General features: G+C 35.7%; 64 protein-coding genes, 1 tRNA gene and 1 rRNA gene. 8 read left to right on the top strand and 58 right to left on the bottom strand.

Annotated elements, in window-relative coordinates; genetic code table 11:
• Positions 1-530 precede the first annotated feature (530 nt).
• Positions 531-1073 (top strand): bifunctional pyr operon transcriptional regulator/uracil phosphoribosyltransferase PyrR, encoded by a 543-nt coding sequence (pyrR, locus tag K7I92_RS06105; RefSeq protein ID WP_203245323.1) that lies wholly within the window; start codon positions 531-533, stop codon positions 1071-1073.
• A 183-nt stretch (positions 1074-1256) separates the two neighbouring features.
• Here pyrR and K7I92_RS06100 read toward each other — a convergent pair whose 3' ends face one another.
• From K7I92_RS06100 to K7I92_RS06085, 4 genes are all read right to left on the bottom strand, one after another.
• Positions 1257-1712, bottom strand: coding sequence for a bacterioferritin (locus K7I92_RS06100; RefSeq protein ID WP_220282442.1), 456 nt, complete (start codon positions 1710-1712; stop codon positions 1257-1259).
• 352 nt (positions 1713-2064) lie between these two features.
• The gene (locus K7I92_RS06095; protein ID WP_220282441.1) at positions 2065-2724 is read right to left on the bottom strand and encodes a hypothetical protein; all 660 of its coding nucleotides are present in this window, start codon (positions 2722-2724) and stop codon (positions 2065-2067) included.
• A 14-nt stretch (positions 2725-2738) separates the two neighbouring features.
• Positions 2739-3536, bottom strand: coding sequence for a toll/interleukin-1 receptor domain-containing protein (locus K7I92_RS06090; RefSeq protein WP_220282440.1), 798 nt, complete (start codon positions 3534-3536; stop codon positions 2739-2741).
• 240 nt (positions 3537-3776) lie between these two features.
• A tRNA-Lys gene (locus K7I92_RS06085) sits at positions 3777-3849 on the bottom strand.
• Between the two features lie 338 nt (positions 3850-4187).
• Between K7I92_RS06085 and K7I92_RS06080 the strand changes: the two genes are divergently transcribed.
• Positions 4188-5036, top strand: a complete 849-nt coding sequence (locus K7I92_RS06080; protein ID WP_203245320.1) for an aldo/keto reductase — start codon at positions 4188-4190, stop codon at positions 5034-5036.
• A gap of 116 nt (positions 5037-5152) precedes the next feature.
• Here the strand turns inward: K7I92_RS06080 and K7I92_RS06075 are convergent, their stop codons facing one another.
• From K7I92_RS06075 to K7I92_RS06065, 3 genes are read right to left on the bottom strand one after another with little or no spacing between them, the layout of a single operon-like run.
• On the bottom strand, positions 5153-5401 hold the full coding sequence (locus tag K7I92_RS06075; RefSeq protein ID WP_203245319.1) for a heavy-metal-associated domain-containing protein: 249 nt from the start codon (positions 5399-5401) through the stop codon (positions 5153-5155).
• Entirely contained in the window at positions 5394-7886 is a 2493-nt protein-coding gene (locus K7I92_RS06070; RefSeq protein WP_220282439.1) for a heavy metal translocating P-type ATPase, read from the bottom strand. Before K7I92_RS06070 ends, K7I92_RS06075 begins: the two co-directional genes overlap by 8 nt.
• An 8-nt stretch (positions 7887-7894) precedes the next feature.
• Positions 7895-8188: a metal-sensing transcriptional repressor gene (locus K7I92_RS06065; protein ID WP_220282438.1), complete on the bottom strand. Its 294-nt coding sequence runs from the start codon at positions 8186-8188 to the stop codon at positions 7895-7897.
• Between the two features lie 98 nt (positions 8189-8286).
• Between K7I92_RS06065 and K7I92_RS06060 the strand changes: the two genes are divergently transcribed.
• A complete protein-coding gene (locus K7I92_RS06060; RefSeq protein WP_220282437.1) occupies positions 8287-8475 on the top strand; it encodes a hypothetical protein in 189 nt (62 codons plus the stop codon).
• A gap of 73 nt (positions 8476-8548) precedes the next feature.
• A complete protein-coding gene (locus K7I92_RS06055; RefSeq protein ID WP_220282436.1) occupies positions 8549-8785 on the top strand; it encodes a hypothetical protein in 237 nt (78 codons plus the stop codon).
• On the opposite strand, the gene nrdD is transcribed toward K7I92_RS06055, so the two are convergent.
• The 14 genes from nrdD to upp form a co-directional block, all read right to left on the bottom strand.
• Positions 8777-10303 carry an anaerobic ribonucleoside-triphosphate reductase gene (gene nrdD / locus K7I92_RS06050; RefSeq protein WP_220282435.1) on the bottom strand — a complete coding sequence of 509 codons (1527 nt, stop codon included), beginning with the start codon at positions 10301-10303 and terminating at the stop codon, positions 8777-8779. The genes K7I92_RS06055 and nrdD overlap by 9 nt on opposite strands.
• Positions 10290-11393: an anaerobic ribonucleoside-triphosphate reductase activating protein gene (locus tag K7I92_RS06045; protein ID WP_203245314.1), complete on the bottom strand. Its 1104-nt coding sequence runs from the start codon at positions 11391-11393 to the stop codon at positions 10290-10292. The genes nrdD and K7I92_RS06045 overlap by 14 nt, the downstream gene beginning before the upstream one ends.
• A 61-nt stretch (positions 11394-11454) precedes the next feature.
• Entirely contained in the window at positions 11455-12171 is a 717-nt protein-coding gene (locus K7I92_RS06040) for a YaaA family protein (RefSeq protein ID WP_220282434.1), read from the bottom strand.
• A gap of 143 nt (positions 12172-12314) precedes the next feature.
• Positions 12315-13289 (bottom strand): tRNA dihydrouridine synthase DusB, encoded by a 975-nt coding sequence (dusB, locus tag K7I92_RS06035; RefSeq protein ID WP_220282433.1) that lies wholly within the window; start codon positions 13287-13289, stop codon positions 12315-12317.
• Positions 13264-14148, bottom strand: a complete 885-nt coding sequence (gene hslO, locus K7I92_RS06030) for an Hsp33 family molecular chaperone HslO (protein ID WP_220282432.1) — start codon at positions 14146-14148, stop codon at positions 13264-13266. The genes dusB and hslO overlap by 26 nt, the downstream gene beginning before the upstream one ends.
• On the bottom strand, positions 14138-15685 hold the full coding sequence (locus tag K7I92_RS06025) for a glycoside hydrolase family 2 protein (RefSeq protein WP_220282431.1): 1548 nt from the start codon (positions 15683-15685) through the stop codon (positions 14138-14140). Before K7I92_RS06025 ends, hslO begins: the two co-directional genes overlap by 11 nt.
• A complete protein-coding gene (locus tag K7I92_RS06020) occupies positions 15675-16037 on the bottom strand; it encodes a hypothetical protein (protein WP_220282430.1) in 363 nt (120 codons plus the stop codon). The genes K7I92_RS06025 and K7I92_RS06020 overlap by 11 nt, the downstream gene beginning before the upstream one ends.
• Before the next feature lie 74 nt (positions 16038-16111).
• On the bottom strand, positions 16112-17113 hold the full coding sequence (locus tag K7I92_RS06015) for a hypothetical protein (protein ID WP_220282429.1): 1002 nt from the start codon (positions 17111-17113) through the stop codon (positions 16112-16114).
• Between the two features lie 125 nt (positions 17114-17238).
• Entirely contained in the window at positions 17239-19077 is a 1839-nt protein-coding gene (gene ftsH, locus K7I92_RS06010; protein WP_203245306.1) for an ATP-dependent zinc metalloprotease FtsH, read from the bottom strand.
• Positions 19078-19079: 2 nt separating this feature from the next.
• Positions 19080-19628, bottom strand: a complete 549-nt coding sequence (gene hpt / locus K7I92_RS06005; RefSeq protein WP_220282428.1) for a hypoxanthine phosphoribosyltransferase — start codon at positions 19626-19628, stop codon at positions 19080-19082.
• Between the two features lie 2 nt (positions 19629-19630).
• Positions 19631-20833, bottom strand: coding sequence for a tRNA lysidine(34) synthetase TilS (gene tilS / locus K7I92_RS06000; protein ID WP_220282427.1), 1203 nt, complete (start codon positions 20831-20833; stop codon positions 19631-19633).
• 19 nt (positions 20834-20852) lie between these two features.
• Positions 20853-21374, bottom strand: coding sequence for a hypothetical protein (locus tag K7I92_RS05995; protein WP_203245303.1), 522 nt, complete (start codon positions 21372-21374; stop codon positions 20853-20855).
• 47 nt (positions 21375-21421) lie between these two features.
• Positions 21422-21613, bottom strand: coding sequence for a DUF1146 domain-containing protein (locus tag K7I92_RS05990; RefSeq protein WP_220282426.1), 192 nt, complete (start codon positions 21611-21613; stop codon positions 21422-21424).
• Positions 21614-22234 carry a uracil phosphoribosyltransferase gene (gene upp, locus K7I92_RS05985; RefSeq protein ID WP_203245301.1) on the bottom strand — a complete coding sequence of 207 codons (621 nt, stop codon included), beginning with the start codon at positions 22232-22234 and terminating at the stop codon, positions 21614-21616.
• 101 nt (positions 22235-22335) lie between these two features.
• Between upp and K7I92_RS05980 the strand changes: the two genes are divergently transcribed.
• The gene (locus tag K7I92_RS05980; RefSeq protein WP_203245300.1) at positions 22336-23223 is read left to right on the top strand and encodes a hypothetical protein; all 888 of its coding nucleotides are present in this window, start codon (positions 22336-22338) and stop codon (positions 23221-23223) included.
• Here the strand turns inward: K7I92_RS05980 and K7I92_RS05975 are convergent.
• Positions 23215-23799 (bottom strand): L-threonylcarbamoyladenylate synthase, encoded by a 585-nt coding sequence (locus K7I92_RS05975; protein ID WP_203245299.1) that lies wholly within the window; start codon positions 23797-23799, stop codon positions 23215-23217. The two genes, K7I92_RS05980 and K7I92_RS05975, sit on opposite strands and share 9 nt — an antisense overlap.
• Positions 23800-23851: 52 nt before the next feature.
• Here K7I92_RS05975 and K7I92_RS05970 point away from each other — a divergent pair, with 52 nt between their 5' ends.
• The gene (locus tag K7I92_RS05970; RefSeq protein WP_220282425.1) at positions 23852-24883 is read left to right on the top strand and encodes a low specificity L-threonine aldolase; all 1032 of its coding nucleotides are present in this window, start codon (positions 23852-23854) and stop codon (positions 24881-24883) included.
• Between the two features lie 7 nt (positions 24884-24890).
• Here the strand turns inward: K7I92_RS05970 and K7I92_RS05965 are convergent, their stop codons facing one another.
• The 13 genes from K7I92_RS05965 to ispF form a co-directional block, all read right to left on the bottom strand.
• Positions 24891-25556: a UDP-N-acetylglucosamine pyrophosphorylase gene (locus K7I92_RS05965; protein ID WP_203245297.1), complete on the bottom strand. Its 666-nt coding sequence runs from the start codon at positions 25554-25556 to the stop codon at positions 24891-24893.
• 10 nt (positions 25557-25566) lie between these two features.
• A complete protein-coding gene (srtB, locus tag K7I92_RS05960; protein ID WP_203245296.1) occupies positions 25567-26343 on the bottom strand; it encodes a class B sortase in 777 nt (258 codons plus the stop codon).
• A 20-nt stretch (positions 26344-26363) separates the two neighbouring features.
• Positions 26364-28655, bottom strand: a complete 2292-nt coding sequence (locus tag K7I92_RS05955; RefSeq protein ID WP_220282424.1) for an LTA synthase family protein — start codon at positions 28653-28655, stop codon at positions 26364-26366.
• A 138-nt stretch (positions 28656-28793) separates the two neighbouring features.
• Positions 28794-29648 carry a peptide chain release factor N(5)-glutamine methyltransferase gene (prmC, locus tag K7I92_RS05950; RefSeq protein ID WP_220282423.1) on the bottom strand — a complete coding sequence of 285 codons (855 nt, stop codon included), beginning with the start codon at positions 29646-29648 and terminating at the stop codon, positions 28794-28796.
• A complete protein-coding gene (gene prfA / locus K7I92_RS05945; protein ID WP_203245293.1) occupies positions 29645-30721 on the bottom strand; it encodes a peptide chain release factor 1 in 1077 nt (358 codons plus the stop codon). The genes prmC and prfA overlap by 4 nt, the downstream gene beginning before the upstream one ends.
• A 71-nt stretch (positions 30722-30792) precedes the next feature.
• Positions 30793-31005, bottom strand: a complete 213-nt coding sequence (gene rpmE / locus K7I92_RS05940; protein ID WP_006626362.1) for a 50S ribosomal protein L31 — start codon at positions 31003-31005, stop codon at positions 30793-30795.
• 95 nt (positions 31006-31100) lie between these two features.
• Positions 31101-32363: a UDP-N-acetylglucosamine 1-carboxyvinyltransferase gene (locus K7I92_RS05935; protein WP_220282422.1), complete on the bottom strand. Its 1263-nt coding sequence runs from the start codon at positions 32361-32363 to the stop codon at positions 31101-31103.
• A complete protein-coding gene (locus K7I92_RS05930; RefSeq protein WP_203245291.1) occupies positions 32347-33012 on the bottom strand; it encodes an HAD family phosphatase in 666 nt (221 codons plus the stop codon). The genes K7I92_RS05935 and K7I92_RS05930 overlap by 17 nt, the downstream gene beginning before the upstream one ends.
• A 92-nt stretch (positions 33013-33104) precedes the next feature.
• A complete protein-coding gene (gene fba, locus K7I92_RS05925; protein WP_203245290.1) occupies positions 33105-33971 on the bottom strand; it encodes a class II fructose-1,6-bisphosphate aldolase in 867 nt (288 codons plus the stop codon).
• Positions 33972-34052: 81 nt separating this feature from the next.
• The gene (rpoE, locus tag K7I92_RS05920; RefSeq protein ID WP_203245289.1) at positions 34053-34385 is read right to left on the bottom strand and encodes a DNA-directed RNA polymerase subunit delta; all 333 of its coding nucleotides are present in this window, start codon (positions 34383-34385) and stop codon (positions 34053-34055) included.
• A gap of 102 nt (positions 34386-34487) precedes the next feature.
• Positions 34488-34835 (bottom strand): DUF1934 family protein, encoded by a 348-nt coding sequence (locus K7I92_RS05915; RefSeq protein ID WP_203245288.1) that lies wholly within the window; start codon positions 34833-34835, stop codon positions 34488-34490.
• Positions 34819-36042, bottom strand: coding sequence for an HD domain-containing protein (locus K7I92_RS05910; RefSeq protein ID WP_220282421.1), 1224 nt, complete (start codon positions 36040-36042; stop codon positions 34819-34821). Before K7I92_RS05910 ends, K7I92_RS05915 begins: the two co-directional genes overlap by 17 nt.
• Positions 36042-36518, bottom strand: a complete 477-nt coding sequence (gene ispF / locus K7I92_RS05905) for a 2-C-methyl-D-erythritol 2,4-cyclodiphosphate synthase (protein ID WP_220282420.1) — start codon at positions 36516-36518, stop codon at positions 36042-36044. Before ispF ends, K7I92_RS05910 begins: the two co-directional genes overlap by 1 nt.
• Before the next feature lie 49 nt (positions 36519-36567).
• Here ispF and K7I92_RS05900 point away from each other — a divergent pair, with 49 nt between their 5' ends.
• A complete protein-coding gene (locus K7I92_RS05900; protein WP_220282419.1) occupies positions 36568-37755 on the top strand; it encodes a CCA tRNA nucleotidyltransferase in 1188 nt (395 codons plus the stop codon).
• 349 nt (positions 37756-38104) lie between these two features.
• On the opposite strand, the gene K7I92_RS05895 is transcribed toward K7I92_RS05900, so the two are convergent.
• The 5 genes from K7I92_RS05895 to dtd all read right to left on the bottom strand — a co-directional run bounded on the left by K7I92_RS05895 (position 38105) and on the right by dtd (position 41079).
• A complete protein-coding gene (locus K7I92_RS05895; protein ID WP_203245284.1) occupies positions 38105-38428 on the bottom strand; it encodes a cyclic-di-AMP receptor in 324 nt (107 codons plus the stop codon).
• A gap of 68 nt (positions 38429-38496) precedes the next feature.
• A complete protein-coding gene (ychF, locus tag K7I92_RS05890) occupies positions 38497-39600 on the bottom strand; it encodes a redox-regulated ATPase YchF (RefSeq protein WP_220282418.1) in 1104 nt (367 codons plus the stop codon).
• Positions 39601-39603: 3 nt separating this feature from the next.
• Positions 39604-39798 carry a DUF951 domain-containing protein gene (locus K7I92_RS05885; RefSeq protein WP_220282417.1) on the bottom strand — a complete coding sequence of 65 codons (195 nt, stop codon included), beginning with the start codon at positions 39796-39798 and terminating at the stop codon, positions 39604-39606.
• A complete protein-coding gene (folD, locus tag K7I92_RS05880) occupies positions 39791-40633 on the bottom strand; it encodes a bifunctional methylenetetrahydrofolate dehydrogenase/methenyltetrahydrofolate cyclohydrolase FolD (RefSeq protein ID WP_220282416.1) in 843 nt (280 codons plus the stop codon). Before folD ends, K7I92_RS05885 begins: the two co-directional genes overlap by 8 nt.
• The gene (gene dtd / locus K7I92_RS05875; protein ID WP_220282415.1) at positions 40621-41079 is read right to left on the bottom strand and encodes a D-aminoacyl-tRNA deacylase; all 459 of its coding nucleotides are present in this window, start codon (positions 41077-41079) and stop codon (positions 40621-40623) included. Before dtd ends, folD begins: the two co-directional genes overlap by 13 nt.
• A 143-nt stretch (positions 41080-41222) precedes the next feature.
• Between dtd and K7I92_RS05870 the strand changes: the two genes are divergently transcribed.
• Complete coding sequence (locus K7I92_RS05870; RefSeq protein WP_220282414.1) at positions 41223-42380, top strand: CHAP domain-containing protein; 1158 nt, start codon at positions 41223-41225, stop codon at positions 42378-42380.
• A gap of 446 nt (positions 42381-42826) precedes the next feature.
• Here the strand turns inward: K7I92_RS05870 and K7I92_RS05865 are convergent, their stop codons facing one another.
• From K7I92_RS05865 to rrf, 18 genes are all read right to left on the bottom strand, one after another.
• The gene (locus K7I92_RS05865; RefSeq protein ID WP_220282413.1) at positions 42827-43030 is read right to left on the bottom strand and encodes a DUF3784 domain-containing protein; all 204 of its coding nucleotides are present in this window, start codon (positions 43028-43030) and stop codon (positions 42827-42829) included.
• A gap of 85 nt (positions 43031-43115) precedes the next feature.
• Complete coding sequence (locus K7I92_RS07515) at positions 43116-43214, bottom strand: hypothetical protein (RefSeq protein ID WP_370627451.1); 99 nt, start codon at positions 43212-43214, stop codon at positions 43116-43118.
• Entirely contained in the window at positions 43186-43398 is a 213-nt protein-coding gene (locus K7I92_RS05860) for a type II toxin-antitoxin system YafQ family toxin (RefSeq protein WP_255594374.1), read from the bottom strand. Before K7I92_RS05860 ends, K7I92_RS07515 begins: the two co-directional genes overlap by 29 nt.
• Positions 43395-43667: a type II toxin-antitoxin system RelB/DinJ family antitoxin gene (locus tag K7I92_RS05855; protein WP_220282412.1), complete on the bottom strand. Its 273-nt coding sequence runs from the start codon at positions 43665-43667 to the stop codon at positions 43395-43397. The genes K7I92_RS05860 and K7I92_RS05855 overlap by 4 nt, the downstream gene beginning before the upstream one ends.
• 304 nt (positions 43668-43971) lie before the next feature.
• Entirely contained in the window at positions 43972-44709 is a 738-nt protein-coding gene (locus tag K7I92_RS05850) for an SIS domain-containing protein (RefSeq protein ID WP_220282411.1), read from the bottom strand.
• Positions 44710-44712: 3 nt separating this feature from the next.
• Complete coding sequence (locus K7I92_RS05845) at positions 44713-45963, bottom strand: PTS ascorbate transporter subunit IIC (RefSeq protein WP_203245276.1); 1251 nt, start codon at positions 45961-45963, stop codon at positions 44713-44715.
• Positions 45963-46247 (bottom strand): PTS sugar transporter subunit IIB, encoded by a 285-nt coding sequence (locus K7I92_RS05840; protein ID WP_203245275.1) that lies wholly within the window; start codon positions 46245-46247, stop codon positions 45963-45965. The genes K7I92_RS05845 and K7I92_RS05840 overlap by 1 nt, the downstream gene beginning before the upstream one ends.
• Positions 46244-46678 (bottom strand): PTS sugar transporter subunit IIA, encoded by a 435-nt coding sequence (locus tag K7I92_RS05835; protein WP_220282410.1) that lies wholly within the window; start codon positions 46676-46678, stop codon positions 46244-46246. Before K7I92_RS05835 ends, K7I92_RS05840 begins: the two co-directional genes overlap by 4 nt.
• The gene (locus K7I92_RS05830) at positions 46675-47619 is read right to left on the bottom strand and encodes a PTS sugar transporter subunit IIA (RefSeq protein WP_220282409.1); all 945 of its coding nucleotides are present in this window, start codon (positions 47617-47619) and stop codon (positions 46675-46677) included. Before K7I92_RS05830 ends, K7I92_RS05835 begins: the two co-directional genes overlap by 4 nt.
• Positions 47620-47655: 36 nt before the next feature.
• Positions 47656-48291: a helix-turn-helix domain-containing protein gene (locus K7I92_RS05825; RefSeq protein WP_220282408.1), complete on the bottom strand. Its 636-nt coding sequence runs from the start codon at positions 48289-48291 to the stop codon at positions 47656-47658.
• A 1168-nt stretch (positions 48292-49459) separates the two neighbouring features.
• The gene (locus K7I92_RS05820; protein WP_220282407.1) at positions 49460-49786 is read right to left on the bottom strand and encodes a phage holin family protein; all 327 of its coding nucleotides are present in this window, start codon (positions 49784-49786) and stop codon (positions 49460-49462) included.
• An 11-nt stretch (positions 49787-49797) separates the two neighbouring features.
• A complete protein-coding gene (locus K7I92_RS05815) occupies positions 49798-52080 on the bottom strand; it encodes a heavy metal translocating P-type ATPase (RefSeq protein WP_220282406.1) in 2283 nt (760 codons plus the stop codon).
• A gap of 197 nt (positions 52081-52277) precedes the next feature.
• Positions 52278-54170, bottom strand: coding sequence for an ABC transporter ATP-binding protein (locus K7I92_RS05810; RefSeq protein WP_220282405.1), 1893 nt, complete (start codon positions 54168-54170; stop codon positions 52278-52280).
• Between the two features lies 1 nt (position 54171).
• Positions 54172-55929 (bottom strand): ABC transporter ATP-binding protein, encoded by a 1758-nt coding sequence (locus K7I92_RS05805; RefSeq protein WP_203245268.1) that lies wholly within the window; start codon positions 55927-55929, stop codon positions 54172-54174.
• 150 nt (positions 55930-56079) lie between these two features.
• Positions 56080-56388, bottom strand: a complete 309-nt coding sequence (locus tag K7I92_RS05800; RefSeq protein ID WP_203245267.1) for a PTS lactose/cellobiose transporter subunit IIA — start codon at positions 56386-56388, stop codon at positions 56080-56082.
• A 2-nt stretch (positions 56389-56390) separates the two neighbouring features.
• The gene (locus K7I92_RS05795) at positions 56391-56696 is read right to left on the bottom strand and encodes a PTS sugar transporter subunit IIB (protein WP_203245266.1); all 306 of its coding nucleotides are present in this window, start codon (positions 56694-56696) and stop codon (positions 56391-56393) included.
• A gap of 83 nt (positions 56697-56779) precedes the next feature.
• Entirely contained in the window at positions 56780-57538 is a 759-nt protein-coding gene (locus K7I92_RS05790) for a M15 family metallopeptidase (protein ID WP_220282404.1), read from the bottom strand.
• A gap of 38 nt (positions 57539-57576) precedes the next feature.
• Positions 57577-57671 (bottom strand): 5S ribosomal RNA (rrf, locus tag K7I92_RS05785); the annotation flags it as partial.

Raw genomic sequence — 57671 nt, 5'->3', positions numbered from 1 at the left:
ATAAACAATAGAAAATATTCATAAAATACTGAGAAGAATGACATTTTAAGCTTTTTCTTTAATAACTTTAAAGTATATTATGTTGATGAAAAAAAGATTAAAAGTCTACCAGCTAATGAAAGTAGGCTTTTTGACAAAGACCTAAATAGACTGGGAGTAAAAAGATTTTTTATTTATCATTCAACTACACAGATAATTTCCCCATCCTCAAAGTGGGCTATTTTACTAAAGAATACACATCATATCCTTTTCACGAATGGTATTTTCACCACCTGGAAAGACCTTTTCAATTCCAATACCCAAACTAACAATCTCTGCCTTAGACTATTCACAAATAGCTATTACCCCGATGTGGCTTACCCTGTTGCTAGAAAATCATCTACTTTTAAAATATTTTCAGGGAATATTTTTCCATCCGCTAAGATACAGTTTTCTAATAACTTCATACTACTACATAAGCTTTCTTTTTTTCAGCGAAATCTTTTTCTAAATTAAGTCATTTTCAGATAAAATAGAAATGTGAGGTAATCATGGGTAAAATTATACAAATTATGGATGAAAACCAAATGGATCGCTCTTTAAGTCGTTTAGCACATGAAATCATCGAAAAGAATGATGGTTTAGAGAATATTGCTCTATTAGGAATTAAAAGAAGGGGCGTTCCTTTGGCTAAACGTTTGGCAAAAAAACTTAAGAAATTTGTTGATGTGAATGTACCTGTAGGAGAAATTGACATTACTTTATATCGTGATGATTTGAGTGAAATCAAAAATGGTCCTCGAACAAAATCTTGTCAAATCCCTGTTTCTTTAAAAAACCATACCATTATCCTTGTGGATGATGTTTTATACACCGGAAGAACAGTGCGAGCCGCAATTGATGCTATCTTTGATGTAGGAAGACCGATTTCCATTCAATTAGCTATTCTAATTGATCGTGGGCATCGAGAGTTACCAATCCGACCGGATTATATTGGCAAAAATATCCCGACTTCTAAAAAAGAAATCGTTCATGTTGAATTAAAGGAAATTGATGATAATAATCAAGTTTATGTACAAAAGGAATTGAATTAACCAATTCCTTTTGTGATAGAATTCTATTTTCTGTTCTCTTGTAAGTTTTTCCATAACAAAAAATGAACCTCCTTTATTGGTTTGTCCAACTTTTGGGGTTCACTTTACTGATTGATTGACTGTTTTTGAATTGCTATGTTATAGCTTTGTATTTAGTTGTAATTTCTAACTGTTAGTACACTTTTACAGCTGTTGAACAAGCCAATTTTCTTTTCCAATCATTTCAATCAACTCTAACTGCTCTTCAGCCCAGTATGCATCTTCTTCTTCGTCCTGATAATACTTTTTCAAAATATCATATGTTGTGTAATCTCCTCTTGCTTCCTCAGTCAAAGATGCAAGCCAAGCAAGTCCATCCTTAGAAACTTGCAAATCATATTTAATCCATTCAATTGGATTTTTGTAAACTACTGCTTCTTGCTTTGCTTCAAGTTTTACATCTCCACCTAAATCTATAAGTCTATCTATGCACTGCTGAACATATCCTCGCTCTTCTACTGCATGCTCTGCATATTTATCTGCCAATTTGCTAAAACCCTGACTCGCAAAAACTCTTGCCTGGATTATATGTCCATCTGCCTGTTGGGATAAATTTGTAATTATCACTTGAAGACCTTTCATAACATTTTCATTGTTCATATGCTTTACCTCCATCTATTTTTATGTCATCATATTATACCTTTTTTACAGCATTCTCAATCACTTTGCTTAGACTTTTTACCGTTTTTAAACATTTTTCTTCATCATTTTTTTCTCCTTTTTCATCAAAAAAGACGGAATTTTATCCGTCTTATATATTCTTTATTGTTTATCTCTTTTTCTCTTTTTCCTATGGTGGTACTTTCCATAAGATTCCTTTATCTCTCATAGACTCTCCTTTCTTGGGGGCGTTTCACTCCCAGACCTCTCAAATATAAAAAAGACGGAAAAGTCCGCCTTCAAGAAGTAAAAATTCTTTCACTATTTTAGTTGTAAAAAAAGGAACTAGCAACTAATCTTCTCCAACTCTAAATGAGCCATCATTTGTATATAATACCCAACAACCATCAAAATCTGAATCCCCATAAGTGATGTTAGATAAATTATGACTTTGTTTTACCCAAGCTTCGTATTTATCGAAAACTTGATCATAGGTTAAGCACATTCTTTTATTACAGCTTCCATCAGCCCCTAATTTATATTTACAAGCCTTTGGTTTTGTTGCGCTATTGGATGGCTTGGTTGTGCTACCGGAGCTACCTTTAGCACTACTCGTCTTTCCCTTTGAGGAAGTCTTCTTACTAGAGCTTGAATTAGAAGTAGACTTCTTCGTTTGAACATTGGATTTAGAACTTTTCACTTTAGCTGCTGTGCTATTGTTCTTCTTAGTTGAAGTTGAAGTGGATACTTTAGAGACTTCCTCTTTTTTCGTGGAAACTTCCTTTTGAGCCGGAGCTGTTTCCTTAGCTTCCACTTTCTTTTCTTCTTGTTTCACTTCTTCCTTTACTTCCTTTTTCGTTATTTCCGGTTGTGGTTTTGAATTTGAAGTGGTGATGGTTTCCTTTTGTCCTGATTTCTTTTCAGCAACAGTTGCACTTTGTTTCGGACCGCAACCATTCAGTAACATGACCGCCACTAAAGCACTCATTCCTAACGCATTTATCTTTTTCATATTGACCTCTCCTTTTAATGATTTTTTAATAATTCCTCTAATTGATAATTCAAAAATTCTTCAACCTTTGATTCATCGGTGTAATCCAAATACCTTTTGTTAGCTAATCCTATGAATATTTCTCCCAAATCAACATCATCTAATTTAATAATAATGACTCTATCTCCATTATAGATAAGTTTTCTATACAATGTTGAAAGTTCTTCTTTTGCATACCTTGATTGCAGGGTGTTTTTACTAACGAAAGCTAAAAACAGTTGACTATCTCTTAAACCTTCATTGATTTTTGCGTTAATATCATCTCCATACTCTATATCGTTTTTATCAATCCAAACAGGAAAACCCAATTTTTGACACCGATTTTCAAAGTCATAAACAATATCCTTATCCTTATATGAATAAGAAATGAATATTTTTTTATACGAAATAAGATTTTTATAGCCCCTTTTCTCTAATACCGATTCTGGATAATATAAACACATCATATTCAAAATACTAGAAATTCTCTCTTTTGTCTCCTTATACATGAATGTAGATGTATCCCATTTTCTATCTCTGAATGATTCCTCTAGTATTTTATCGTACGAAGAATTTTTATCTTCTTGCAGACAGTTTTTGGTTGCCATTTTCTTGATTTTTATCAGTGTTTCCGTTGGAGCTATGATGCATAATCTGATAGACAAATCATAAACTATATTATTGACCGCCACCATCAACATTCCATCTATCGGAATTAAGTTATTGACTTCATAAATAAAATCAACATACTTATCACGTTTTCCATAAGGAATTTCAACAATATATTCTTCCATTCCCCTATCCCCTTTAAAAACCAATCTATGTACCTTCAGCATATCATTATATTGGGCTATATACTCACAATCTTCACAAATAATTTCTATTTCTTAGTGGTATGAGAACTATATTCTTCAATGTATTTGACTAATATATCCACCTATTTTGGCTCATCGTCGCAAATTACGTATCTCATGCCATTATCACACCTCATTCAATATAAATAAAAAACACAACCTAACGATTGTGCTAGTAAGTGGTTCCTGTCGGGCTCGAACCGACGACCCACTGATTAAGAGTCAGTTGCTCTGCCAACTGAGCTAAGGAACCATCTGTGGATTGCTTGATTATTATAAAACAACCCACAACCTATTTGCAAGCAAAACTTCATATTTTAAAGCATGAATTTTCATCCTTTTTTTCAAACTTTGGCCAATCAACTTTTGCTAGCTCCTGCCAATTATTCTCTTTTGAAAATAATTCGTACAATTCGAAGGTGGATAACTTGTCTAATTGAATGCGACTGTTGTCTTGAAATATAGATTTGACTACCATAAAACGTCCTCTCTTTCTGTCTTTATCCTATCGCTCAAGCATGATAACAGGCGGTAAATATTTTCCTTTTACTTGAAACGGTTTTCAACTAAAAACAAGGCTATAATAGAGACATGAAAACCGCATTCCGAATCACAAATTTACATAATGGAATTATTATTCCATACCCTGGTTACCGCATTGACCATACAAGAGCAAATTCCATTTATAAGGATGTTTTAAAGGCTCTTACCTTCGGTTTCCGTCATCTTGATTTACCATCAGATTCGACGTATTTTCCCCTCATTCAAAAGGCGATTGAAGAAAGCCATGTTCATCGTGATGATTTATTCTTAACCGCCAAACTTGGCAATCATGACCATGGCACTAATGGTGTAAAACGTTATTTTGGTCATTTATTAAAGATTTTTAAAACCGACTACATTGATTTGTTCTTAATCAACTGGCCGAATCCTTTGGAATTTAGAAAAAACCATTTGTATACTGAAAAGGAAACTTGGTTTGCTTTGGAAGATTTATACCGAAGTGGAAAGGTGCATGCGATTGGTATTGGTAATTGCCAAGCCCATCACATTGAAGAATACTTAGAGTTTTCAAATATTGCCCCAATGGTCAACCAGGCTCGCTTTTATCCAGGCTTTCCTTTTGAGAATAACTTGGATTGTGCAAAACTTCATGGCATTCAAACCATTGGCTTTCTACCGCCTAACCATGAAGCTATCCTAAAAGCAAAGGAAATTCAGATATTCGCGAATAAATATCATGTGTCTACTCGGATGATTTGTGCCCGTTATTTATTGGATAAGGATGTACTTCCACTTGTTCAAAGCAATGATTTGAATGAAATGGAAGATTATTCTCAGTTACATTCTTTTCAATTAGCGAAAGAAGATATTAAATTTCTGGATGGAATTCAAAATTATGGTCCTGCTAACATTAATCCGGATACCTGTGATTTTTAAAGGACTAGAAGCTGTACCGACCTCCCTATCGTTAGATTTTGGTCTAACTTTTGGGGGACACATCAAAGCTTCTCGCCTTTTTAATTTCCAAATAAAAAGATGGCTATCACCACCTTCTAAAAGAACCAAAGTTTTTTCTTTTCATACACCTTTGTTGAAATACCCTTGAACTCATAGCCCGAATCTTCAATTGCCTTTTGAATTAACTTTGGATCCAACGCTTCTTCTGAGACAAAACAAGCTTCTTTCTTTTTTCGGCTTGCTTTAACCTTTGAAACAGATCCTAAACGACGAAGTGCATCTTGAATATGGCTTTCACACATCGAACAAGCCATTCCCTCTATTTGAATGGTTGTCTTAAACATTTTCCACTCCTTTGAACTCATACTCCTTTTCTTCAATTACCTTTTGAAAGGCTTCACTCGGAACATCCTTTGACAAAGATACCTCTGCAATTCCTTTTTCATGAAATACAACAGCTCTTTCTACTCCATCAATTTTTTCCAAGGCTTTCTTAATGCTCATTTCACAATGTTCACACATCATACCTTCTACTTTTACAATCTTTTTCATTTTACTTTCCTTCTTTCTTTTCCATTCCATCCATTGAACCTCTACTCTTTTCTTATTCTTCGGCTGACGGGTAATCCTAACATAATTTAATCTTAAGGCATTTAATACCACAGTTACAGAGCTTAATGCCATAGCTGCTGCAGCCCACATTGGTTCAATCGCAACTCCGGGAATAAATCCTGTTGCGGATGGTACTAACACCAAATTATATATAAAAGCCCAAAATAAATTTTCATGGATGATTTGGACTGTCTTTTCACTTAAATAAATAGCTTGTACCACTTCTGATAAATGCGATTGGCTTAACACAATATCCGCCGCATCTATCGCTACATCCGTACCGGCTCCAATTGCTAAGCCTAAATTTGCGTCCGTTAAAGCTGGCGCATCGTTAATACCATCACCAACCATCGCCACTTTCCCAAACCGCTTTAGCCAAGAAATAACTTGTTCTTTTTCATCTGGTAAAACGCCTGAAATTACATGTTGAACACCGGCTTGCTTACCAATTGCTTGTGCGGTAGCTTCTTGATCGCCTGTAATCATCACCACTTCACGACCGGATTGTTGTAGGATTTTAATAGCCTGCTTAGAATCTTCTTTGATTGGATCAGCCACAATAATAGATCCTAGATACATTCCATTTTGTATGAACAATAATGGCGTTCTACCCATCTTAGCTTGTACTTCCAAAACTTCTTTTTGTGTTTCACTCAATGAAGTCAAAGAAGAAATATAACTATAAGAACCACCCACAATCTCTTTGCCCTTCACATAAGCTTTTAAGCCATGCCCAACGACGGTTTTAAATTGTTCCACCTCTTGTAAATTTATCTTTTTTTCACGTGCTTTTTCGACAATGGCTTTCGCAAAAGGATGTTCACTTTTTGCTTCTAAGGCGTACGCAAGTGACCATAATTCAGAGTTTTCTTCAAAGACCTCTACCACTTGTGGCTGTCCTTTAGTGATTGTTCCTGTCTTATCCAAAGCAATAATATCCATCTTACTCATTTCTTCCAAAGATTCAGAAGTTTTAAACAATAAGCCATTTTGGAAACCAACACCACTACCCACCATAATCGCTACTGGCGTTGCTAGACCAAGGGCACATGGACAAGCAATCACCATGACCGATACGGCATGTTGCATGGATAAGCTAACATCCTTAGTCCAAATGAACCAAATAAAGAACACGAGAAGTGAAATTACTAAGATGGTTGGTACAAAGATAGAGGAAATCTTATCCGCAATTTTAGCAATTGGAGCTTTTGTCATGGAAGCTTCTTTCACCAGTTGAATAATTTGCGCCAAACTAGTATCCTTACCCACTTGTGTGGCTCGAATGACCATGTATCCAGTTCGATTGATGGTTGCGGATTTGACAACATCCCCTTCCTTTTTATCTACCGGTAAGCTTTCACCCGTTAAAGCACTCTCGTCCACCGTTGCTTGTCCCTGTAAAACAATACCATCTACAGCAATCTTTTCACCGGCCTTCACTAAGATACAATCATTGACCTTTACTTCTTCAATGGAAACCATTTTTTCTTCCCCATTCATAAACAAACGAGCTTCATTTGGACTTAGTTGAATGAGAGATTTTAAAGCGTTGGTTGTTTTTCCTTTGGAATAAGCTTCTAATGTTTTCCCTAAGACAATAAAAACCAAAATCATCGCAGCTGATTCAAAATAATATTGATGATGCGCTAAAGTCATTTGTTCCAATGTCGGTGTGACTGTCATGCGAAATAAAATACCAATCGACCAAAGGTATGAAATCCCCGAGCCTAGGGTAACTAAGGTATCCATATTTGGTGTTAAATGAATCAGTGATTTCCATCCTGATACGAAGAAAGAACGATTAATCACCATTACCACAAGTGCCAAAATGGCTTGCACCAAACCCAAAGCCATATAGTTTTCATTGAAAAAAGAAGGTAGAGGCCAATGAAACATCATATAGCCCATACTGAAATACATTAAAACTAAAATGACCCCTAACGATAGTACAAAGCGTTTCATTAACTTAGGCGTTTCTTCTTCCGATAGTTCATTCCCCTTTGTTTTAACATCTGTATGACTATTTGAAATAGCTTGATAGCCAGCTTTTTCCACTGCTTTTTCAATATCTTGATGCGAAACATTTCCTTCAACCACCATAGAATTAGTCAATAAAGAAACCGAACAAGATTGAACACCCGGAACTTTTTTAACAGCTTTTTCAACCGTTGCTTGACAAGCTGCACAACTCATCCCTTTTACTTGATAATTTTCCATACAACCTCCTACTTCATTAACTTTTGAATCATCTTCACAAGTTCTTGAATACTTTCTTCATTTCCTTCACGAAGATCTTCCACTACACAAGTTTGAATATGACTTGCCATTAGTTCTTTAGAAAAGCTATTTAAGGCTGATGAAACAGCGGATACTTGCATAACAATATTAGGGCAATATTGATCCTCATCCACCATCTTCTCAATACCTCTAATTTGTCCTTCAATTCGATGCAAGCGCGTGAATAAAGCTTTCTTTTCTGCTTCACTTCTTTGTTTATATTCGTGTGCGTAATATTCCATATATGATCCTTCTATAGATATTACTATATACCCATAGGGGTATATGTCAAACAAAGTGATTAGCTGTCTTTCTTTTTGTTTTCTAGTATAATCATGGCATGAAAAAGTATTCTATTATGACTTTTAACTTATTATCTGATGTTGTTTATCCATTTGGCTCTAAACGCTTTTCTCGTCGTTTACCAGCTATTTTAGCCTGTTTAGACGAATATAAACCCGATATTCTTTGCGTGCAGGAATACACAAGAACCATGCGTCAATCTCTAAAACCACTAGAAAAGGATTGAAAGCGTTCGATATGAACAACTTCATATTCTTTTATCCCTTCTTCCTAAAGGACCAACTATTCTATGTGGAGACATGAATACTACCTTATCCGGAAAAACACTTTCTTACTTGGAATCTACTTGGATACGCCCACAAGCTCTAGGTAGTACCTTACGAGGGAAGTTTGGTTCTGCCCGTTATAAGCAAGAAGCTGTTGATCAAATTTTACTTCGTCAATTAAAATTTCTTGATATTAAGAAAATAAAAAAGGATTATGTGGGGCAAGAGCCTTCCGATCATTGTCCTTTATTCGCTCATTTTTCACTTTAAATGGAAGCCAAGAAGACGTAGATGATAGGTTTTTTGAATTTTTGATAGATAATGCAAAATATCCTTATCACTCATTTCTTCTGGTAAATCGATGGATTGTAGCTTCCCAAGACCATCCAAACTTTGTGTTTTTTCTTGTAAAGCAAAACCTTTCATAACATCTATTTCTTTTTCAGGAATAAATTCCATGTAGATGCCTTCTTTTTCAAGGACTTCTTTTTCTTCCTGCAATAGCTCTATTAAATCCGTTGCTTGTTCAAGCGACACATTCTTCCAACAAATTTTCGCAATTTTTTTATCAGGTAAACCATAGGCTTTACTATATGGATACAGACCATTTTCAGTCAATTTATCAAGAATAATTTGTTGGGTTAATAAAGCTTTATGAGCTAAGGTCAATTTTTCTTTCCAAGTTTCCTTGTCAAATGAAATACTCACTTTGCCGCTAATCATTTGGCTATCCACATCTTGAGGCATTGTTCGCCAAAATAAACATTGGTCTTTCTTTAATAAATCAAGCACCTTCTCTTCCAAATAATTGACTGTCATCCATGGATACGCAAATGGTTTTCCTTCGCCATCACCTTCTAATAAAACTTCATAGAAAGCTTGACGGATTTTCCCCGCTTCTTTTTCTAAATCTCCATAAACAAATGTCATTTTCTTACCAGCGATAAACACTTCTTGATGAATAAATTTTTCGGGAATACGACCATCAAAGGCAAAATGGCTAAAAGGAGCTTTTCCGCCCCAACGAGAAGGAACATTTAAACCATATACCAGGGTTTGAATCGATTGTTTAATTTCAGCATAGCTTAATTCATCTTGACGCACAAAAGGAGCTAGTAAGGTATCTATGTGTTCAAAACCTTGTACACTCACCCATTCATTTTGGATAATGCCGATAAAGTTGGTGATATGTGAACAAGCGGTGCTTAAATGTTTAGCTGGTAAAGTACCTACCTTTCCTTGCACTGGCAAAATTCCTTTTTTTAATAGTAAATTCAAATCCCAAATACAAGCGTAAGGAGCCATCATCTCCATACCACCGATTTCTAATGTGCCTTTATGAACCGCCTCTCGAATACTACGGTCGTAAATATCCTCTAACCAATATAGTTCGGTTAAGGAAGCTGAGTTATTTAAGATTAAACCACCAATGGTATTTTCTTGATTCCCCTCTAAATAGCGTTCAATATCTTTTAAATACTGATGGTTCGCCTCTTCAATTTCACGCAAGCGTTCATGTTCACGGCGATATAAAATATAGGCTTTCGCCACTTCGGAATAACCACATTCCGCTAACACATGTTCCACACTGTCTTGAATATCTTCAACACTAATCACATCGTCCGCAATTTTATCTTCAAAATCAGCCACTGCTCGTATCGCAATTAAATCCAATACCGAAGAAGGAACCCTTTTTTTCGAGCCATGAAAAGCTTTTTTAATGGCAACTTTGATTTTATCTACCTCAAACTCGGTTAAGCTATTATCTCTTTTTCTAACTTTCCACATGACTTATCTTCTCCCATTCTTCTTCACTCCACTCCACTAAGTCTTTTTGAATCACTTGATTGCTTTGTCTAAATGGATACAACTTCCAATGCTTATCGCCTTCTAATTCTTTATACATTTGTTTTACATCTTTTTTACCATGGAAAGCTTTCACTAAAGTGGTATGGATTTCATAGGGAATTCCCGAACATTGTACCAATTTCAAGCTTTCTTTCATGCGCCGGATAGGAACATCCCTTGCCAACAAACCAACAGTTTCCGGTATTTTCCGACTTGCATTTTTCCAATCGAGTTGGATGTAATCCACTAGTTTTCTTTGTATAAGACTTTCTAACACATAGGGAAAAGTACCATTGGTTTCTAATTTAACCGATAAGCCTAACTTTTTAATTTCTACTAAGAAAGGAATAAGGGCTTCTTGTTGACAAGGTTCTCCACCACTGATACAAACTGCTTCCAAAAAAATTGTTCTGGATTTTAAATCTTCTAAAACTTCTGTAACATCTAATAAATTCGCTTCTTGGGGCAAGAAAACCAAATCTTTTTGATTACAAAAAGGACACTTTAAATTACAACCGGATAGATAAATAGTGGCGCTTACTTTATCGGGATAATTTCCTAAATCTAAATTTTTATATTTACCAATGCGTAAGGATTGGAAATCTTTATCTTCCTCTTTATCATTCGCTTCTGAATTCTTCATCACAATCGTCAGCTCTTCTAAAAAATGTGAAAAATCAACGTCTTTAGCAAGACTTTGTCCATATTCTTGACGATAATGATAGATAGAGCTAATGATATCTGATGCTTTGGAAGTGGTGTAAAGATGTTTTACACGACGGTCTTGTTCATCAATTTTTACTTTTAAATAGCCATTATCTAATAAGTTTTGTACAACCTTTGAGGTTGTTCCTTTATCCACAACCGACCTTTGGGTTAATTCTTGCATGGTAATACCAGCGTGTTCATTGACCATAAGTAAAGGAAGTACTTGACCCCAACCCAAATTATATTGGGATAGACTATGGTCAAAGTACTTTTTAGTGTTTCGATAAAGCAACGACAAAGCTAATAAATAGTTATCTTCCATCACATTTATTTTAATCAAAAATAGTTAAATTTCCTAGGAAATTAAGCTGCAACTTACAATATCATGCGTATAAATAAACAATGTGTTCTTCATCTGATAAATCTTCTCGATACCAATAGTGGTCAAAGCTGTTTCTTAATTTATTGACTTCTTCGATTTTTCTTTCTGTCATGGAATAAATCAAGTCGCCTCTTCCTATCTTCGCAAGTGTTCCTTTGGTTTTAAGTTTTCCTTTTTCTAAATGACCAAAGAGGATATGGGTTACTTTCCCATCATAGTCTTTTAAAAGGGTATCGCTGTATTCTTTTGAAGCTACATTAATAATTTCTTCCTGTTGAAAGTACTCTTTTAATTTATTTTTCCAATAGGAATAAAGACTTCCGCTTGGCAGAAAAGCTTGCATCTCCAGACGATAGGAAACCACCGCATCCATTGGTTTTAAAACACCATACATAGCGGATAGTATGCACAAATGTTCTTCTAAATAATCCAATTCCTTTTGTCCTAAAGCATTCGCTGATAAATGTTGGAAAGCTAAGCCTTGATAAGCAAAAAGAGCTGGTGTTTTACCGGACATCGATTTAGTTTCTAAAAGCATTTGATTGGTTCTTTGGAATAAAGCATCCGATACATTCCAAATCTTTTTTCTTTCTTTATCGGAATATGATTTCATCGCTTCTAATAATTCATTCGCTTCTTTTAAGAAGAAAGGATTTTGGGTAGTAAGAAAATCTTCATCCATCTTCATTTTCTTGCTTGGAGAAAAAATAATTTTCATATTCTTATTGTACTGGAAAATAGTTGAATTAAAAACGCAACTGCCTAACTAAAAAGCAGTCCATTCATTTGAATTTACTGCTGACCATTCTATTCCCATCAAAACAATTCAATTATTTCTATAAATGCCAAAAGATCCACTTACTATAGGCTCTCCTCATATTCTTTTAAGATAAGCCGCAAATCATTTAAAGAGTTAATGCTCGAAACAGCTTTCTTAATTTGCGAACAATTAGGCATTCCGGTTAAATACCAAGCCGCCATTCCCCTCATCATCTGCATCCCATTTCTTTCTCCCATTCTTGCGGATAAACGAACAGCGTATTCTTCTAATAAATGAAGTCTTTGCGAAAGACTTGGTTCAATGAATTTCTCCCCCTTTAAAGCCGCCACCATTTCTGACATAAAATAAGGGCGGCCAAGTAAGCCTCGACCAATCATAATCGCATCTACACCTGTTTCCTCAAACATTCTTTTCCCATCCGCAACAGTTCTAATATCCCCATTGCCGATGACCGGAATAGAAACCGCCTCTTTCACTTGCTTAATAATACCCAAATCAACTTTCCCACTGTACATCTGACTTCTCGTTCGACCATGAACCGCAATGGCTGAAACACCTACATCTTCTAAACCTTTCGCCACTTCCACCGCATTGATGTGCTGAAAGTCCCAACCCGACCTGATTTTAACCGTTACCGGTTTGTGAGAATGATCAACAACTGCTTTCGCTACCTTTTGTGCTAACCGTGGATCTTGTAATAAATACGAACCGGCATGTGATTTGATAATCTTTTGCACAGGACAACCCATATTGATGTCTATTATGTCACAATCACTATGTTCATTTAAATATTCTGCCGCTTCAGCCATGGTTTCCAAATCCGAACCAAATATCTGTAAAGAAACAGGATGTTCATCCTCGACAGTTTCACACATCCTAAATGTCTTCTCACTTTTATAATGCAAGGCTTTGTCAGAAATCATTTCCGATACCACCAAGCCTGCCCCTGATTGACGCATTAAAGAACGATACACGGGATTAGAAATACCTGCCAAAGGAGCCGCTATCACACGGCTTTCCATTTTAACATCAGCGATTTTCCAACTGTTTTGCATGGACTATTTCCTTTAATTCATCTTCACTAAATTGATATTTTGTATAACAAAATTGACAAGTAACTTCTGCTCCATGGTCTTCCTCAATCATTTCTTGCAAGTCCTTATCCGCTAAGGTGGTTAAAGCATGGAAATAATGTTCCTTAGAACAAGAACAGTTCCACACCACTTCTTTTTCATCTAAAATTTGTGCATCTGGTATATAGGCATAAATCATTTCTTCCGGGCTTAAACCTACATCCACCAATTCAGTGATGGGTTTCATCGTACGAGCAATTTCTTCCAAAGCACAAATCGTTTCTTCACTAGCTCCCGGCATAAGTTGAAAAATCATTCCTCCAGAAGCACGAATATCTCCTTCCGGATTAACCAATACACCTACGCCAACAATCGATGGTGTTTGTTCAGAAACCGCAAAATAATAAGCGAAATCATCACCAACTTCACCACTTTGAATATTCACCACACCTGAAAAAGGTTCTTTCAAACCCAAGTCTTTCGTTACTTTTAAAGTTCCTGATTGACCAATGGCCGCCCCAACATCCAAATGACCATCTTCACGAACCAAATAAATATTGGGATTACCCACAAAGCCACGCACATGCCCAGCCCCATCTCCTTGCGCTAAGACCGTTCCAATTGGTCCACCGCCATTAAAAAGTGCTGTCACTTTCGCCTTTGGATTCTTTAAATCGGAAGCTAAAATAGCTGTAAGCGTTAATGTTCGACCAAGAGCTGCCGCTGATGTGGCCATCAAATGGTGACTTTTACGTGCTTCTTCCACTAAATTCGTACTATGAAGAGAACGAATACGCACTTGCCCTGCAAACGCTTGGGCAATCACAATTTTATCTTTCATGTTTATACAACCTCCTAAAATAACGATTCCATTGTTCAAATATCCTTGGATTCACCTTTATTACCGATGCTTCTTTACTAAATAAACCATCATTTTTACGACCACAATCCTGAAAACGTTTATAGAAATAACCGGCGTAGCCTTTTTGGACACTTGCTTCAACTTGTGCTTCTAACAAATCTTCAATCGCTTGGTTCCAATCAATCTTATCACCATACTGTTTATGGGCATGACCCAAGTCATGGTGGCTTTCTTGCCAATAACCTAGGCCGCCAATAGTTTTAATGGAAATACGACTCGCATCCAAATGACCATTCAAACAAAAATCACCACTAAGCAGCCTTTGTCCCTCGGAAATATCCCACAAACAATTTACCTTTAAATTCTTCGGTTCAAAAGCACCATGACCATCCGGGAAAAGTATCCAGGCCGCTAAACTAGGATGGGTTTTGTATTGCTTGAAAAGAATAGAGGTTTCTTGCCTATACTCCTTCTTTTCACTTTCACTTCTTTCCTTCTTTCCCCATGCAAAAAGAGATGAAACTTCTTGAAAACTTTGCGGAACATCTTGAAACACAAGAATACCCATTTGATCGCATAGATAAAACCAACGGCTTCTTTCTAATGTACCGTATTTACGAATGGCTTGAAAACCAAGTGCTTTGATTTGCGAAAGACGTTCCTTCATTTCTTTCTCACTAGCACAAATTGGTCCACTCTTTTCTAACCAAGTTTCGTCCACAATACCATTAATCCACATGGCTTCCCCATTTAAACAAAACTTACCCTTTTTCTTTTCAATAGTTCTTAGGGCAAAATAACTCTTGACCAAGTCTTCCTCTGTCTGAACATAGATATCATACAAAAAAGGATCTTCCAAAGACCATAAATGTGGATGTTTCATTTCGACTTCATAGACTTTTTGATTGGTAATACCCGAATGAATGAGCTTCCCTTTTTCTGTAATGATAATCGCCGCCTGTTCAAAATCACCTTTCAAATGAACAAACACTCTTTTATCTTTGTACTCAACATAAACTTCATCTACACAATGTATCGGTCTATTTTCTAACCAAACCGAACCATAGATTCCTGAAAAAGGATGGTCTTTTTGGTATCCAAAAGCCGATAATTCATTATCTTCTACACGAACAACAAGGATATTTTGATATTTGATGACTGAAGAAACATCCACTTCAAAAGCATCATAGCTACCTCGATGATTGCCTAAATGAACACCATTCAAGTAAATTTCACAATCTTGATCGACCGCCTCAAAATGAAGAAAAGTCTGTTTTTCACAAGGCAAATACGCAAATTGAAGTTGATACCAAAGAACCTCGTTTTCCCTTGGCTTTTTAGGATATAAAGAAGCAGGGGTTCCCGGCACAAACGGAACAAGAATTGATTGAAAACCATCTTCAACCGGATCTTGTCCTTTTGAACAAATCTGTAAGTCCCATAGACCATTTAAAATCACATAATTATCTCTTTGCAAGGACATTCTTGGGTATTCTTGGAATGGTTTAATGTTCATAAGTATCTCTTTTCTTTTGTAAAAAGTTTGTGATAAAAATTAGAAGAATTTCCACAAAATGCCAAATCAACCAATATATAACTAAAGAATACTGAATGGAACGATAACTGATATAAACCACAAAGAAAAGACCAATCATCGTACTGACAACCACCATTGTGCTTTGTAGAAAATAAATTCTCTCTATCCACTTTTTGAGCCAATCACTTAATAGAACAAGTGAGCCACCAATAAGTACAAACAGAAACATATCTAATACAGAAGTACTTAAAAAACGAAATTTCCATAAATATAGTTCTAAGCTTGCTAGTAAAAAGCCTAAAAAAATACCAAATCCAATACTTTTTTTCATCCCTTATATTTTAGCGAATTATCTGACTTTTTAACAGAAAAAAAACTGGGAATTAACCTAGTCTTTATCAGCTGTTACTTAACCTCTTTAACATTTGCGAACGCTTTTACGATAGCCTTTTGGAATTCATCCACACCAATCGTAGCCCCAGATAGAAGGTCCTTATCCGTTGAAACAACGTGATTGTTCTTAACTTCCGTCTTCATACCTTCCACATCAGCTTTCGTCTTACCGACAAACCACTTATCCAAAGCTGCGTTTTGTTCATACCATTCTTTACCAATCTTAGAAGCCTTCTTCATGCCATAAGCATCCTTCTTTTCAAGCTTAGTTTGTTCGGACTTTACTTCACCATCAAAAGCACCCTTATTCGTTATTTTTACGGTGTTTTGAGCAACGTCTGTTAAAGCTAAAACAATCTTATTATCTTTATCCAAAGCCAAAGCTGCATAGGTTACATTAGAACGAGTACTTTTCGCATCTTTATTTTCCATCTTTGTTGAGCTTGCACTTGCGACTTGGGTAACCCCTTCCACCTCAACCGCCGCATTTACTGCTTTATCAAAGCTGGCTAAGAAATCATCCACACGAACAGTTACTCCTGTTTGTAAATCCGTTTCAGCTACTTTTGTGCCATGGTCATCTTTCTTTGCCTTCATATTCTTGAAGTCGGAAACCTTCTTTCCAATCGCCCATTTTTCAAGAGATTCAGCTTGTTCATACCACTCTTTACCAATCTTAGAAGCTTTCTTCATACCATAGCCATCTTTCTTTTCCTTCTTCGTTGGTGTTTCGGTATGATTGGATGTAAATTTACCTGTGCCATCAAAGGTTGATGTGTTTTGAGCAACATCAAAGTTTAAATACTTGATAACATCTCCTTCTAAAGCAACTGTGGCGATGGTTGTACTAAATTGAACAGAACCTTGATTATCCTTTAATTCCTTTGGTTTCAAATTAGAAACGGAACCAATACCAACCTTCAATTTCTTAACTTCCGGTTTTTTGTTGGCAGTACTTGAACAGCCAGCCAATAAGGCAACTGATATAACAGCCGTTAACACTTTCTTCATCATTTTTCCTCCTCAAATACTTTTTTTATTTTAAAATATGTGATTTTTTTGTCAATAAATAAGTGTTTCACTCTGAAGATACTTTCTTTTAAAAAGTAATCACCATTAAAAAGTACTCTTACGAGTACTTATTCAGTTTCTGCATCCATTGGTAATCCCTTAACAATGTTACGGATTTGTTCATTCGTTAATGTTTCATTTTCCATCAACGCATGTGCAACACTTTCTAATTCAGCCTTATGTTCGGTGATAATTTCCTTTGCTTTATTATGACAAGCGTTCACAATCTTACGAACCTCTTGATCAATTTCATAGGCCACTTCACCAGACACATTATTGGGTTGATTATAATCACGACCCAAGAACACATTCTCACTACCAGAATTATACTTAATCGGGCCAAGATCCGACATACCGTATAATGTGACCATATCTTGAGCAATATTAGTTGCTCTCTTGATATCATCTACCGCTCCGGTTGTAATATCATCAAAGAATAATTCTTCTGCGGTACGACCACCCATATAAGAAGTAATGGAAGCCATCAGGTCTTTCTTAGTATGCATCATCTTTTCTTCTTTTGGTGTCATTAAGTTATAACCACCGGCTTGCCCACGTGGGATAATCGTTACTTTTTGGACAATTTGAGCATCATCTAAGAATAAACCAATAATCGCATGACCGCTTTCATGATAAGCCACTAACTTTTTCGTTGCTTCATCATAAGTACGGGAAACTTTCGCCGGTCCCATCATCACACGGTCAATCGCTTCATCCACTTGATTCATATGAATCTCTTCTGTATTTTCACGAACCGCTAAAATAGCCGCTTCATTTAAGACATTTTCTAAGTCGGCTCCTGAAAAGCCGGGTGTTCTTTTCGCCAGAGCTTCTAAATTCACATTTTCCGCCAATTTCTTATTACGAGCATGCACTTCTAAAATAGCCTTACGTCCTTTCCAGTCTGGAAGAGAAACCGTAATTTGACGATCAAAACGGCCGGCTCTTAATAAAGCAGGATCTAAAACATCAGGACGATTTGTTGCCGCAATGATGACAACACCATTGTTTTCTTGCATACCATCCATTTCCACTAACAATTGGTTTAAGGTCTGTTCACGTTCATCATGACCGCCACCAAAACCGGCGCCACGTTGACGCCCTACCGCATCAATTTCATCAATGAAAATCATACATGGAGCTGTTTGCTTAGCTTTCTTAAACATATCACGAACACGCGAAGCACCAACCCCGACAAACATTTCCACAAAGTCCGAACCGGAGATGCTATAGAAAGGTACATTCGCTTCCCCTGCAACCGCCTTCGCTAATAAAGTTTTACCCGTTCCTGGATGACCACTCAACAGAATTCCTTTTGGAATCCGAGCTCCCATCTTTTCAAACTTCTTCGGATATTTCAAGTAGTCAATAATTTCCGACATCTCTTGTTTCTCTTCATCACAACCTGCCACATCCTCAAAACGAGTACGCACCTTGCTTTCCAAACGAGCTTTTGAATTAGAAAACTCAAATGCTTTCCCATTCGCACCACCATTGGCTTGTGCCATACGGGAAATCATCCAAAAGCCAAAGCCCATCATTAAAATAAATGGAATTAAGCTCACAATCACATCCACAAACTTATTGGAGGCTTCCGCATCCACAACCGTAATGTTCTTTGTTTTTAAAGTATCGATGCTCTTATTGATCAAATCACTACGGCTAGGTAATGTAATATCAAAAGTTGCTTTCTTACTTGAATTGCTATAAGTTCCTTTAATATTCGTCACATTTCGACCAACGGAAAAATTAGCACTTTCAATACTGCCTGCATCCACCAATTTAGAAAATTCATCGATGGTCATCTTATTCGTATTCCGATTTGGATTCATCAACAATAAATTGGCAAGCGCAATTAAAATAATCAATATCGGTAAATAACGCTGTACTAAATTTCTATTTTTCATTCTTACTCCTCAGTTTGGTAGCACTCATCTTTCAAGACACCAATGTATGGTAAACAACGATAATCTTGATTAAAGTCCATACCAAAACCAACCACAAACTCATTGCCAATCTCAAAACCAATATATTCTGGTTTCGTATCCACAACACGACGACAAGGCTTATCCAATAAAGTTACAACCCGAATCGAAGCCGCCCCTTTATTCATCAATGTTTCACAAACCGTTTTAACCGTACGACCTGTGTCCACAATATCTTCCACTAAGATAATATCCACACCTTTAATCGAAGAATCCAAGTCTTTTAAAATACGAATATCACCAATGGATTCCGTTCCCTCATACGATGAAACATCCATAAAATCATATTGAAGGTTTAAATCAATATTTTTAATCAATTCCGCTAAGAATGGTACTGAACCACGAAGTAAAGCCACGATTAATGGTTTTTTTCCTTCATAGTCTTTTGTAATAATTGCACCCAATTCAACGCAACGCCGTTGAATTTCTTCTTGATTAATCAATACCTTTTTAATTGTTTCTTTTTCCCACATAATTACTCCTTATCATTTAAGTATTGTATCACATTGATACTTGGGTTTATAGAGTAATGACGGACATCTGATCCCAATCCCGGAACCAAAATGATTTCTTGCTTGCAATTTAGAACAATTGGCCAAACCTTTCGCAAATACATTGGTATTTTTCGATCAATGAAAAACCGAGATATCCTCTTTTTACCAAAACGAAGTTGAATACTATCTCCTTGTTGATAATTACGGATAGTTAATGGATAATCATCTTCCCATACCGTTACTGCATTCACTCCCTTTTCACCTTTTTCTACTTTAAAGAAAGGGTAGTCTTTCATCTCAATATTGGTATAAGAATACCTTTTTTCTTTCCACAAAAAGAAAAAGCCGCCATCACTTGCTATATAGTCCTCTTCAAAAGGAATATAAAAATGATTTTTTCGCATCACTATTTGATCCATTTCTTCCAATTGAACTTTAGAATGATGTTTCTTCTGGTCCAACAGGCTTCTTAAAGTTGCCAAACGATCTTCTTTTTCTAATGCTTGATAAAAGCCTATATTCACTTTCCCTTGTTGAATATAAGTGGCTACACGACATCTTCTTTCCTGTAGAACCGAATTTCTTTTCTCTATTTCTTTCAATACCTCTTCACGCATAAAATCACTCATTGTTTCCAGTCGGCTATGACGAATTTGATTACGACGATATTCATTTTCTAAATTGGTGTGATCTATGAAATAACGATATTGATGTCGATTTAGATAAGCCATCATTTCTTCTTTACGAAGGTTTAATAAAGGACGAACCACTACGATGCCATGAATGATGGTTCTTTCTTTTAAGCCAAAATAAGCCGGTTCTAGTCCTTTTTCTTCTTGCATAAAAAAAGTTTCTAAAAGATCCTCTTGTTGATGAGCAACCAAGACACCATCTAAATTTTCTTCTTGAACAATTTTTGCAAAAAAGTCATATCGCCAATTTCTCGCTTCAGCTTCAAAGTTTCCTTTCGGCTGAAAGCTTCCATTTTGAACATGAAGTGGAATTTGGTGCTGTTTCGCAAAAGAACGAATAAAGGTCTCTTCTTCTTCCGCTTGTCTACGATGGTGATAATTCACATGAGCAATTTGAACATTCATCCCGCATTCCAAGCATTGATGCAATAAGTACATAGAATCCGGACCAGTCGAAACAGCCACCAACCATTTTCCCTCTAATTTCCTCATGTTCTTATTCTACAACATTTCAATGCCTTCTTTTAGAAAAGACAACTTTTTCTACTCTTTCCTCAATACTTTTGAACAAAGAAGAATCAGGTGAAATATAAGCTTTCACATCAATCACTCTTGCGGTATTGATAAAACGTAAATCATTTAGAAATAAAACCGACGGTTTCACTAAGCCCGGAACTAAACCAATACGCATCAAATGTTCCTTGCCACTTTGTTGATAATGAGCATCAAAGGCTTTCGCATAGGTGCTGGGATTGGAAGTCATCGGAATAATCAAAGCTTTCTTAGCAAATAAAGAAAAAACCAAACCAAAATGTTGGTAACCCATCTCATTTAGATAAGCTTGTCCATAATCCAAGTAACAAATATCTCCTACCTTTACCCGAACACCTAAGGATTGTCCACAACTATATTGCGACCTTGTAATCCAATTGGCTTCCGATACTAAGGCACTGTCCACTTGGTCAGGAACGACTAAATCATAGACCTTTCTTCGATCATCCATATAATTTGCCCACAATTCTTTCGCCGTCATAAAAAAACCTCCTATCGTTATATTCCCAATAGAAGGTAAATTCCCTTTTAATGAATAAAGAATAGGAGAAAAGAACCGACCAAATACGCTAATGCAATAACCAATAGACCATATAATACTTGGGCTTGATTGACTTTATTCTTACGAAGAATCCTTTCAAAATCAAGGGCTTGCAAAGCATAAAAGCTAAGCACCAAGGCAATTAAATAAATGCCCGACTGAAGATAAAATTTAAACAATTATTTTGTCCCAAAAATACGGTCGCCCGCATCCCCTAAGCCGGGTACGATATACCCATGTTCGTTTAATCTTTCATCCAAAGCCGCTAAATAAATATCCACATCCGGATGATTCTTTTGAATTAGTTGCACACCTTCAGGAGCTCCAACCAAACAAACAAGCTTAATATTTTTAGCCCCACGCTTCTTAATTTGATTAATAGAGTCATTCGCACTACCGCCCGTCGCCAACATCGGATCAACGACCATCACAATGGAATGTTCTAAATCATTTGGAAACTTCGCAAAATATTCCACCGGCTCTAATGTTTCTTCGTCACGATACATTCCAATAAAGCCAACCTTAGCTGTTGGAACTAGACGACGAATACCATCTAATAGACCAATACCGGCACGAAGAATTGGTACAATCACAACTTCTTTCGATAATTGATAACCAATGCATTTAGAAACAGGTGTTTCAATTTCAACTGGTTTTGTTGGTAAATCACGACAAACTTCATAAGCCATCAATTCCGCAATTTCATCCAGATTTTCACGGAAATCCTTAGTCGTTGTTGAAATTTGTCGCATTTGTGTCAGCTTATGCGTAATGAGTGGATGATGTAAGACTTCTAGCATGGGTTTACCTCCAATTTTCTTTCGCTATTTTATACGAAATCTAATTATAATTCAAGGCTGCCACGTTTTCCCTGAGCTGAAAAGCATGTTATATTGGGAACATGAAAATACTTTGGTTTATCCGCAATCAAGAAGATTACCTAACTCTAGCAAGAGCTCTTCAATTCAATCTTGATATTGATTTCGCTACTTGCTCTAGTTCTTCTCCTTCTTGGTCCAAGAAACACTACTCTTCTCCTAAAAATCATAATCTTCTTTTTTTTCATTCAGAAAATGCCTTGGAAGATATTTATACGAAAGGAGAATTATCGTATTCTTTCCTTAAAAAAGATTTCGCCCTTATGCAAGAAGCAATAGAGGATTTCCAACCGGATTGTTGCATTAGTTTAGGAAGATACGCAGCCTTTATAGCAACGAGCGTAAACCATATTCCCTTCTATTTTTTACAAGATGGCTATCTTGAAAAAGTCCGTAGTCCGCATAATCTATTCCGTGGTTTCAACCGCCTATTAAAAGAAAATCATCTTGAACAAATTCTCAGATATCGAGATTTAAGACGATTTGGTGTGTATTTTAGCTTTGATATTCCCGAACATCTTCTTGAAATACAAAGCAATAATACCTTTTCTACCAGTGATAAAATTCTTCTCGAACGGGGTACTAGTTATGAAAAGATGTTGACACCTGTATTAGATAACTATCGCTTTTTCGAACCGGACCAAATCTTATTCTACAAAGCTCCTTTGATTATTCATCAAGAAAATATGTATCTATACCAAGTTTGTAAGCAAGCCGGCATTCCCCAACTCATCCTACCTAAGAAACAGCGTATTCCCTATGATGTTGGTTTATGTTTAGAAAAAGAAGAATGTAATCCTGAACAATTAAAAGAAGCCGTTCGCTATGCCCTGACTAGCCGATACTTTCAAGAAAACACCCGAAAAGGAAAGACAATACCTTTGGATTGCCTTTCTTCACTTTTAAAATAGGGATTGGATTTGCGATAAAGTGATTGGTCCTTGACGCAAGAGTTTCCAAGCTCCCTGTTCAAAGACAACAATCGTACTGGCTTGACCATATTTAATTTTACCATTTAAAGCAGCCTTTACCTCTGGTACATCCTGTATGGTTAAAGCGACCGGCTCACCTGATAAGTTGGCACTAGTCATATACACCGGAACACCTAATTTATCAATTATCTCGGCTAAAATAGGGCTAGTTGCCAAACGAATCGCAATCGTATCTTGCCCATCATTCACAAAGGAAGGTACTCCTTCCTTTTTCTTTAAAATCATGGTCAAAGGACCAGGCATAAATTGTTCCATCACTCTTTTTTCTTCTTCTTTCATTTCACAGATTTGTAACACTTGTTGAAAATTGGAACACATAATTGGGAATGCTTTTGTTTCTGGTCTTTTCTTTAAATCTCTTAAATTTTCTTGAGCTTGAAAGTGATCGTAACGAGCACACAAACCAAAGACGGTATCCGTCGGTACCGCCACTGCTTCATCTTGTTTTAATAAGTCGACCAGCACATCGATTTCATAATTTTGACATATCAACATTGCTTTTTTCCTTTCCTACTTTATGATGAACTTGTATATGAGGAGCTTAAATATGATTCTTTTTGAAAATGATTATAGTAAGGGATGTATTCCCGAAATACTGGAAAAATTAAACACCAGTAATTTTGAACAGAATATCAGTTATGGTTTAGATAGGTATTGCGAAGAAGCGAAAAAGTTAATTCAAGAAAAACTAGAATGCGATAGTGAAATCCATTTCCTAGTGGGCGGCACTCAAACCAATGTAACGGTTCTATCGCACATCTTACGTCCTTATCAAAGTGTATTAACCGCCGATAGCGGTCATATCAACACCCATGAAACAGGAGCTATAGAAGCACTTGGTCATAAATGTTCTCTACTACCAAGCCAACAAGGTAAACTATCTGCTCGGCAAGTACAGGAAGCCTTAGAGATTTATGAAAAAGAGCCTAGTCCTGAACATTGTGTTCAACCTGCCGCTTTATACATTTCATTTCCTACGGAAACAGGACTATTATACTCCAAAAAAGAATTGATAGACTTACATTCCATTTGTCAAAAATATAAAATTCCTTTTTTTATTGATGGAGCTAGATTAGGCTATGGTCTATGTGCAAAGGAAAATGATGTTCAATTCAAAGACCTTGCTCATTTATGCGATATATTCTACATTGGTGGCACTAAAATTGGTGCTTTGTTTGGTGAAGCCGTTATTTTTAATCAAAAAGAATACGCAAAAGGATTTCGTCTTTCCACCAAACAGAAGGGTGGTTTATTAGCCAAGGGGTTCTTATTGGGAATTCAATTTCAAACTCTTTTTGAAAAGAATCGCTATTTCCAAATTTCTAAACAAGCCATAGAGCATGCGGAACGCTTAAAAAATGGTCTTCAAGAAAAAGTATATTCTTTCTTCTATCCATGTCAAAGCAATCAATTATTCCCTATCTTACCTAAAAAAGTTACGAATGAACTACGAAGAGACTTCGGTCTCATGACTTGGCAAGATTTAGGTGAGGAGGAAGTTATCCGTATGGTAACCGATTGGGCTACGAAAAAAGAAGACGTTGAAGCCTTCTTGAAGCAGTTACCTAGAAAGAATTAGGGGAATACTATTCTCCTTTTTTTATTTTCACAATCACATCGGTTTTCTTAACAATACTATTTTCCGGCACAAAACCACGCACACCCGTCGTTGGATACACTCTTGAATTAGAGCCAATCACTGTACCGGGATTCAAAACCGCATTACAACCAACTTCCACATGATCAGCTAAAATAGCACCAAACTTCTTTAATTCCGTTTCGATGGCTTCATCACCCACATGAATCACAACCAAGCTATGATCGGATTTTACATTGGAAGTAACTGCACCTGCTCCCATGTGACTGTAGTAACCAAGGATAGAATCGCCAACATAGTTGTAATGAGGCACTTGCACATGGTCAAACAAAATCACATTCTTTAATTCCACGGAATTGCCAACCACACAATCCTCTCCCACTAAAACGGAACCGCGAATGAAAGCACAATGACGCACTTCTGTCCGTGCACCAATGATACAAGGACTTCCTAAATAAGCAGAAGGAAATACTTTAGCTGTTTTATGCACCCAAACCTGTGGTTGAACCTCTTCATAATCCTCACCTAGAGAACCACCTAAATTTAAAATCAATTCTTTAATACCCGATAAGGCAAGCCATGGATATTCATACTTTTCTAAATAAGAGCCAGCTAAACTATGGTTCAAATCAAAACAATCTTTCGTTTTCAACATACCACTACCTCTATTTCTTAACCACTTTTGCAAGCAAAGCATAACGACCGTCATCAATGCTATAATCACAAGTCGAAAATAACATCAACTGATCCTTCGCACTTACCGTTTGTTCAGATTTAAAAGTACTCTTCTTTTGAAACATATTCACATAATCCATAAACTCTTGATTAGAGCTAAAATGGTAGCGCACATAATCATCCGATCCAGTTGTTTTGATGCCGGCAACCGGATAAACCTTATACTTACCCTCTGGTGTTTCTAATTCCATTTCCTTATGACTATCATAGTAAGACTGTTTCTGAAATTTATTGATATCCGCAAACATTGAGCCATCACGCATATTATGTCCATACACCGTCCAAACCCTTGACTTCAAACCACGCCCATTTTGAACATCCATGAATAATGTTCCTGAGTTTTGGTAACGACCATCCATCAAATGATGCAAATAGAACTCATTTCCTCTTCTTGCCGGATCAACAGAGTCGCCATAGACAATCGGATAATCAATCCTACTATCTTTCATTTTAATCCAAGCGGCTGTATCAGGATAAAGCTTCTTTAATTTCGCAAAATCCACCTTTTCTTCTTTTGTTTTTTGATCAATCACAACCACTTCTTTTCTAACTTCTTCATAAGCCTGTCGCGATTCACGATAATCTTTCAAAGCTTGCACAATACTCCAAGCTGAAAAGCCGGCCACCAATAAGCAACAAACCATCACTAAATCCAAAAAGACTTTCATTCCCTTGCTCAAAGGTTTTTTTGTTTTCGTTTTTTTCATGAATACCTCTCGTTTCTATTTTAATCCTGCACTTCTATATCTCCAATAAAATAGATTTGATTCTTCACATTTAAAAATCCCATCATTTCTAATTTCGATTCATCCATCCCTTGAATATCTATATTAGCCTTCCAAACACCATTCGCCAAGTCTAAATAAACCAATCTTCTCTCTTTTCCATCGCTAACAATCAAGAAATTCCCAAACACCTCACCAACAACGCCAGAATATTGAGACAATTCCACTTGCAATTGATGATTCTTAACTTGAATTATTTTTTTATCAAAGCTGGGATAACCAACAATCGTATTAAATGAACGATGCGTTACCTCTCCTGTTTCTTTATTCACTACAAAGAAGTTAATTCCCTGTGAAATTGAGTGTTTTTTCCCTTTATACACAAACCAAGATTTCTCATTAGCATCCAAAGAAGCCAAGCATTCTACTACATTCTGTTTGTAATGAATGCTCTCTTTCGAGCTTTCTTTTACACCACTTGAGGTGAAAAGCACATTGTGATTTAAGCGTAGTTCTTTTTCCGTTAAGCCTAAAGAAATTAAACTTTTCTTTCTTTCCGCATTGACTTGGTTCATATAATCACCCGAATTAAGCATGTACCAATCGTACTTCGTCCTATCGGCTCCTTTTAACGCTTGGATAAAAGAATGAAACTCCTGACTAAAGAAATGTGGTTCGCCACGAAGTACCTCTTTGTCTTTTATCTTTAAGATTAAAGGAGAAGTTTCATCCAATAGCGCATAGCTGTTCTCTGCCGTTTTCTCTAGCCTTTGACCTTTTTGAAAAATAGAAACACCGCTTGTATCCAACCATTGGTCTTTTTCCAATAAATATTTCCAATCTATTTTCAATTGTTTTCCTTGGACAGAGCTTTCGAAGCCTAAGTTATAAGAATGTTTATTCACATCTTTTTTAACCGCCGCTAATTTTTCCATAAAGCTAGATTTTTTCGCTAATTCTTCATTTAAGAAATCTTCTCCATATTCTTCCACTAAGGTCTTTTTCTGACCATATAAGTTTGTGCCCAAGGCCAAACGGTCACCCGGTATCTTCACACCCAAAGCTGCCAAAGTGGTTGGAAAACTATCCATCGTCGAATAATAACGACTGATTGAGCTATTCTCTCGTTTCGCTATTCCATTCACAATGGTGTAATACACGGTTCTTTTATGGTGCATATCTACCCCTTCCATGAAGTCTTTATCCATGGTTGGATGATCGCCTGAAAGTACAATCGTTGTATTTTCATACCAAGGTTGTTTCTGACACCACTTCACAAAATCACTCACTCGTTTATCCGAACCATAAATCACATTGCCATATTGATTCTGAGAAAACTTTGTTGGTGTTTCATGGTCTTTATAACCATCTTCAAAATGAGTATCGACAGTTAATAGATGTAAGTTAAAAGGTTTATCACTTGAAGAAAGATTAGTTAGTTTCATTTTTGCAAAGTCAAAGAGTTTATGGTCTTCAAAGCCCCAAAACACATGATAGTTGGATGGAATCCAGTTTTTTTGTTTGGCATAATTATAATCATTGATTTCATAATTACCATGGCTTTTGAAGAATAGCTGACGACCACCAAACTCGGCATCCGATCCTAACATGAAGACATTCTGATAGCCTTGTTTAGCAAGAATATCGCCTAAATTCATTATATTTGGAAAGAAGGTTTCTTGTGAAATCATACTATTGCCTTCCATATTAACTTTTAGAGGCAACCCGGAGGTTTGAGCAAATAAACCACCCATTGTCCATCCTGTTCCTGTCAAGGAAACAGCGCCGTTTAGTACTTTTTGATTAGCGGAAAAGCATTGATTAGACAACGCTAATTTCGTTAGCTCAGGAATGTAATTATTCTTCTTTTTTCCACCATATTCTTGACTGGAGAATCCTGTTTCTACAGATTCTAAACTAATATAAATTAAATTTCTTTTCTTCTTAGGGAATTGTAGAGCTACCGTTGAAGGATCTACGTATTCTTTTTGAATAAAAGTAGAATCAGTCCATTGATTTCTAATATAATTCGTAACATCTAGTTTTGTCCAAAAACGAACACCACTTAAAACTAGCGATATAATGGATAAAAACACCAATCCTTTTCGCAGCATTTTTCTTTTTTCCTCTGTTAATAAGTAATAAAGAATAGCCACCAGTATCCCTACAACACTAGTTGGTACAATCACCCAGATAATAAATTTTCGGATTTGATCAGAACCGGTGCCTTTTAAAGGAGTCAGTATTTCAAACAAAAACTCATGAATTTGCAGCTTAGGCCAAGTATGGAACAACCAAACGATCGTAAATGTTAAAAGCGTGGAAAACAGGAAAAATACGCTGATTAAAATAAGTATCCATTTTTTTGGTTTATTTATCATCTTGGATATATTATAGACGAAATAAAAGAGAGTACAAACTTTCTACTCTCCTTAAAGATTATGATATACAAACAACATACGATCTTTTCCATTGATATCTTTGAGAAATTCAAAGCGATCTTCCGGTAAAATTTCTTTGATTAGTTTCGTCATCGCTTCTCTTTGGTTCCAACCCATTTCAAAAGCCATGAAAGCTTTTTCTTTTAAAATACGATGAGCGTTCATAAAGACTTCTCGATAATACTTCAATCCATCTTCCCCCCCAAATAAAGCCACATGAGGTTCATAGTCTACCACAGAAGATTCCATTTCTTCCGCTTGAGGAATATACGGCGGATTGCATACTAAAACATCCAACTGAATTCCTTTTTCCAATAAAGGATCCAACATATTCCCAACCAAGAATTCGATTGTTGCTTCATTAAGCTGTGCATTTTTCTTTGCTATATCTACCGCCTCAGAAGAAATATCACTCGCTCTCATCACGCATTTTTCTTCTTCCCTGCAAAGTGTAATCGCGATAGCCCCTGATCCGGTTCCAACATCCGCAATATCTATTTTCTCTGCATTTGAAAAGAAAGTATCCATACGATTTAAAATATTGGCACACAATTCTTCCGTTTCATAACGAGGAATTAAAACATCCCTATTCACCAGTATTTTATAGCCATAAAACCAAGAGTAGCCTAGCACATGTGCCATTGGTTCACCCTTGAGAATTCTTTCCATACCGGCACAGAACTCTTTTTCTAAATCTTGTGGGCTTTCTTCTTCAAAATGCAGGTATAAATCATAGCGTTCTCTTTGGCTCAATTCCACCAAATAAGCCATAACAGTTTCTTCAGAAATAGCCTTTTCCAACGCTTTCTTTTCATAATCAAGAACCAATTCCCTTAAAAAACTCATCCTTGGCTTTCCTCTAGTTTTCTCTTTTCCTCTTCCGCTTGTAATCCTTCGATGATACCATCCAGCTTACCTTCCATAATGCGATCTAATTGCGTAATGGTTAAACCAATGCGATGATCCGTCACACGATTTTGTGGGTAGTTATAGGTACGAATTTTTTCCGACCGATCACCGGTACCAATCTTAGCCCGACGAACTGCTCCGGCCGCTTCATCTCTTTGGCGCTTAATTTCTTCATAAACACGGGCACGAATTAATCGCATGGCGGTTTCTCTATTTTCAATTTGTGAACGTCCATCTTGGCAGTTAACCGTAATCCCTGTTGGCAAGTGGACAATACGAACGGCTGAATCGGTTTTATTAATGTGCTGACCACCCGCCCCAGAAGCACGATGAGTTTCAATAGTTAAATCACTTGGGTCAATGACAATATCCGCTTCTTCCGCTTCCGGTTGGCAAAGTACCGTTGCTGTGGAGGTATGCACACGTCCTTGCGATTCGGTCTTAGGCACACGTTGAACTCGATGCACACCGGATTCCCACTTTAAATCACGGTACACTTCATTTCCTTTAATGGAGAAAATAACTTGTGAAAAGCCACCCGCTTCACTAGCCGAGGCTTCCATGACTTGAATCTTCCAACCTTTCGCTTCCGCATAACGTATATACATGCGATACAAATCCCCCGCAAAAATATTACCCTCATCACCACCAGCACCACCACGGATTTCCATAATGACATCATGATCATCATCAGGATCTTTTGGAATCAATAAATGTTGAATGTGTTCTAAAAGTTCTTCTTGCGCTGGTACACATTCTTCCAATTCCATTTTCGCCATTTCTTTTAATTCGGGATCACTTTCCTTTAACATTTCATTGGCTTGTTCAATTTGATTATCTAATTTTTTCAATTTATGCCAAGCTTCAAGCGATTGGGTTAAGGAAGCTTGTTCCTTGGATAATTTGGTTAATAAAGCGGGATTGCTAAATACCTTTTCATCCATCAAATCATTCGTGATGGTTTGGTATCGTTTTTCAATTTCAATTAGTTTCTCTCTTACTGCATCCATGGCTACGTATACTCCTTACTAAAATATTGTACTCTAATTAGATAGCTAAAAAAAAGAGTGATTTCTCACTCTTATTCGCCTTCCTTAATGCCGTATTTACGATTAAACTTCTCAATACGTCCTTGAGCTTGAGCGAATCGTTGTCTACCTGTATAGAATGGGTGACAGTTTGAACATGTGTCAGCTTTTAATTCCTTAGCTGTAGAACCTGTTTCAAATTCTGTACCGCAACTTGAACAAACAACTTTAACTTTATGGTATTCCGGATGAATTCCTTGTTTCATAAATATGTTCTCCCTTCTGCCTTAAGCCTCATTTGTGCTTAAAGTAAGTGCTTATTGCCATAATATATTAACATATTTCTTTTCAATCGCAAGTCTTATTCCACTTCTTCACGCCAAATTTCCGCCCCCAAGGCAATCAATTTTTGGTCGATTTCGGAATAACCACGTTCAATATGATAAATATCATGGATTTCTGTCACCCCATTCGCAATCAAACCTGCCACCAACATGGCTGCTCCACAACGAAGATCCGTAGCGACGACTTTTGCGCCAAACAAAGGTGTTGGACCATGAATCATCGCTTCTCCAGTTCCAACTTCAATATTCGCCCCCATATTATTAAGTTCTTCACAATGCTTAAAACGTTCTTTATAAATTGTTTCTTCCACTCGAGAATCACCATCCGCTTGGGTTAAAAGGGCGGTTAAAGGTTGTTGTAAATCAGTTGGAAAACCGGGATAAATACGGGTGGTAATATCGGTTGTTTTTAAAGAATGGCTTTCACCAACGATAATTTTATCGATTTCAATTTTTAAAGGAACACCCATATCTCTTAGTTTGGAAGTAAGGGCTTCTAAGTGTGTTGGAATGACATTACTAATCGTAACATCCTTTCCACAAGCCGCCGCCATAATCAAGAAAGTACCGGCTTCAATACGGTCAGGGATAATTTCATGAATACAACCATACATCGTACCAACACCATCAATGGTGATAACATCTGTACCGGCCCCACGAACTTTAGCACCCATATTATTTAACAAAGTGGCTACATCAATGATTTCCGGCTCTTTCGCAGCATTTTCAATAGTTGTTCTGCCCTTTGCGTAAACCGCTGCCATCATGATATTAATCGTGGCACCAACAGAAGCAAAATCTAAGAAAATATCCGTTCCCACTAACTCATCAGCATCAATCACATAACAACCTCTTTCATAGGTAACTTTAGCGCCTAATGCCTCAAAACCTTTCAAATGTAAGTCAATTGGTCTAGGTCCTAAATCACAACCACCAGGCATTTTCATCTTGACATGACCATACTTACCTAGCAAAGCACCCATGAAATAATAGGAGGCTCTTAATTTCGTAACGGCTTCATCCACCAAATCCATATCTTGCATATGACCTGGATCGATGATGAGATGATCTTTAGCAACCTGATGTACCTCAACATGCAATAGTTGTAAAATTTTCGTTAAATTTTGTACGTCTGCAATTTGTGGAACACCAACAATTGTAACTGGACCAGAAGCTAAAATGGCGGCTGGGATTAAAGCGACAGTCGCATTCTTCGCTCCTGATATAGAAACTTCTCCACTTAATGTTCTCCCACCTCGAATTTTAATGACTCTCTCCATGATTAACCCCCTCTATCCACTTCACTAATTCACTGATATTCTTCACACAAAAATCCGCTTGGCTTTGGTCTTGCCCATAACGCAAATCTTCTCTTGCAATCGTTATCATGCCTGCATTCTTACCCGCTTGGATACCAATTTGACTATCTTCATAGACAATCGCTTCTTCCACTTTCACATTTAACTGCTTTAAAGCATCTAAATAAATGTCCGGAGCCGGTTTAAAATGGGCTAAATGTTCACCGGATTCAATGTAATTGAAATAAGACTGAATACCCATTTCTTTAATCATATACATCACCGTTTCATAAGGCGATGAAGAACAAACCGCCATTTGAATACCCTCATTCTTTAAAGTTTCTAACGCTTTTGGCACATCTTGAAACATAATATCCCTTGCTTTAAGCGGATTGGTTTGGGTGAAATAAATATAATTTTCTTTGGCAATATCTTCTTTTGGTTTCTTTCCATCTAAAAGTTGGTAAAGAATATCACAGGTTCCCTCCATAGAAGTCCCAATAATCGCATATATTTTTTCAATTGGACCATTGTATCCCCAAGATTTCATTTGGGCAATGGTTCCTTGCATATAAAAATCCTCTGAATCAAAGAGAATTCCATCCATATCAAATAAAACTGCTTTTATCATAGCTACTATTTTAAAGCAGATTAAAAAGAATGAAAAGCATACAAAAAAGTCAGAGAGGAACTAACTTCCTTCCTGACAAATTCGTTTTTTACTTAAGCCTTGTCAGCTGAACCGAAGTTCTTAATCATTGCAATGACCTTAGCGGTGATTGCGTCTGTACCCGGCTTCAATAATTTACGAGGGTCAAAGCCTTTACCTTGTTGATCCTTACCAGCTTCAATGTAAGCACGAGTAGCCTTCGCAAATTCAATTTGTAGGTCCGTATTAACATTAATCTTAGAAACACCCATATCAATTGCCTTGTGAATTTGATTAGAAGGAATACCGGAACCACCATGTAATACTAATGGTGTGTGGTTAACAGCTTCATCAATCTTAGCTAATAAATCAAAGTTTAAACCTGCCCAATCAGCCGGATAAACCCCATGAATGTTACCGATACCGGCCGCTAAGAAGTCAACACCTAAACCAGCAATTTCCGCACACTCAGCCGGATCGGCTTGCTCACCATTGGATGTGACACCATCTTCCGTACCACCGATACCGCCAACTTCACATTCTACAGAAACTCCCTTTGCATGCGCTAAAGCGATGATTTCTTTAGACTTTTCTTCATTTTCTTTGAATTCATAGTGTGAACCATCAAACATAACCGATGTGAAACCAGCTTCAATAGCAGCCTTAGCCCCTTCATAAGTACCGTGGTCTAAATGTAACGCTACCGGAACTGTGATACCCATTTGGTCGTGAATGTTCTTAACCATATCAGCAGCTTGCTTGAAACCACACATGTATTTACCGGCCCCTTCTGATACTTGTAAAATCACTGGTGAGTTTGTTTCTTGGGCACCTGCTAAGATAGCTTTTGTCCACTCCATGTTGTTGATGTTGAACGCACCAATCGCATAATGACCCTGACGAGCCTTGTCAATCATTTCTTTAGCCGAAACTAAAACCATAAGACGTAACGTCCTCCTTTATTAACACTAGTATTTTATCCCATTTTTTCCTTTTTTAAAAGTAAAAAGAAAATGCCTCCACTAATTGTCGAAGGCATCATCTCCTTTTGGTAAATCCAAACCAATTACATCCAATTCATCGTCTTCATCATCAAACACAATGTCTTGCGTGTCCACATGAGTTTCATCAAAGCGATGACGATTTCTTAAATCCCAGCGATTGTTCTCAAAAGAAGCGAAGCGTGTATCCAACAATAACTCTGAATAAAATTGACTTTTCTTTCTTCTCTTTTTATCTTCAGGAATATCGAATTTCTTGTTCACCTCATCCCAAAGCTTTAAAAATTCAACCTGTTTTTTGTGTCGACTTAAAAAATCATAAGCCACATCTGTCATAGTTTTATTGACACTCATATAAATTCTCCTTTAATAAATCATTACGCAGTGAATTTCCTAATGAATATAAGGTAAGAATTCAAGATTGTCAATCATTCCACAACTATTTTTAAACGAAACTTACACCAAGGGTTCAACTTTCCAATGAAAATGATGAATTTCATTTTCATTCATTTCATAACTAAGATAAATCTCTCCATTTTTTTTCTCGTATCTAAGCAAACGAACCGGTATTTTCATCACACCATATTCCGAATTAACTTCACAAGAACTATCACCGGAACGACGTAAGATTAAATGCGTTTCCACTTCTGCTTTACGAATAATTTCTATTGTATCATCCTTAAAATTAACTTCTTGTTTGGTTTTTTTATCCAGTTCAAAATAACGTAATTTTCCTTCTGAATAAAATCCAATGCCATCGCTGATCAGGTTTTCTTTTGTGCATAATTTAATCGTCGCTTTCAAGTCTCACCTCTTTAGGAAAGAAAATCTTATTATCATCGTTATCTTTGCCACGTGTTAAGCTACCTACAATCACCGAGGCGGATTCTAATTCTTTGGTGACACCATTTTTCAAGCGTACCCAAATCGCTCCTTGTTCATTCTTAACGTACGGCTGATATGGTTTTTGGTTGACCAAATCCTTGGTTAAATAATATTTTTCATCCAATCCTTTTCTTTGTAGTATATGAGCAATTTTCTTTTGATTTTCAGTACTGTAATCCACATAATCAAACAAGTCACGATCTCGTAATCGACCACATAAATCCGCAATAATTGAATCAGGATGGCTCACCCATTGACCAAAAGCATAACTAAAAGCATATTCATCCAAGCGAAAGTATTCTTCTAGTTCTAATTTTTTCCCTTGTAAAATGGGCTCTATGATTTCTATTCTTTCCCCTTGTAATGGAATATCCTTCAAACGACGAAACAAGGAATGAAGAATACTTTCAAAAGCACGTGCAACGGGATGGTAATACACCTGCCAATACATGTGGTAACGAGCCATAATATAGTTTTCCACCGCATATACGCCCGATTCCTTCACCACCAATTGACGATCATCATGCACCCGAATCACACGCAATATTCTTTCCAAATCAAATTCACCATATTTCGTTCCCGTAAAATATGCATCTCTTAATAAATAATCCATTCGATCCGCATCCAATTGAGAAGAAATTAATTGGCTTAATAAAGGATTTTGACTTTCGTGACGAATGACATCCGCTACTTCTTTAGCTAAACCCTTCGAAGCACGATTTAAGATTTCCGTGATTTCTGTATTTTCTTCAATGATGCGACAAGTAAAGACTTCATGATTTTCATTGGTAATAGCTTCTAAGGCATGGGAATAGGGACCATGGCCAATATCATGCAATAAGCCTGCCAACATCGCAATCATCTTTTCCCTTTGATTCAGAGATTTTTCTAAATCCGGAATTTCTGTCACCATACGACGTACTAATTCATACACCCCTAACGAATGAGAAAAGCGTGTATGCTCAGCCGTATGATAGACAACCGAAGCACCACCCAATTGACGAATACGACGCAAACGTTGAAACCAACGATTATTGATAACATCCCAAACCACTTGATATTCAACATGAATATAACCATGAATAGGATCTCTTAATACTTTTACTTCATTTGTTTTATGAAACATTATTTATCTTCCTCCAATAAAACAACCGCTTGTGCCATAGCCCCTTCTTGGCGACCAATAAAACCAAGTCTTTCACCTCTTGTTGCCTTGACATTCACTTTATTTTCATCACATTCACAAAGTAATGCAATATTTTCTTTCATCTTAGCAATATAAGGATTCATCTTTGGTCGTTCAATCAATATTAAGCTATCAATATTGCCAATGTGATAACGCTGTTGTTTCATCTTCCGGATAACATCTTTTAATAAAACAGAAGATGCTATTCCTTTATACGCTGAATCTTGATCAGAAAACCAAGTTCCCAAATCCCCTAGACCTAAGGCTCCTAATATTGCTTCCGCGATAGCGTGTAATAGCGCATCCGCATCACTGTGTCCTTGTAAGCCTTGTTCATAGTCAATTTTTACAGCACCTAAGATTAAATCACGTCCCTTCACAAAGGGATGTATATCCGTGGATTGTCCTATTCTCATAAAAGCTCCTTTTTCTTTATTATACTAGCTTTTTCTCTATAATAAGAGTATGGAACTAGACTTACCTAAGTATGTACAAGAATTAATGCAAGAATTGGAAAGCCATGGCTATGAAGCTTATTTGGTTGGTGGTGCTATCCGCAATCATCTTTTGGCTTATCCTATCAAGGATTATGATTTAACCACCAATGCAACACCAGAAGAAATGGTTCGTATTTTCAAACAGTATCCAACCATCCCAACCGGTATTCAACATGGCACTTTAACAGTTTTAAGCAAAGGTCATTCAATTGAAATTACTACCTATCGGGTGGATGGGGAATATCGTGATCACCGTCATCCTAAACAAGTACAATTTTCTTCTTCCTTACAAGAAGATTGTGCTCGTCGTGATTTTACAATCAATGCACTTTGTTACAGTAAGAAAAATGGATTAGTGGATTTTTTCCATGGGCAAAAGGATTTAAAAGAAGGGTGTGTTCGTTGTATTGGTAATGCTCAAGATCGTTTCAAAGAAGATGCTTTGCGTATTTTAAGAGCACTGCGTTTTGCGGCAAGATTGAACTTTACGATTGAAGAAGAAACAGCGAAAGCTATGTTTGCAAAGAAAAACTTATTAGCTTTTATTTCCAAGGAAAGAATTCATGCAGAACTAACACAATTATTCACTTATACAAGGAGCGGTCAATTTCTTAAACAATACTTTACTATTTTCGTGGCTGCTATTCCTGCTTTAGCGAACATTCAAAAAGAAGTGGTTTTTAAAGCTATTCAAAAAGAACCTTTGTCGCAAATCAGTCGTTTAGCCATCTTGTTTTCTACAGTACCAAACTACCATTCTGTTTTAAAAGACTTTACTTTCAGTAATCAAGAAATACATCAAATCGAAAACATTCTTCAATACCAATCTCTTCCCTTACAAGAAGATTATGATGGTTATCGTATTCTTTCTTATTTTGAGAATATAGAAGATTACCTTTTATATAGAACTGCTTTAGATGCTTCCTTGGATGGCGCACAACTTTCATCATGGTTTCAAAAGCTCAAAGAAAAACCCATTCCAACCTCTTTATCCCAGTTACAATTTACCGGTCACGATGCTCAAGCATTAGGATACAAGGGCATTGAAATTAAACATTTATTACAAGAATTATTAAACCTTTGTATGCAAGAAAAATTAAAGAATGCCCATCCTATCTTATGGGAATATGCCCAAAAAAAGTTCAAGTCAAAATAAACATCCTCTAATCAAACTAGAGGATGTTTATTGATAACTCAAAAAAATCTTTATGTTTGTAAAAATACAACAACATCCATGTTTCTACCTATTTTTTCCTATATCCTATTGATTGGGTGCAGTGTCGCAATCACAGGTATAGATAACTCCAATCTCTTTACCTTGCAAATGGTTGTTTTTAAGCTAGGTTCCTATTCCTTCATGCAAATCATTTTGATGATGAACCGTTTCATACATAATAACTATTCTTTTCCTTTCTACAAATCCCTATCTATCCTAACCATCCATTAACAAATAAAAAGATAACTTATCTAAGAATTCTCTTCTCTTCAAAATTACCTTCTTAGGCTTATAACTTCTTAAATTGATCCACGTCTAAGACAAAGACAGTTGCTCCACCCACTTGAACTTCAACCGGGAAGGAAGCGTAATGACTTAAATCATACGATGCAGTGGATGGCACAATCTCTGTTCTCTTCTTGGCTTCCGTACCAATAATTTCAATACATTTTTCCACCAAGTCATCTTCTGTCCCCACAATGAAGGTCGTATTCCCCGCTCTTAAAAATCCTCCTGTGGTCGCTAATTTCGTCATATAGAAATTATTTTCCATCAAGGCGGCCGACACCGCTGTCGCATCGTCGTTAGAGACAATCGCTAATACAAGTTTCATAGGATTCTCCTCCTTTTATCATTTTTATCATACCATAAGCACGTTCTATTCTTCACAAATTTTTAAGATCAAACATTAAAACGGAAGAAGACGACATCGCCATCTTTCATGACATATTCCTTACCTTCTAAACGCATCTTCCCATGTTCTTTAATAGACTGCTCTGTTCGGTATTCCCTTAAATCTTCGTACGAATAAACCTCAGCCCGAATAAATCCTCGTTCAAAATCAGTATGAATAACCCCTGCGCATTGCGGTGCCTTCATACCTTCATGGAACGTCCATGCTCGACACTCCGGTTCACCAACTGTAAAGAAAGTTCTTAAACCTAATAAATGATATGCCGCCTTAATAATTTGATCTAAACCGGATTGTTGAATACCTAAATCCTCTAAGAAAGCTTTCTTTTCTTCTTTCTCTAAAGAAGATAGTTCTTCTTCCATCTTGGCACAAATCGCAATACATTGGCTATTCTCCTTTTTGGCAAAGGCTTCTACAGCTTGATAATATGAATTCTTGGTTGGATGACTGATTTCTTCATCTGACATATTCGCTACATAGATAACCGGTTTAAAACTTAATAAACCATAGTTACGAATAAAATCTTTTTCTTCTTCGCTTAAATCCAATAAACGAATTGGTGTACCGGCTTCTAAGGCTGGCTTTAATTTTTCTAAGACCTTCACTTCTTTCATCGCTTCCGCATCTTTGGAAGAAGTGGCTTTCCTTACGATTTTACCATAACGATTTTCAACCGTATCTAAATCCGCCAAGCACAATTCCAAACTGATTTCTTCAATATCACGAATAGGATTAACGCTTCCTTCCACATGTTCGATATTGTTATCATCAAAACAACGCACAACATGAATAATCGCATCCGTTTGACGAATGTTGGCTAAAAATTGATTACCTAATCCTTCCCCTTTTGAAGCCCCTTTCACAAGTCCGGCAATATCGGTAAATTCAAAGGTGGTATAAATGGTTTTTTTAGGATTAAAAATCTTGACAAATTCCTCCATGCGATAATCCGGCACTTCCACCACACCAACATTTGGTTGGATGGTAGCGAAGGGATAATTCTCCGCTAAAACTTGGCTATTCGTAATCGCATTAAATAAAGTAGATTTACCAACATTTGGCAAACCAACAATTCCAGCTGTTAATGACATCGTTTATTCCTCTGCTCTTTCAACAATCTTTTTTAGTTTTTTTTCAAATTCAAATCTAGGCATCATAATGGTCTTTTGACAACCTTGACATTGGATTTTAATATCTGCTCCCACTCTTGTGATTGTCCAAAGCTTTGATTTATGACAAGGGTGTTCCTTCTTCATCTCCACAATATCGCCAATATGAATATTAATCATGGTGTCTCCTTTGGTGTGCATAATAGGTATTCCACAATAACATTGTAATTGTCATTGGTCCTACTCCTTTTGGTACTGGGGTAATGTAGGACACCTTATCTAAAACATCTTCCGTGTCCACATCTCCACAAAGTTTTCCATCTGCCATACGATTAACACCAACATCAATCACAATCGCTTCTTCTTTAACATCCTCTTTTTTAATAAACTTTGCTTTGCCTACCGCTACGATAAGAATATCTGCTTGTTTCGTAAAATAAGACACATCTTTGGTTTTTGAGTGGCATATCGTTACTGTCGAATTCGCATCCACCAATAAATGAGACACCGGAGCTCCAACCAAATGACTTCTACCCACCACAACGGCGTGTTTGCCTTCTAATTCAATTGGCAAGGATTTCAAGATAGCCATAATACCTAATGGCGTGCATGGCACAAACGTTTCTTCATTGCGATATAGTTTACCAACACTAGTTCCAGTTAAACCATCCACATCCTTTTCCGAAGCAATGCTTTGTACCACAACATCTTGGTTAATTTGTTTTGGAAGTGGTAATTGAACTAAAATACCGTCTACCGTTTCATCTTTATTAAGTTGTTTCACAAGGGATAGGATTTCTTCTTGACAACTATCTTGTGGATAAACGTAGGTCTTAGTTTTTATTCCCACTTGCGCGCAGGCTTTTTCTTTCCCCTTTACATAAGAAGCAGAAGCCGGATCGTCTCCCACTAAAACAACTGCTAAAGTAACAGGTTTAGAACTTTGGCGGATTTGTTCAGATAATTGTTGGCGAATTTGTACCGCAATTTCATTACCATAAATCATTTTCCCCATGACATCTCCTGACTATCCATGTATATCGTAATTGGTCCATCATTTTGTAAGCAAACTTGCATATCAGCACCAAACTCCCCTTCTTCCACAACAATCCCCAAATTTCTTAGAGTTTCATTGAAATACAGATATAATTCCTTGGAATGTTCAGGCTTTCCTGCTTCTGTAAATCCTGGGCGATTGCCTTTTCTTGTGTCCGCAAATAAAGTAAATTGACTAATCGAAAGAATAGAACCTTGTTTATCTAAGATAGACCGATTCATTTTCCCATTTTCATCATCGAAAATTCGTAAAAGGCTTACTTTTTTTGCCATGTGCTCCACAATAGCCTTTGTGTCAGCATCGTGAATACCCACTAAAATCATATATCCATGTTCGATTTGACCAACGATTTTTTGATCAATTTCAACACTGGCTTCTTTCACTCTTTGTATAATAATTCGCATGTGTTCATTATACCAAAGCTAACCTCAATATTATAGAGAATGCTAAAAATGAGCGAAGAATTTAATTCGTATAATCTTGTGAAGATTATGTGAAAAAACGTCAAAACTTGCTAAAGAAGGGTAACTTACTATAGAATGTACTTATGCTGAATAAAAAACTGAAAAGAATTGGCTCATTTATGGTCAGTTTAGCTACAGCTTGTGTATTCGCAGTAGCTAATAGTGCTCCCTCTATTGTAAGGGCGGCGGGCAATGATACAAGTACCACCATTGCTGATTTACCTTTAATTGAAGTTAGCATGGAAGACTCCAATCCAAAAGAAACCATTAAGAACCTTGTTATACAAAATTGTGCTCAATACGATAAGAATATTGACATTAATAATGTTGATTTCACGAAGAGCACTGCTGAAATTTCTGATTTTGATCGGACTGTTTCTGGTATTCAATCTGTGACTGCTAAAATCAATCTTGTTTATCGTAATAAGAACATTTCGAATGACTCCGTTGGTTATTCATTAGTTCAAAACGTTATGGTAAAAGTTGAACAGAGTGGCGCACCAATCTTACGCTTAAAGAGTAATAGAGTTGTTGTGAATAATGGTGATAAATGGAATCCTGCTAACTATGTTTCCTATGTAAATGATGAATCCGGTGTATTACCGGTTCTTAAGTACTCAGGAAAGGTAGATATGAATAAGGATGGTCGTTATAAGGTAACTTATATGGCGGTTGATGTTGATGGTAACTCCACTTCCACTACCTTGGAAGTGATTGTTCGTACGCCGACAGAAGTCAAAGATGCTATCGAAAGAGATAAGAAAAAACTGGAAGAAAAGAAGAAAGAAAAGGAAAAGAAAAAGAAAGAATTAGAGAAAAAAAGGAAGAAAGAGGAAGAAATGAAACAAGCTTCTCAAGATTCTTCTGATGACTCTGATGCTGAAAGTTCTAGTCCTAACGCAATAAGAGGTGGAGGAAATAATCCTTATGGTGGCGGTTGGTCCAATTGTACCTTCGGGGCATGGCAGGCTGCTCACGATCGTTCTTCGGTTAATTTACCAAACTGGGGGAATGCCGGAGCTTGGATTTCTAATGCTAGAAGGACTGGTTACGCTACAGGTTCTGCTCCAAGAGCCGGTTCTATTGTTGTTTATTCTCACCACGTTGCTTATGTGACAGAGGTTTCCGGTGATCGTGTCCATATCGTAGAAGGTAACTTCAATGGTCACTATAATGAGCGCTGGGTATCTCGTTATGGAACGGGTACACAATCTCTACGCGGTTATATCTATTTGAAGTGAAAAAAAGTGCTAAAAGAAGCGTTCAGTTAGAAATTTAGAAAAATCATATTTAACCGAAGTCTTTAAGTAGTGAAAAACCACCAGCATAACTGGTGGTTTTTCATAATATGGGCGTAGCCTTCTTATTACTTGCCACGCTTAGAAGCCTTTGGTCAATCCGTCACTTGCATCCTACCTCTATTTCCCATTAAACGGGGTTGTTAAATCTAACATCAGTTACTCTGACTCGCTATCCTCATCTAACTGTTGTGCTCTATACATAGAATAATAATCATTTCGATTTAAGAAAGATTATTTATCTTTTGTTGATGTAGTAACATATATCAATAATATAAACGACACCAGCATAGCAAGTACAATAAAACCAACAATGATGAGTGGTGATATCTTATTAATAAACCATAATATAGCTGTCAAAAGTAAACTAAATAGAATCACCCAAATTCCTAAGCTTGCTTTTTTTTTGATTCAGAAAGTGTATTATATCCTGCTATCAAAAATCTTCCCTTACCAATCAGTATCAAAATATCACCTATCAATAGCGGAATAGTTACAAGCAGAACTATTGATTTTTCGTAAGCCGTTAACTCTTCTTTTTTTATATTTAGATGAATTTTGCTATATCCATCAATTTCATTTACTATCGTCATTGATACCAAATCTTTTATGTTCGTATTTTCCAAATAAATCACTTCATTGTTATTATCCTTCTTTTTAATCCTTAATTTTCAACTTCTATTTCTTAAATAATTCAGAATGTGAACCCAATCTGTAAAGCATAAGTACAAGTACATCATTTTGATATTCATATACTAAAAGCCGGGCAGGTTCTATATGGCACTCTCTTGTCCCCCTTATAAGTTCCTGAAAGGTCATGATCTCTATACTTCATATCAAGTTTTTTACCTTCTGCTAATAAACCTACGACCTCAAACAGCTTTTCTAAATTTTTATTTTGTTTTTTTGCAAGTTTAAGGTCTTTCTTAAACTGTGTTGTAAACTTTATTTCGTATTTCATGCTTCCAATGCTTCCCTTAAATCATCTATATTAGAATAGCCCTTCACACTGCTATCTCTTGCAATATTTCTTCCTTCTTCTATTGCCTTAATAGTAGTATTATTTGGTATCTCTAGTTTCAAATTAAAAGGAATGCCATTTTCTCTAATGGTTGCTCTTAAAAATATATTGATAGCAGTTGTCATATTAAGCCCCAATTCAGAAAATATTACTTCTGCTTGGTCTTTAACTTCTTTATCTATTCTGATATTCAAATTTGTTGTTGCCATAATATCTACCTCCATTCTTAAATATATTATGCTATTGTTTCGTGCATTATCAATACATGGTCATTATAAACTACATATATCTGCAGCTTTATTGCATCTATCTGCTCTTATAATTCCAGGAGATAGACACATTTCTATTATCCTTGAATAAATCCCGGCAAGCACTATATGGAGTGAACCCAATTTCTTGGGCGTTAAAATAATATACAAAAAAGAATGATTTTTAACCATCATTCTCTTCTATTTTCGGGTAAACCCTACGTTTGTGTACATTACCGATTAAACCACTTTTATTTGTTTAAACTTATAATTTATAATGAATTGTGCTTTTATATTTTTTAAATAATTCCTCATTCAATTTATCTCCCCCATCTAAATTCGCTGAATAGAAAATTGGTAATGGTGATACATTTTTTTCTGATAAATTATTACAAACTTGTACAACTATTTCATTTAAAATACTTGCTCCTACAACAGTAGACGTTGGAGCTATTTTTTGTTTATAACCATCTATACTACAACTAGCATCTCCTATATCTCCATGATTATCAATCACAACATCTAAAATTTCTAACATTCTTAACTTTGATGAATGTCTACTAAGAGTAGATAAAGAATATTTTTTATTAGTAATACAAGCTATAATAACTCCTTTTGATTTTGCATATAAAGCTAAATCAATTGCTACAGGATTTCTTCCTGATACTGAATGTACTATTAGTAAATCTCCTTTCTTAAATTCTACATTTTCTCCTATTATAGTTCCATAACCTTCAAGTCTTTCCATTTTACTTGTTGAAGTAATAGGAGAAATATCAAGCATAACTTCTTTTGCAAATATAGGATTGATAGTAATAAGTCCTCCTGCACGATAAAATAATTCTTGTGTTAAAATACCTGCATGACTTGCCCCAAAAATAAATATAGATTTATTATTCATAATATTTTCAGACATTATAGAGGCAACTTTTATCATGTTATCTTTTTCTTGGTGTTTAACAATCTCTAATAACTCGTAAATTTTATCAAAATAGGAAAACATTAATTAAAATCCTCTAAATAATTGAGAAACTAACTTACCTAAAATTCCCATTAAAGAAAGATCATTTCCACCAAAAACTAACATCCAGTTTTGTATTGTTGTACTATAAATAACGGCTGATATACCTACAAGTAAAACCATTGCTAAAGAGGCAACTGCTGTTCCAATTATAGCTCCTCTTAAACCACCTTGCCCCTCACCAATTACTGCAGCTCCTCCACATTCAAAAAAGCTTGTAATAACTAATGGAACTAGCATAACTCCAAATACATGAGATGTATTTACAAAAATAATTAAAATGGTTGAAGTAATCATCGCAACTAAAAATCCAATTAACACTGCATTTGGTTTATAGTTAAATAAAATGGGTATATCAAATGCTGGTTTTGCATTTGGAACAAGTTTTTCTGCAATACCTTGGAATGCTGGAATAATTTGATTTATAAGTAATCTTACTCCATACAACATAACAAGTAATCCTGCCCCAAATTTAATACCTGCATTTAAAGCAAACATTATAATATTAGAACCCTTAGGAACAAAGCCTGGTGAAATTATGGCAGTGATTATATACATTAAGAATAAAACCAGCCCACTTGTAATCGAAATTTCTCTAAAGAATGATAAATTTTTAGGTATATTAATCGATTCGGTTGATTTACTCTTATCACCAAACATTTTAGCTGCAACACCTGATATAAGAGATAAAATCCCTGTTGGATGTCCAATTAAGAACGAATCATCTCCAACAACATCCCACACAAATTTTCTCATAATCCAAGGCATAAATGACCAATAACATGCTGATAAAAAGGCACTAAGTATAATTGTTGCAGTATTGCTTAATCCTGATTCCACACTTATCGCAACAAATATAAATGGAAACCACCAAAGCATGTGTCCTGTTAGAAATATAGTTTTAATAGGTGTAAATCTTGCGATTAACAAGTGAATTAATAAGCCTAAAAACATTGATATGCCAACTATTCCACCATAATTTGCTGTAAATGTTACATCTGTTAATCCATCAGCAACAACAACTCCTAATCGTGATTGAACGGCTTGGTTTATAGGTACAATTTGTCCAACTAAGATATTGACACCTTCTGTTAGTATTACCATCCCAAAGGCAACCGTTAATGTACCTTTAATACTATCTGATATCGATTTCTTTTGTAAAACTAATCCGATTAGCGCTATAAGTGCTAATAAGATAGGTGGATTTCTTAATATATTATCTGTTAAAAAACTCATTATTCATTTCCCCTTTCACTTAAATACTGTTTTAAAGCATCTTTTACTTCCTCTTTATCCATATATTTTTTTATAGGATAAACCGGCTTTGTTGTATTTCTTGACAATTCTTCTTTTAGTTCACTACTTGTTAAGTAAACATCAGCGTCCATCGATTTTGCCGAAGATAAATCTGTATTTTCCACTTCTGCATCTATATTTAATTCACGAATAGCTTTATCAATTGTCATTTTAAGAACCATTGAGCTACCTACCCCAAAGCCACATACTGCCAAAATCTTCATTTTCTCACCTCCTTCATCATTTCTTTTATTTCTTCAATATTTCCATTTAATATACATTCAAAATATTTTTGATTACCAAAAATACTTACAATTTTTTGTAATGATTCTAAATGGGAATGATTATCTTTTGTTGCTAGTACAAGCATAATTTTTACTGGTTTTCCAAGTAAATCAACAGCTTCCTTTAATACGAGTAAACTCATTGCTTGCTCATTTACATATTGACTAGGCTTTGCATGCATTAATGCAAAATAGTCTGTTAAAACCATATAAGGACCATTTTGTATTACAGAATTTTTCATTTCTTCAATATATTGTTTTACAATTTTTTTATCGTCTAATATTGGCTTACTAGCAAGTTCTAAAGCCTCTTGCCAAGATTCTGTTTTATCTTTTACTAATACGTATTTGGGTGAAATAAGATAATTCATAGTTCTTTCCGCCTCTTTTTCATTTTTTCTAAAAATAGTGCTTTATTATTAACTTCTTCTACTAATTCATTCATAAATTCTTCTAACAGATAGGATTCTCCTTTTTTTACTAAAAGTAATATGATCGTATCAACAATATTTGTACCATCCCATAAAATAGGTTTTTCTAATACAGCAATTAATACCATTGTTTGATTTATAAATTTAGGGTCTCCATGTGGAAGGGCAATTCCATTACCCAAATATGTACTTTGCATGTGCTCTCTATTAAATATAGAATCGATAAACAATGGTTTTGAACAATCATCTAAATTATTAACTTTCTGAATTAGTGCTTTTATAATGTCTTCTTTATTTTGTAAATCTAAATGATATATATAATGCGGTAAATTTTGTTTCGTTGTTTTTGGACTTATATAATCTTTTTCTTGATATATAAATCTTAGATATAAATCAAATATTTTTTTCATATCTTCTGTTTGAACAAGCGGAGAAATAACTACTGAAGGTAACTTTTTTTGGTCTAGTTCTCTTGTACTTACTATATAAGCAATTTTTTCTGTAAGTAATTCTTTGTAATTTAATTCTGAGGCTACTTCAACGAATACATCGCTAGGTAAACTGGATTTTACTTTAGCTGATATAAATGAGCCAAATCCATAGCCGCTTGGACAGACAACTAATATTCTTTTTTTGTTTTTGTTTCTTTCTATAGCTGCTTGAATATGTATTACAACATACATAATTTCAGCATCCGTTAATTTTGTTTTATAATAATCGCAAAAATTTGTCAGCCATAAACTAGTAAGTTGGTATAAAACAGGATATTTATTTTTGATATCATTTATAAGTGTTGAGTGCATACTTATATTTATACTTCTTCTAAGTACCATATACATTAAATGAACAGATAAATCTCTAAGTAATTTATTGTCTATCATATCTTTATTTGATAAACCAATTGATATTTGTTGTATTTAATCTTTAACTTGATTAATCAAACTATCCGGAACATCTATATTGGTGAAAAAGTCACTCATTCTATTTCCAAGAAGGAAAAGTGCGATATAGTATACATCTTCTTTACTTAAGCTATAATCTAATTTACTTCCTATATAATTAATTAATTCATAGATTAATGGAATATTTTGAAAGTTAAACATTTCTACAACATCTATACTATTATTTAATTCTTCTATATATCTTCCTTTATTTTTTCTTGAAAATAAAACTGCAAATGATATAGATATTTTATGTACCGTATCTAAGTATATAGGTAATTCTTTTTCTTCTAAAAAATAGATTAAATTATTATGTATGGCATTTAATTGGTCTTTTTTAATAAATTTTTCTTCAAAATAACCGGGTTTTTCTTCAATTAGGTTTTTTATGAAATTTTGTATCTTTGTCTCAGAAGCTTCTATATATGTGCCTCTTTGATTAAAGACTAAATATAAGTCATAAGGTTTTATTAGCTCTCGAATATATTCAAAATCTTTCGCTATACTGCTTTTAGAAACAAAATATTCTTGAGACAATGTTTGATAGGATACTTTTTCTAAGTTTAGTAATTTAATTAATATTTCTTCTTTTCTGTGTTTACTATCTATCATACTATTGCCTCCTTTGTGCTCATTGTATCCTTTAAAACTATGTGACAGGTAGCACATAATTTTAAGTAATATAAAAAATAGAAGGTGTACACCTTCTAGCTATATGGGCTATATTATATAATTTATTAAAATCAATTTTCTGTTTTTTGATACAGTATCAAATTGATGTTTGAATATATATTTTTCCATCATCTTGTAGGTTTGTTTCACTCCAGCAAGGGCTGTAGGGCTACTTCTGTGGTTGTTTCTGTTTCTATAGTGCTTTATTTTTCCTCTCACTATCCGGGACCATTTTTAGAAAACTTATGTTAATTTCCTATCTTTTTCTACTATGAAATTTTTATGTCTTGTGATGTGGTTACAAACTTCACTTTATAGGTTGGTTGTCCTGCACCTTCTAATTCTTGAGCCAAGGTCTTTACACTTTCTATAGCATTGCTGATAATAAGAATAAATAGGATTTTTAGGATTATTTAATAAAGTCTCAGCATCTTCAACAGTATCTTCTAAAGAAACCACTTTAACCCCCTAGACTTTAAAGGTTGTTTTACCTAATTTATAGCTATCATAGATTGGTTAATGGTTTCTTTTATCTACCAACATCATAAGTACCGGTTCTGTTCCTTCCTTATGAGCTGTATTTTCAGCATAGTATACTGAATTTGATTTTAAATTATAGTAACCATCTCCAATCAATACTACTGTCAATACGATTATTGTCATAATCCCCAGTAAAATTTTCTTCTTGATCTTCGACCTTTCTTTTTCTCTACTATAATATAAGCATTTTCCTTATAAGATTTAATCCAGTTAAAAAGCATTCCATACGATAGAAGACCATATTCTAAAGCTGTCGACACAGCCGATTGTTTATCCATTAAAACTTTATTAATAATTTCAAGTTTTAATTCAGGGCTATAATAATTATTCTTATCTTTTCTTAAAATGTTTTCTCCATAAGTATCGATTAGTTTGATAAGGTAGTTTATGTGGCGTCCTAAGATTTTGTATTGTTTTGATAGAGATTTAACCGTTTCTCCGCCTTTTCATTTGTGCTAGATTTCTATTTTCTGTTCTCTTGTAAGTTTTGTCATAACAAAAAGTGAACCTCCTTTATTGGTTGTCCGACTTTTGGGGTTCACTTCAAAAAGGCTATATATATATTTTATTATTTAACAGCCATGATAACGTCTACAATTGTCAATAAAATTCCAATTATAATCGCTGTTAAAAAGTCATTAATCTGAACCTCTGATAGACGAAACGCTACATATACCACAATTCCATTAATCACAAGTGCAAATAAGCCAATTGTCAAGATTGTAATGGGTAGTGCCAAAAAATGCAGAATTGGTTTTAAAACACTATTTAACACCATTAGCACAAATGCAGTGACGACTAACTTTCCAAAGCTTCTAAATTTCACCAAATGAAACAAATATTCCATTAGCCAAAGGGAGAACACCTTAGCCGCTAGATGAACAAAAAATGACATAAACACTCTCCTTACTGAACATCATGAACTTTTAGTAAACGTAAAGAATTAAGAACACATAAAATAGCCACCCCTGTATCAGCGAAAATAGCCATCCACATATTCGCAAAACCTAAAGCACCAAGTACTAAAACAAGTACCTTAATACCAATCGCAAACCAAATATTTTCCAATGCAATTCGGATTACCTTTTTCGATTGTACCAAAAGGCTTTCCACCTTAAGTATACCATCATCCATCAAAATAACATCAGCCACCTCTATCGCCGCATCAGAACCAACACCACCCATCGCAATCGATACATCAGCTCGACTTAAAACAGGTGCATCATTCGTACCATCTCCTACAAAACAAGTAAAGCCTTTTTTCATTTCCTGCACCAAAGCTTCTACCTTATCCACTGGTAGCTGATTCGCTAGATAAGTCTTTATATTTAACTCTTTCGCTACCTTTGCGACTATCTTTTCTTCATCACCGGAAATAATTTTTGTATCAATCTTCTTTTCATCTAAATATTGAATAAAACTCGTAGCATGCTTCTTTAATTGATCGTTTAAGATAAGACAACCTAAATACTCATTCCCTTTAGAAACAAAGACCTTTGTGCCAATTTCATCAATAGTCGGAGTCAAAATACCAACTTCTCTCAACTGCTTTTGATTACCCACACGAACTATTTCCCCATTAACGAATCCCTCTAGTCCTCTACCGGCCACCTCTTTGACATTTCTTACATCCCATGCACCAACATCAAGCTCATTCTTCGCTAAAATTGCTTTTGATAATGGATGATTGGACTGTACTTCCAAGGCTGCCGCATATTTTAATACTTCTTCCGGACATTCAGAAATAATTTTTTCAACCTTAAATTTCCCTTTAGTTAAGGTACCTGTTTTATCAAAAACCATTCTTTGAATACGATTGATTTTTTCAAAGATATTCGCTCCTTTAACTAAAATTCCTTCCTTTGATAAACCCCCAATTCCCGAGAAAAAAGATAAGGGAATGGAAATAACCAAAGCACATGGACAAGAAATAACTAAGAAAGTACCAGCCCTACGAATACCCTCTTGATAATCTCTTAATTGTAGACTTACCACAACTGCTACTAATACCGCTAAGAAGACTACCACTGGTGTATATACTTCCGCAAATTTTGTAATAAACCGTTCTTCTTTGGACTTAACTTGGTCATTATTTTCTACCAAATCTAAAATCTTAGCTACTGTAGAATCCGCATAGCGATTGGTGCAAATTACCATTAACGTACCATTCTGATTGATTGCTCCACTCATTACTTCATCGCCGGCCTCAACATCCTTCCAGGCACTTTCCCCTGTTAAAGAAGCCATGTTTAAACTACTTCTACCTTCTACAATCTTCGCATCCACCGGAATTCTTTCCCCAGGTAATACACGAACTAAATCACCAATTTGAACCTCTTCCGGTGCAACCATCTTAAATTCACCAGCTCTTTTAACCATGGCCGCTTCAGGACGAATTTCCATCAATTCACCAATGGATTTACGCGAATGTTCCACCGCTTTATCTTGGAAATATTCCCCCACCTGATAGAACAAAATAACCGCTATTGCTTCACGCCATTCTTGTAGAAATAAAGCAGACACTGTTGCAACAACCATTAAAAAATTCTCATCAAAGACTTTTCCTTTAATGATATTGCGAAATGCTTTGTATAAAATGTCATAGGCTAAGACCATATAGCCCAATAAAGAGACACCAATTTCCACATATCCATTCGTTACCATCGAACCAATAAACAACAAAAATCCAACAATCAAACGCACAAGCATCCAATCCAATGATTTTTTCACTTGCTCATTTCCCCTTCCAAAAGTCACATGCACCTCTGGTTCGTGGTTAAGAATAATTGTTTTAATTTCTTGCTTCGCTTGTTCTAAATAACGTTTATCCAATTGAACATTGATTTTCTCTTGCATGAAATAGGCTTCTGCATGACTAACATAAGGTAACTTTACAATTTCTTTCGCTAAATAATCCGCACAATCTACATCATCAATTCCTTCAATACCAACTGAAATAACTTCCTCATTCAGTGGATAAACACTAGCTTCTTCCTCTTCTTTCAACACGACCTCCAGAATCTTTGGAAATACAAGCTTCTCTTCTTCACTATATTCCACTTTTAAAGTCCCTTTTACAAAATTGACTTGAGCTTTATTAACATTGTCTAGCTGCGAAATCTTCTTTTCTAAATTTGCTGCACATTCTGCACAATCTAAACCATCAATTTTATAAGCCTTGATTTCCATCTCGCCACCTCATTTGAACAATTATTCAAATGTATTATAGGTCTTCCTACCTATAATGTCAATGTACTAAAAATGGTATTGTCGTAAAGTATCCTCTGGTAGTAGTCCCCAATTTCTCTTTTCGGATTCATCTAAAAAGTTTTGTATTGTAAACTTAAAGTTCTAATCTTATTAAAAAAGAACTCCCTAAAGAGTTCTTATTCAAGTTCAAAGGCACCTGTATATAACTGATAATACTGACCTTTTTGATTCAATAATTCTTGATGTGTACCACGTTCAATAATATGACCATGATCTAAAACAATAATGACATTGGAGTTCTTAACGGTCGATAAACGGTGGGCAATCACAAACACTGTTCGTCCTTCCATTAAGTTATCCATACCGGTTTGAACGATTTGTTCTGTACGTGTATCAATGGATGAAGTTGCTTCATCCAAAATCATAACTGGTGGATTATTGACTGCCGCTCGAGCAATCGCCAATAACTGTGTTTGTCCTTGCGATAAATTAGAAGCTCCACCATGTAAGACAGTTTGATAGCCTTGTGGTAAATGTTTAATGAATTCATGAGCACCAGCCAACTTAGCAGCTTGAATACATTCCGCATCCGTCGCATCTAAATTTCCATAGCGGATATTTTCCATAACTGTTGCTGTAAATAAGACCGTATCCTGAAGAACAATGCCTAAAGACTTACGCAAAGAAGACTTCTTAATCTTCTTAATATCTAAGCCGTCATAAAGAATTTGTCCTTTTTCAATATCATAAAAACGGTTAATTAAGTTAGTAATGGTTGTTTTACCAGCTCCCGTTGCTCCAACAAAGGCCACTTTTTGCCCCGGCTTTGCGTATAAGCTTAAATCATAAAGAATTTGTTTATCAGGGGAATAGGAGAAATCCACATTCTTAAACTTGACATCTCCCTTTAAAGCAAGCAATTCCGTCACGCCATTATGCTCTACCTTCCAAGCCCATTGTTTCGTCTTTTCTGAGCTTTCAACAAGTACTCCATTTTCCTCACGAGTGTTCACCAGTTCATAGCTACCTTCATCTTCCTCTACTTCTTCATCTAATAGAGAAAAGACTCGTTGTGCTCCTGCCAAACCCATAACCATTGCGTTAATTTGGGGAGAAATTTGTTGGATAGCACCAGCGAATTGACGAGACATTTGTAAGAAAGGAACCGCAACCGCAATTGAAAAGCCAAGTCCTGAGATGGAAAAATTAGGGAATTTTGTTTCAATAAAGATACCACTCATAACCGCTACTAGCGCATATACAATATAGTTAATATTATTCAAAATAGGCATTAATGTATTTGCATAACGGTTTGCGATATGGCTAGCTTCAAACAATTCATTATTCGCTTTGTCAAAAGCTTCTTGTGCCTCTTGTTCATGATTGAATACTTTAATGACTTTTAGACCATTAATCATTTCTTCAATGACACCTTCTGTTTGTCCTGTCATTTTTTGTTGAGCAACGAAATACTTCGCTGACAAGCCACCCACCTTACTCGTTACACTAACACTCACGAAGGCACCTAAAAGAATGACTAGCGCTAATGGAATGGAATAATACAGCATAATCGCTAAAATCGTTACTAATGAAATAGCAGATACCAATAACTGCGGTAAGCTTTGTGAAATCATCTGTCGCATTGCTTCAATATCATTCGTATAATACGACATAATATCCCCACGCTGATTTTGATCGAAGAAGCGAATTGGTAAATGTTCCATATGATTAAATATCTTCTTTCTCATCTTATCCAAACTTCCTTGAGTAAAGATAGCCATGAGTTGTTGATTGGTAAAGTTGATTATTAAAGCTAAAGCGTACACAAATAGTAAACCATACACCACTTGCATTACAAGTGGCTTCGTAGCTTCCCAAGTCCGGCCATTATCCCAAGCCTGTTGTAAAACAGAAACAATATTTTGTTGGAAAATAGCCGGCAATGAAGCCAATACCGCATTCGCAATAGTTAGTATTAAAATAATCGGTAATAATTTTGGATAGAATTCAAACAACATCTTAATGACACGTTTCACCATTAAAATTTGATTTGCTGTCTTATTTCTCATATTAAGCCACCTCCTCACTAATGGTTTCTGTCCCTTGTTTATTCTGTGATAGATAAACTTCACGATAAATTTCGTTTGTCTTAAGCAATTCTTCACTTGTTCCAATCGCATTGATACGACCATCTTCAAGGACAATCACACGGTCTGCATCTTCTACGGATGATGTTCTTTGAGCAATGATAATCTTCGTTGTTTCAGGAATATAAGTTCGCATCGCCTTACGAATTAAAGCGTCTGTCTTTGTATCTACAGCAGAAGTACTATCATCTAAAATCAATATCTTTGGTTTCTTTAATAAAGCTCTGGCAATACATAAACGCTGCTTCTGACCACCAGAAACATTCGTACCGCCTTGTTCAATCCATGTATCATAAGCCTTAGGCATTTGATCAATGAATTCATCTGCACAAGCTAAGTGACAAACCTCTTTTACTTCTTCTAAACTGGCGTCTTTATTTCCCCAACGAATGTTATCCGCAATCGTGCCTGAGAATAAGACATTCTTTTGTAGGACCATCGCTACTTCTTCACGTAGACTAAAAAGATTGTAATTCCGAACATCCACACCACCGACTTTAACCGAACCTTCGTTCACATCATACAAACGAGCAATTAGCTGTACTAACGAAGATTTTGAAGAACCGGTTCCACCTATAATACCGATGACTTCCCCCGGTTTAATATGTACATTGATGTCTTCTAAAACTTTTTCATTGGCATCTTTTGAATAGGAGAAGGAAACATGCTCAAAATCAATTGAGCCATCCTGAACTTGTTCAATCGCATTTTCAGGCGAAACTAAATCGCTCTTTTCTAACAAAACCTCAGAAACACGTTCCATTGATTCTTCTGAGAATGTTAGCATCACAAATACCATCGATAGCATCATTAATGAAACTAAGATTTGGAAACTATATGTCAACAAGGTCGCAAACTGACCAATATCCAAGGCTTGACCACCGGTTGTGATAATTCTTTCCGATCCAACAATCATGACAAAAATCACAACAATATAAATAGAAATGGACATTAATGGGTTGTTCAAAGCTAAAATTCGTTCCGCTTTTGTAAATAAAGTACGAATGTTTTCCGAAGAAACATTGAACTTCTTAATTTCCTCATCTTCACGAACAAATGACTTAACAACACGAATTCCGAGAATGTTTTCTTCAACCGAGTGGTTTAAATCATCATACTTAGGGAAAGCTTTTTTAAATATCGGCATAACAATTTTAATAATTAGAATTAAGCCGAAAAATAGAATCGGTGCCACAAACAAGAAAATAAGAGCCATCGATCCACCCATCACATAAGCCAGTGTAAATGAGAAAATAATATTCAATGGAGCACGAACCGCCATACGAATAATCATCATAACCGCCATTTGAACGGTTTGAATATCGGTGGTCAATCGAGTCACTAGGGAAGCACTTGAGAATTTATCAATATTGTTAAACGAGAAATTTTGAATGTTCTCAAACACATCATGACGTAAATTCTTGGAAAAGCCTGTCGATGCCTTGGCTGAATAGATACCTGCTAAATAGCCAAACAAAAGTGCTATCAAGGATAAGGCTATCAACTTCCACGCATAGCTAAAAATAATTGGTAATCCTGATCCTGCTTTAATATCATTAACCAATAATGATATTACATAAGGAATTAAAGCTTCTAACAGTGTTTCGCCAGCAACGAATAATGGTGTTAAAATGGTCGGAAATTTATATTCACGTAAGCTTTTTACTAAAGTTTTAATCATTTGTTCCTCCTTCCATAAACAACAAAGGACTATTAATAAGCCCTTGTGAGTTATCTAAAAAATTAACCGGAAATCCGTTATATTTTATCATTTTTAATTCAAAAACACTAGTTTTTAAAAAGAAGAAAAAAAGGCGGAAGCCTTTCTTATCTATTTCAATTTTTTGTATAAGTTCACAAACTTTTCAGCTAAAATCCCAAAAGCTTCTGCACTCATCAGCTGATCCTCAGCATGGGTAAGAAGTAAATCCATCGTTACGGTTTCTCCTTGTGCCATGGCTGTTAATAATTTTGCGTGCGCTTCATGACCTTGATTAAACGCATCTTGTCCTTCCGCAATCAGCTTCTCAGCTCCATCAAAATCCTTTTCCGAAGCCGCATCAATTGCCGCAATGTAACTAGAGCGAGCTGTACCAACAGACGCAATAATATTAAAAGCAACTAATTCTGTGCTTTCCATTACTACTCACCCATTAGCTTCTCAGCGACACTGATAACACCTTTACCATCCATCATGCCATACATCTGCATCGGAATATCCGCAATCTTGTAATTTGGGTATTCAGCTTGTAATTTAGCCAAAGCATAACGAACTTGAGGTCCTAACAAGCAAACATCCGCTTCAGCCGCATGCTGTTCGAATTCGTTTAATGAAAATGCAGCGATATCATAATCCTTACCGGCTGTTTGGGCAGCTTCCTTCATCTTATTCACTAATAAGCTTGTGGACATGCCAGCTGCACAAAATAATCGAATCGTCTTTACCATACTGTTCTCCTTTTATAATTTTAAACCTTTAATAATTTACTACTTTTTAAATGCCTTTGCAATTGTAAAACTTGCAGTAAACATTACTTTTTCTGAACAAATTCATCAAAAGTTAAACCACTTTTATAAATCTCAAGAGCCAATTCTTTACCAACATAACGAAAAGACCATGGGTGAAATTTATAGCCCGTTACATCTTCTTTTCCATCCGGATACCGAAGGATATAGCCATACTTATACGAATTTTTTTCCAACCATTTGAACAAGTTCGTATTCGCAAAACTTTCTTTTAATAGGTACTTTCTGCTTTCATCTCCTAAATCAATGGCTAATCCTAATTGGTGTTCGGATTTTCCCGGTAAATTATCAATTCTATCCAAATCAGATTTACTAGATTTTTTTAGGTAGCTTTTGTATAGCTTTTGCTGGTACTCATAAGAACGATAAGCGCTAATTAGTTGTAAAGAATAACCATCTTGTTTAGCCGCCTTAAATAATGTTTGTACGGCATCACTCGCTTCTCTTCTCAACTGTTCCTCTCTTAAGGATTGTACATTTACTTTCACTAAATCACTTGGTTTATAATCCCTTGGAATAGGATTTTTTTTACTTAAGTAGAAACTAACAGACCCTAACTTATTAAAAGAATAGGTCTTTTTTTGTATAGAAGAATTGCTTTCAGACGTTGGAATATTTGATTGATCCTTTGCTTGTCCATGATGTATAACCTCCGGAACTTTAGATGAACTTGATTTCATGTTTAATAATAAAAATGAACAAGCACTAATACCAACTAAAGAACTTAAAAGGATAGCCATGTATTTCTTTTGCAGTAAATTCATATGTTTATTATAAAGTAAAAAAAGGATAAAAAAAATAGACCCGGCAACGAGCTCGATTCACCCAAAGGGCTATTTTTGCCGCTGAAGTGCTTAACTTCTGTGTTCGGGATGGGAACAGGTGTGGCCACTTCGC

The organism is Bulleidia sp. zg-1013 (genome assembly GCF_019798045.1).
Taxonomy (GTDB): domain Bacteria; phylum Bacillota_I; class Bacilli_A; order Erysipelotrichales; family Erysipelotrichaceae; genus Bulleidia.
This window is presented reverse-complemented; position numbering and strand designations above follow the sequence as displayed.

Bases quoted from the DNA above. Each gene is read 5' to 3' on its own strand.
- K7I92_RS05800 (WP_203245267.1), bottom strand. From the start codon at position 56,388: ATGGAAAGCACAGAATTAGTTGCTTTTAATATTATTGCGTCTGTTGGT.
- rpoE (WP_203245289.1), bottom strand. From the start codon at position 34,385: ATGAGTGTCAATAAAACTATGACAGATGTGGCTTATGATTTTTTAAGT.
- K7I92_RS05805 (WP_203245268.1), bottom strand. From the start codon at position 55,929: ATGATTAAAACTTTAGTAAAAAGCTTACGTGAATATAAATTTCCGACC.
- K7I92_RS05900 (WP_220282419.1), top strand. From the start codon at position 36,568: ATGGAACTAGACTTACCTAAGTATGTACAAGAATTAATGCAAGAATTG.
- ispF (WP_220282420.1), bottom strand. From the start codon at position 36,518: ATGAGAATAGGACAATCCACGGATATACATCCCTTTGTGAAGGGACGT.
- K7I92_RS05830 (WP_220282409.1), bottom strand. From the start codon at position 47,619: ATGATAGACAATAAATTACTTAGAGATTTATCTGTTCATTTAATGTAT.
- rpmE (WP_006626362.1), bottom strand. From the start codon at position 31,005: ATGAAACAAGGAATTCATCCGGAATACCATAAAGTTAAAGTTGTTTGT.
- srtB (WP_203245296.1), bottom strand. From the start codon at position 26,343: ATGAAAAAAACGAAAACAAAAAAACCTTTGAGCAAGGGAATGAAAGTC.
- nrdD (WP_220282435.1), bottom strand. From the start codon at position 10,303: ATGTGGAAAGTTAGAAAAAGAGATAATAGCTTAACCGAGTTTGAGGTA.
- upp (WP_203245301.1), bottom strand. From the start codon at position 22,234: ATGCTAGAAGTCTTACATCATCCACTCATTACGCATAAGCTGACACAA.
- tilS (WP_220282427.1), bottom strand. From the start codon at position 20,833: ATGAGGAAATTAGAGGGAAAATGGTTGGTGGCTGTTTCGACTGGTCCG.
- prmC (WP_220282423.1), bottom strand. From the start codon at position 29,648: ATGAGTTTTTTAAGGGAATTGGTTCTTGATTATGAAAAGAAAGCGTTG.
- K7I92_RS05820 (WP_220282407.1), bottom strand. From the start codon at position 49,786: ATGTCATTTTTTGTTCATCTAGCGGCTAAGGTGTTCTCCCTTTGGCTA.
- prfA (WP_203245293.1), bottom strand. From the start codon at position 30,721: ATGGATGCAGTAAGAGAGAAACTAATTGAAATTGAAAAACGATACCAA.
- hpt (WP_220282428.1), bottom strand. From the start codon at position 19,628: ATGTGGGAAAAAGAAACAATTAAAAAGGTATTGATTAATCAAGAAGAA.
- K7I92_RS06070 (WP_220282439.1), bottom strand. From the start codon at position 7,886: ATGGAAAATTATCAAGTAAAAGGGATGAGTTGTGCAGCTTGTCAAGCA.
- K7I92_RS05870 (WP_220282414.1), top strand. From the start codon at position 41,223: ATGCTGAATAAAAAACTGAAAAGAATTGGCTCATTTATGGTCAGTTTA.
- K7I92_RS05970 (WP_220282425.1), top strand. From the start codon at position 23,852: ATGATTCTTTTTGAAAATGATTATAGTAAGGGATGTATTCCCGAAATA.
- K7I92_RS05810 (WP_220282405.1), bottom strand. From the start codon at position 54,170: ATGAGAAATAAGACAGCAAATCAAATTTTAATGGTGAAACGTGTCATT.
- dusB (WP_220282433.1), bottom strand. From the start codon at position 13,289: ATGCAAAACAGTTGGAAAATCGCTGATGTTAAAATGGAAAGCCGTGTG.
- K7I92_RS05895 (WP_203245284.1), bottom strand. From the start codon at position 38,428: ATGAAACTTGTATTAGCGATTGTCTCTAACGACGATGCGACAGCGGTG.
- ychF (WP_220282418.1), bottom strand. From the start codon at position 39,600: ATGTCATTAACAGCTGGAATTGTTGGTTTGCCAAATGTTGGTAAATCT.
- K7I92_RS05965 (WP_203245297.1), bottom strand. From the start codon at position 25,556: ATGTTGAAAACGAAAGATTGTTTTGATTTGAACCATAGTTTAGCTGGC.
- hslO (WP_220282432.1), bottom strand. From the start codon at position 14,148: ATGAAAGATAAAATTGTGATTGCCCAAGCGTTTGCAGGGCAAGTGCGT.
- ftsH (WP_203245306.1), bottom strand. From the start codon at position 19,077: ATGAAAAATAGAAATTTAGTACAGCGTTATTTACCGATATTGATTATT.
- K7I92_RS05825 (WP_220282408.1), bottom strand. From the start codon at position 48,291: ATGATAGATAGTAAACACAGAAAAGAAGAAATATTAATTAAATTACTA.
- K7I92_RS06040 (WP_220282434.1), bottom strand. From the start codon at position 12,171: ATGAAAATTATTTTTTCTCCAAGCAAGAAAATGAAGATGGATGAAGAT.
- K7I92_RS05995 (WP_203245303.1), bottom strand. From the start codon at position 21,374: ATGACGGCGAAAGAATTGTGGGCAAATTATATGGATGATCGAAGAAAG.
- K7I92_RS05855 (WP_220282412.1), bottom strand. From the start codon at position 43,667: ATGGCAACAACAAATTTGAATATCAGAATAGATAAAGAAGTTAAAGAC.
- K7I92_RS05885 (WP_220282417.1), bottom strand. From the start codon at position 39,798: ATGATTAATATTCATATTGGCGATATTGTGGAGATGAAGAAGGAACAC.
- K7I92_RS06055 (WP_220282436.1), top strand. From the start codon at position 8,549: ATGAATACTACCTTATCCGGAAAAACACTTTCTTACTTGGAATCTACT.
- K7I92_RS05850 (WP_220282411.1), bottom strand. From the start codon at position 44,709: ATGTTTTCCTATTTTGATAAAATTTACGAGTTATTAGAGATTGTTAAA.
- K7I92_RS06015 (WP_220282429.1), bottom strand. From the start codon at position 17,113: ATGATGAAGAAAGTGTTAACGGCTGTTATATCAGTTGCCTTATTGGCT.
- K7I92_RS06090 (WP_220282440.1), bottom strand. From the start codon at position 3,536: ATGGAAGAATATATTGTTGAAATTCCTTATGGAAAACGTGATAAGTAT.
- K7I92_RS05865 (WP_220282413.1), bottom strand. From the start codon at position 43,030: ATGACGATAGTAAATGAAATTGATGGATATAGCAAAATTCATCTAAAT.
- K7I92_RS05835 (WP_220282410.1), bottom strand. From the start codon at position 46,678: ATGAATTATCTTATTTCACCCAAATACGTATTAGTAAAAGATAAAACA.
- K7I92_RS05845 (WP_203245276.1), bottom strand. From the start codon at position 45,963: ATGAGTTTTTTAACAGATAATATATTAAGAAATCCACCTATCTTATTA.
- K7I92_RS06020 (WP_220282430.1), bottom strand. From the start codon at position 16,037: ATGAAAAAAAGTATTGGATTTGGTATTTTTTTAGGCTTTTTACTAGCA.
- K7I92_RS05860 (WP_255594374.1), bottom strand. From the start codon at position 43,398: ATGAAATACGAAATAAAGTTTACAACACAGTTTAAGAAAGACCTTAAA.
- K7I92_RS06075 (WP_203245319.1), bottom strand. From the start codon at position 5,401: ATGTTTAAGACAACCATTCAAATAGAGGGAATGGCTTGTTCGATGTGT.
- folD (WP_220282416.1), bottom strand. From the start codon at position 40,633: ATGGGGAAAATGATTTATGGTAATGAAATTGCGGTACAAATTCGCCAA.
- K7I92_RS06100 (WP_220282442.1), bottom strand. From the start codon at position 1,712: ATGAACAATGAAAATGTTATGAAAGGTCTTCAAGTGATAATTACAAAT.
- K7I92_RS05980 (WP_203245300.1), top strand. From the start codon at position 22,336: ATGAAAATACTTTGGTTTATCCGCAATCAAGAAGATTACCTAACTCTA.
- K7I92_RS06060 (WP_220282437.1), top strand. From the start codon at position 8,287: ATGAAAAAGTATTCTATTATGACTTTTAACTTATTATCTGATGTTGTT.
- K7I92_RS05910 (WP_220282421.1), bottom strand. From the start codon at position 36,042: ATGTTTCATAAAACAAATGAAGTAAAAGTATTAAGAGATCCTATTCAT.
- K7I92_RS06095 (WP_220282441.1), bottom strand. From the start codon at position 2,724: ATGAAAAAGATAAATGCGTTAGGAATGAGTGCTTTAGTGGCGGTCATG.
- pyrR (WP_203245323.1), top strand. From the start codon at position 531: ATGGGTAAAATTATACAAATTATGGATGAAAACCAAATGGATCGCTCT.
- K7I92_RS05840 (WP_203245275.1), bottom strand. From the start codon at position 46,247: ATGAAGATTTTGGCAGTATGTGGCTTTGGGGTAGGTAGCTCAATGGTT.
- K7I92_RS06045 (WP_203245314.1), bottom strand. From the start codon at position 11,393: ATGGAAGATAACTATTTATTAGCTTTGTCGTTGCTTTATCGAAACACT.
- K7I92_RS05975 (WP_203245299.1), bottom strand. From the start codon at position 23,799: ATGTTGATATGTCAAAATTATGAAATCGATGTGCTGGTCGACTTATTA.
- fba (WP_203245290.1), bottom strand. From the start codon at position 33,971: ATGGTTTTAGTTTCGGCTAAAGAAATGATTGACAAGGCTCGTCAGGGT.
- K7I92_RS05815 (WP_220282406.1), bottom strand. From the start codon at position 52,080: ATGGAAATCAAGGCTTATAAAATTGATGGTTTAGATTGTGCAGAATGT.
- K7I92_RS05930 (WP_203245291.1), bottom strand. From the start codon at position 33,012: ATGATAAAAGCAGTTTTATTTGATATGGATGGAATTCTCTTTGATTCA.
- K7I92_RS05795 (WP_203245266.1), bottom strand. From the start codon at position 56,696: ATGGTAAAGACGATTCGATTATTTTGTGCAGCTGGCATGTCCACAAGC.
- dtd (WP_220282415.1), bottom strand. From the start codon at position 41,079: ATGCGAATTATTATACAAAGAGTGAAAGAAGCCAGTGTTGAAATTGAT.
- K7I92_RS06065 (WP_220282438.1), bottom strand. From the start codon at position 8,188: ATGGAATATTACGCACACGAATATAAACAAAGAAGTGAAGCAGAAAAG.
- K7I92_RS05935 (WP_220282422.1), bottom strand. From the start codon at position 32,363: ATGGAGAGAGTCATTAAAATTCGAGGTGGGAGAACATTAAGTGGAGAA.
- K7I92_RS05790 (WP_220282404.1), bottom strand. From the start codon at position 57,538: ATGAATTTACTGCAAAAGAAATACATGGCTATCCTTTTAAGTTCTTTA.
- K7I92_RS06025 (WP_220282431.1), bottom strand. From the start codon at position 15,685: ATGAACATTAAACCATTCCAAGAATACCCAAGAATGTCCTTGCAAAGA.
- K7I92_RS06080 (WP_203245320.1), top strand. From the start codon at position 4,188: ATGAAAACCGCATTCCGAATCACAAATTTACATAATGGAATTATTATT.